Annotated in this window: 67 protein-coding genes, 1 tRNA gene and 1 pseudogene; 68 read left to right on the top strand and 1 reads right to left on the bottom strand. The window is 70.1% G+C overall.

What is annotated here, in order from left to right; translation table 11 throughout:
- Nucleotides 1-13: 13 nt before the first annotated feature.
- From ACERUJ_RS02915 to ACERUJ_RS02610, 62 genes are all read left to right on the top strand, one after another.
- Entirely contained in the window at nt 14-274 is a 261-nt protein-coding gene (locus ACERUJ_RS02915) for a helix-turn-helix domain-containing protein (RefSeq protein WP_370246941.1), read from the top strand.
- A complete protein-coding gene (locus ACERUJ_RS02910; RefSeq protein ID WP_370246940.1) occupies nt 271-474 on the top strand; it encodes a helix-turn-helix domain-containing protein in 204 nt (67 codons plus the stop codon). The genes ACERUJ_RS02915 and ACERUJ_RS02910 overlap by 4 nt, the downstream gene beginning before the upstream one ends.
- The gene (locus tag ACERUJ_RS02905; protein WP_370246939.1) at nt 471-626 is read left to right on the top strand and encodes a hypothetical protein; all 156 of its coding nucleotides are present in this window, start codon (nt 471-473) and stop codon (nt 624-626) included. Before ACERUJ_RS02910 ends, ACERUJ_RS02905 begins: the two co-directional genes overlap by 4 nt.
- The gene (locus ACERUJ_RS02900; RefSeq protein WP_370246938.1) at nt 623-823 is read left to right on the top strand and encodes a hypothetical protein; all 201 of its coding nucleotides are present in this window, start codon (nt 623-625) and stop codon (nt 821-823) included. The genes ACERUJ_RS02905 and ACERUJ_RS02900 overlap by 4 nt, the downstream gene beginning before the upstream one ends.
- Nucleotides 820-1,659: a hypothetical protein gene (locus ACERUJ_RS02895; RefSeq protein ID WP_370246937.1), complete on the top strand. Its 840-nt coding sequence runs from the start codon at nt 820-822 to the stop codon at nt 1,657-1,659. The genes ACERUJ_RS02900 and ACERUJ_RS02895 overlap by 4 nt, the downstream gene beginning before the upstream one ends.
- Before the next feature lie 202 nt (nt 1,660-1,861).
- Nucleotides 1,862-2,158 (top strand): hypothetical protein, encoded by a 297-nt coding sequence (locus ACERUJ_RS02890; RefSeq protein ID WP_370246936.1) that lies wholly within the window; start codon nt 1,862-1,864, stop codon nt 2,156-2,158.
- Entirely contained in the window at nt 2,155-2,466 is a 312-nt protein-coding gene (locus tag ACERUJ_RS02885; protein WP_370246935.1) for a hypothetical protein, read from the top strand. Before ACERUJ_RS02890 ends, ACERUJ_RS02885 begins: the two co-directional genes overlap by 4 nt.
- On the top strand, nt 2,460-2,795 hold the full coding sequence (locus ACERUJ_RS02880) for a hypothetical protein (RefSeq protein WP_370246934.1): 336 nt from the start codon (nt 2,460-2,462) through the stop codon (nt 2,793-2,795). Before ACERUJ_RS02885 ends, ACERUJ_RS02880 begins: the two co-directional genes overlap by 7 nt.
- Complete coding sequence (locus ACERUJ_RS02875; protein WP_370246933.1) at nt 2,792-3,184, top strand: hypothetical protein; 393 nt, start codon at nt 2,792-2,794, stop codon at nt 3,182-3,184. Before ACERUJ_RS02880 ends, ACERUJ_RS02875 begins: the two co-directional genes overlap by 4 nt.
- Nucleotide 3,185: 1 nt before the next feature.
- On the top strand, nt 3,186-3,968 hold the full coding sequence (locus tag ACERUJ_RS02870; protein WP_370246932.1) for a hypothetical protein: 783 nt from the start codon (nt 3,186-3,188) through the stop codon (nt 3,966-3,968).
- Nucleotides 3,965-4,435 carry a hypothetical protein gene (locus tag ACERUJ_RS02865; protein WP_370246931.1) on the top strand — a complete coding sequence of 157 codons (471 nt, stop codon included), beginning with the start codon at nt 3,965-3,967 and terminating at the stop codon, nt 4,433-4,435. Before ACERUJ_RS02870 ends, ACERUJ_RS02865 begins: the two co-directional genes overlap by 4 nt.
- A complete protein-coding gene (locus tag ACERUJ_RS02860) occupies nt 4,426-4,698 on the top strand; it encodes a hypothetical protein (protein ID WP_370246930.1) in 273 nt (90 codons plus the stop codon). The genes ACERUJ_RS02865 and ACERUJ_RS02860 overlap by 10 nt, the downstream gene beginning before the upstream one ends.
- A complete protein-coding gene (locus tag ACERUJ_RS02855; protein WP_370246929.1) occupies nt 4,695-4,970 on the top strand; it encodes a hypothetical protein in 276 nt (91 codons plus the stop codon). The genes ACERUJ_RS02860 and ACERUJ_RS02855 overlap by 4 nt, the downstream gene beginning before the upstream one ends.
- On the top strand, nt 4,964-6,598 hold the full coding sequence (locus ACERUJ_RS02850) for a DNA cytosine methyltransferase (RefSeq protein WP_370246928.1): 1,635 nt from the start codon (nt 4,964-4,966) through the stop codon (nt 6,596-6,598). The genes ACERUJ_RS02855 and ACERUJ_RS02850 overlap by 7 nt, the downstream gene beginning before the upstream one ends.
- Nucleotides 6,595-6,975, top strand: a complete 381-nt coding sequence (locus ACERUJ_RS02845; protein ID WP_370246927.1) for a hypothetical protein — start codon at nt 6,595-6,597, stop codon at nt 6,973-6,975. Before ACERUJ_RS02850 ends, ACERUJ_RS02845 begins: the two co-directional genes overlap by 4 nt.
- A complete protein-coding gene (locus tag ACERUJ_RS02840) occupies nt 6,972-7,118 on the top strand; it encodes a hypothetical protein (RefSeq protein WP_370246926.1) in 147 nt (48 codons plus the stop codon). The genes ACERUJ_RS02845 and ACERUJ_RS02840 overlap by 4 nt, the downstream gene beginning before the upstream one ends.
- The gene (locus ACERUJ_RS02835) at nt 7,115-8,107 is read left to right on the top strand and encodes a hypothetical protein (RefSeq protein WP_370246925.1); all 993 of its coding nucleotides are present in this window, start codon (nt 7,115-7,117) and stop codon (nt 8,105-8,107) included. Before ACERUJ_RS02840 ends, ACERUJ_RS02835 begins: the two co-directional genes overlap by 4 nt.
- Nucleotides 8,104-8,514: a hypothetical protein gene (locus ACERUJ_RS02830; protein WP_370246924.1), complete on the top strand. Its 411-nt coding sequence runs from the start codon at nt 8,104-8,106 to the stop codon at nt 8,512-8,514. Before ACERUJ_RS02835 ends, ACERUJ_RS02830 begins: the two co-directional genes overlap by 4 nt.
- Entirely contained in the window at nt 8,511-8,837 is a 327-nt protein-coding gene (locus ACERUJ_RS02825; protein WP_370246923.1) for a hypothetical protein, read from the top strand. The genes ACERUJ_RS02830 and ACERUJ_RS02825 overlap by 4 nt, the downstream gene beginning before the upstream one ends.
- Nucleotides 8,834-9,172, top strand: a complete 339-nt coding sequence (locus tag ACERUJ_RS02820; protein WP_370246922.1) for a hypothetical protein — start codon at nt 8,834-8,836, stop codon at nt 9,170-9,172. Before ACERUJ_RS02825 ends, ACERUJ_RS02820 begins: the two co-directional genes overlap by 4 nt.
- A gap of 14 nt (nt 9,173-9,186) precedes the next feature.
- The gene (locus ACERUJ_RS02815; RefSeq protein WP_370246921.1) at nt 9,187-10,305 is read left to right on the top strand and encodes a hypothetical protein; all 1,119 of its coding nucleotides are present in this window, start codon (nt 9,187-9,189) and stop codon (nt 10,303-10,305) included.
- Nucleotides 10,302-10,472, top strand: coding sequence for a hypothetical protein (locus ACERUJ_RS02810; protein WP_370246920.1), 171 nt, complete (start codon nt 10,302-10,304; stop codon nt 10,470-10,472). The genes ACERUJ_RS02815 and ACERUJ_RS02810 overlap by 4 nt, the downstream gene beginning before the upstream one ends.
- The gene (locus ACERUJ_RS02805) at nt 10,469-11,401 is read left to right on the top strand and encodes a hypothetical protein (protein WP_370246919.1); all 933 of its coding nucleotides are present in this window, start codon (nt 10,469-10,471) and stop codon (nt 11,399-11,401) included. The genes ACERUJ_RS02810 and ACERUJ_RS02805 overlap by 4 nt, the downstream gene beginning before the upstream one ends.
- A complete protein-coding gene (locus ACERUJ_RS02800; protein ID WP_370246918.1) occupies nt 11,398-11,562 on the top strand; it encodes a hypothetical protein in 165 nt (54 codons plus the stop codon). Before ACERUJ_RS02805 ends, ACERUJ_RS02800 begins: the two co-directional genes overlap by 4 nt.
- On the top strand, nt 11,559-11,792 hold the full coding sequence (locus tag ACERUJ_RS02795) for a hypothetical protein (protein ID WP_370246917.1): 234 nt from the start codon (nt 11,559-11,561) through the stop codon (nt 11,790-11,792). The genes ACERUJ_RS02800 and ACERUJ_RS02795 overlap by 4 nt, the downstream gene beginning before the upstream one ends.
- 84 nt (nt 11,793-11,876) lie before the next feature.
- Complete coding sequence (locus tag ACERUJ_RS02790; protein ID WP_370246916.1) at nt 11,877-12,182, top strand: hypothetical protein; 306 nt, start codon at nt 11,877-11,879, stop codon at nt 12,180-12,182.
- A 438-nt stretch (nt 12,183-12,620) separates the two neighbouring features.
- Nucleotides 12,621-13,070 (top strand): hypothetical protein, encoded by a 450-nt coding sequence (locus ACERUJ_RS02785; RefSeq protein WP_370246915.1) that lies wholly within the window; start codon nt 12,621-12,623, stop codon nt 13,068-13,070.
- Nucleotides 13,060-14,862 carry a hypothetical protein gene (locus ACERUJ_RS02780; RefSeq protein WP_370246914.1) on the top strand — a complete coding sequence of 601 codons (1,803 nt, stop codon included), beginning with the start codon at nt 13,060-13,062 and terminating at the stop codon, nt 14,860-14,862. The genes ACERUJ_RS02785 and ACERUJ_RS02780 overlap by 11 nt, the downstream gene beginning before the upstream one ends.
- Before the next feature lie 14 nt (nt 14,863-14,876).
- A complete protein-coding gene (locus ACERUJ_RS02775) occupies nt 14,877-16,313 on the top strand; it encodes a phage portal protein (RefSeq protein ID WP_370246913.1) in 1,437 nt (478 codons plus the stop codon).
- Nucleotides 16,306-17,247, top strand: a complete 942-nt coding sequence (locus ACERUJ_RS02770) for a hypothetical protein (RefSeq protein ID WP_370246912.1) — start codon at nt 16,306-16,308, stop codon at nt 17,245-17,247. Before ACERUJ_RS02775 ends, ACERUJ_RS02770 begins: the two co-directional genes overlap by 8 nt.
- Before the next feature lie 50 nt (nt 17,248-17,297).
- Nucleotides 17,298-18,020, top strand: a complete 723-nt coding sequence (locus ACERUJ_RS02765) for a hypothetical protein (RefSeq protein WP_370246911.1) — start codon at nt 17,298-17,300, stop codon at nt 18,018-18,020.
- A 21-nt stretch (nt 18,021-18,041) separates the two neighbouring features.
- Nucleotides 18,042-19,061 (top strand): major capsid protein, encoded by a 1,020-nt coding sequence (locus tag ACERUJ_RS02760; RefSeq protein WP_370246910.1) that lies wholly within the window; start codon nt 18,042-18,044, stop codon nt 19,059-19,061.
- Nucleotides 19,061-19,384 (top strand): hypothetical protein, encoded by a 324-nt coding sequence (locus tag ACERUJ_RS02755; RefSeq protein WP_370246909.1) that lies wholly within the window; start codon nt 19,061-19,063, stop codon nt 19,382-19,384. The genes ACERUJ_RS02760 and ACERUJ_RS02755 overlap by 1 nt, the downstream gene beginning before the upstream one ends.
- Nucleotides 19,385-19,411: 27 nt before the next feature.
- Complete coding sequence (locus ACERUJ_RS02750; RefSeq protein WP_370246908.1) at nt 19,412-19,822, top strand: Gp19/Gp15/Gp42 family protein; 411 nt, start codon at nt 19,412-19,414, stop codon at nt 19,820-19,822.
- Nucleotides 19,819-20,247: a DUF6093 family protein gene (locus ACERUJ_RS02745; protein ID WP_370246907.1), complete on the top strand. Its 429-nt coding sequence runs from the start codon at nt 19,819-19,821 to the stop codon at nt 20,245-20,247. Before ACERUJ_RS02750 ends, ACERUJ_RS02745 begins: the two co-directional genes overlap by 4 nt.
- Nucleotides 20,244-20,618 (top strand): hypothetical protein, encoded by a 375-nt coding sequence (locus tag ACERUJ_RS02740; RefSeq protein ID WP_370246906.1) that lies wholly within the window; start codon nt 20,244-20,246, stop codon nt 20,616-20,618. Before ACERUJ_RS02745 ends, ACERUJ_RS02740 begins: the two co-directional genes overlap by 4 nt.
- Nucleotides 20,615-21,049: a hypothetical protein gene (locus ACERUJ_RS02735; RefSeq protein ID WP_370246905.1), complete on the top strand. Its 435-nt coding sequence runs from the start codon at nt 20,615-20,617 to the stop codon at nt 21,047-21,049. Before ACERUJ_RS02740 ends, ACERUJ_RS02735 begins: the two co-directional genes overlap by 4 nt.
- A gap of 47 nt (nt 21,050-21,096) precedes the next feature.
- Complete coding sequence (locus tag ACERUJ_RS02730) at nt 21,097-21,396, top strand: hypothetical protein (RefSeq protein ID WP_370246904.1); 300 nt, start codon at nt 21,097-21,099, stop codon at nt 21,394-21,396.
- Between the two features lie 3 nt (nt 21,397-21,399).
- A complete protein-coding gene (locus ACERUJ_RS02725; protein ID WP_370246903.1) occupies nt 21,400-21,933 on the top strand; it encodes a hypothetical protein in 534 nt (177 codons plus the stop codon).
- A gap of 121 nt (nt 21,934-22,054) precedes the next feature.
- Nucleotides 22,055-22,597, top strand: a complete 543-nt coding sequence (locus ACERUJ_RS02720; protein ID WP_370246902.1) for a hypothetical protein — start codon at nt 22,055-22,057, stop codon at nt 22,595-22,597.
- A 14-nt stretch (nt 22,598-22,611) separates the two neighbouring features.
- Complete coding sequence (locus ACERUJ_RS02715; RefSeq protein WP_370246901.1) at nt 22,612-23,052, top strand: hypothetical protein; 441 nt, start codon at nt 22,612-22,614, stop codon at nt 23,050-23,052.
- A 14-nt stretch (nt 23,053-23,066) separates the two neighbouring features.
- Nucleotides 23,067-26,549, top strand: coding sequence for a hypothetical protein (locus tag ACERUJ_RS02710; protein WP_370246900.1), 3,483 nt, complete (start codon nt 23,067-23,069; stop codon nt 26,547-26,549).
- 9 nt (nt 26,550-26,558) lie between these two features.
- Nucleotides 26,559-28,106, top strand: a complete 1,548-nt coding sequence (locus ACERUJ_RS02705; protein WP_370246899.1) for a hypothetical protein — start codon at nt 26,559-26,561, stop codon at nt 28,104-28,106.
- Nucleotides 28,107-28,131: 25 nt separating this feature from the next.
- The gene (locus ACERUJ_RS02700) at nt 28,132-29,292 is read left to right on the top strand and encodes a hypothetical protein (protein ID WP_370246898.1); all 1,161 of its coding nucleotides are present in this window, start codon (nt 28,132-28,134) and stop codon (nt 29,290-29,292) included.
- Between the two features lie 37 nt (nt 29,293-29,329).
- Entirely contained in the window at nt 29,330-29,713 is a 384-nt protein-coding gene (locus tag ACERUJ_RS02695) for a hypothetical protein (protein WP_370246897.1), read from the top strand.
- Between the two features lie 3 nt (nt 29,714-29,716).
- Nucleotides 29,717-31,087: a hypothetical protein gene (locus tag ACERUJ_RS02690; protein ID WP_370246896.1), complete on the top strand. Its 1,371-nt coding sequence runs from the start codon at nt 29,717-29,719 to the stop codon at nt 31,085-31,087.
- A gap of 17 nt (nt 31,088-31,104) precedes the next feature.
- On the top strand, nt 31,105-31,656 hold the full coding sequence (locus ACERUJ_RS02685) for a hypothetical protein (RefSeq protein WP_370246895.1): 552 nt from the start codon (nt 31,105-31,107) through the stop codon (nt 31,654-31,656).
- A complete protein-coding gene (locus ACERUJ_RS02680) occupies nt 31,656-31,994 on the top strand; it encodes a hypothetical protein (protein WP_370246894.1) in 339 nt (112 codons plus the stop codon). Before ACERUJ_RS02685 ends, ACERUJ_RS02680 begins: the two co-directional genes overlap by 1 nt.
- Nucleotides 31,995-32,004: 10 nt before the next feature.
- Nucleotides 32,005-32,670, top strand: coding sequence for a hypothetical protein (locus ACERUJ_RS02675; RefSeq protein WP_370246893.1), 666 nt, complete (start codon nt 32,005-32,007; stop codon nt 32,668-32,670).
- Nucleotides 32,667-33,104, top strand: coding sequence for a hypothetical protein (locus ACERUJ_RS02670; RefSeq protein ID WP_370246892.1), 438 nt, complete (start codon nt 32,667-32,669; stop codon nt 33,102-33,104). The genes ACERUJ_RS02675 and ACERUJ_RS02670 overlap by 4 nt, the downstream gene beginning before the upstream one ends.
- Nucleotides 33,101-33,256 (top strand): hypothetical protein, encoded by a 156-nt coding sequence (locus ACERUJ_RS02665; protein ID WP_370246891.1) that lies wholly within the window; start codon nt 33,101-33,103, stop codon nt 33,254-33,256. The genes ACERUJ_RS02670 and ACERUJ_RS02665 overlap by 4 nt, the downstream gene beginning before the upstream one ends.
- A 25-nt stretch (nt 33,257-33,281) precedes the next feature.
- On the top strand, nt 33,282-34,100 hold the full coding sequence (locus ACERUJ_RS02660) for a hypothetical protein (protein WP_370246890.1): 819 nt from the start codon (nt 33,282-33,284) through the stop codon (nt 34,098-34,100).
- A gap of 14 nt (nt 34,101-34,114) precedes the next feature.
- Nucleotides 34,115-34,366 carry a hypothetical protein gene (locus tag ACERUJ_RS02655; RefSeq protein ID WP_370246889.1) on the top strand — a complete coding sequence of 84 codons (252 nt, stop codon included), beginning with the start codon at nt 34,115-34,117 and terminating at the stop codon, nt 34,364-34,366.
- Nucleotides 34,363-34,605, top strand: coding sequence for a holin (locus ACERUJ_RS02650; protein WP_370246888.1), 243 nt, complete (start codon nt 34,363-34,365; stop codon nt 34,603-34,605). Before ACERUJ_RS02655 ends, ACERUJ_RS02650 begins: the two co-directional genes overlap by 4 nt.
- A 173-nt stretch (nt 34,606-34,778) precedes the next feature.
- Nucleotides 34,779-35,303 (top strand): DUF5994 family protein, encoded by a 525-nt coding sequence (locus tag ACERUJ_RS02645; protein WP_370246887.1) that lies wholly within the window; start codon nt 34,779-34,781, stop codon nt 35,301-35,303.
- A 321-nt stretch (nt 35,304-35,624) separates the two neighbouring features.
- Complete coding sequence (locus ACERUJ_RS02640) at nt 35,625-36,389, top strand: SGNH/GDSL hydrolase family protein (protein ID WP_370246886.1); 765 nt, start codon at nt 35,625-35,627, stop codon at nt 36,387-36,389.
- 40 nt (nt 36,390-36,429) lie between these two features.
- Nucleotides 36,430-36,687, top strand: coding sequence for a DUF3263 domain-containing protein (locus ACERUJ_RS02635; protein WP_370246885.1), 258 nt, complete (start codon nt 36,430-36,432; stop codon nt 36,685-36,687).
- Between the two features lie 34 nt (nt 36,688-36,721).
- Nucleotides 36,722-36,793, top strand: a tRNA-Thr gene (locus ACERUJ_RS02630).
- 215 nt (nt 36,794-37,008) lie between these two features.
- Nucleotides 37,009-37,197 (top strand): hypothetical protein, encoded by a 189-nt coding sequence (locus tag ACERUJ_RS02625; protein ID WP_370246884.1) that lies wholly within the window; start codon nt 37,009-37,011, stop codon nt 37,195-37,197.
- A gap of 12 nt (nt 37,198-37,209) precedes the next feature.
- Nucleotides 37,210-37,362 carry a hypothetical protein gene (locus ACERUJ_RS02620; protein ID WP_370246883.1) on the top strand — a complete coding sequence of 51 codons (153 nt, stop codon included), beginning with the start codon at nt 37,210-37,212 and terminating at the stop codon, nt 37,360-37,362.
- Between the two features lie 895 nt (nt 37,363-38,257).
- On the top strand, nt 38,258-39,136 hold the full coding sequence (locus tag ACERUJ_RS02615; RefSeq protein WP_370246882.1) for an abortive infection family protein: 879 nt from the start codon (nt 38,258-38,260) through the stop codon (nt 39,134-39,136).
- Between the two features lie 196 nt (nt 39,137-39,332).
- The gene (locus ACERUJ_RS02610) at nt 39,333-43,052 is read left to right on the top strand and encodes a P-loop NTPase fold protein (RefSeq protein WP_370246881.1); all 3,720 of its coding nucleotides are present in this window, start codon (nt 39,333-39,335) and stop codon (nt 43,050-43,052) included.
- A 179-nt stretch (nt 43,053-43,231) separates the two neighbouring features.
- Here the strand turns inward: ACERUJ_RS02610 and ACERUJ_RS02605 are convergent.
- Nucleotides 43,232-44,412, bottom strand: a pseudogene (locus ACERUJ_RS02605) (IS3 family transposase).
- Between the two features lie 1,442 nt (nt 44,413-45,854).
- Between ACERUJ_RS02605 and ACERUJ_RS02600 the strand changes: the two are divergent.
- The 6 genes from ACERUJ_RS02600 (at nt 45,855) to ACERUJ_RS02575 (ending at nt 54,966) form a co-directional block, all read left to right on the top strand.
- Entirely contained in the window at nt 45,855-51,998 is a 6,144-nt protein-coding gene (locus ACERUJ_RS02600) for a polymorphic toxin type 50 domain-containing protein (protein ID WP_370246880.1), read from the top strand.
- Nucleotides 51,995-52,312 carry a hypothetical protein gene (locus tag ACERUJ_RS02595; protein WP_370246879.1) on the top strand — a complete coding sequence of 106 codons (318 nt, stop codon included), beginning with the start codon at nt 51,995-51,997 and terminating at the stop codon, nt 52,310-52,312. The genes ACERUJ_RS02600 and ACERUJ_RS02595 overlap by 4 nt, the downstream gene beginning before the upstream one ends.
- A complete protein-coding gene (locus tag ACERUJ_RS02590) occupies nt 52,309-52,971 on the top strand; it encodes a hypothetical protein (RefSeq protein ID WP_370246878.1) in 663 nt (220 codons plus the stop codon). Before ACERUJ_RS02595 ends, ACERUJ_RS02590 begins: the two co-directional genes overlap by 4 nt.
- Nucleotides 52,968-53,300, top strand: coding sequence for a hypothetical protein (locus ACERUJ_RS02585; RefSeq protein WP_370246877.1), 333 nt, complete (start codon nt 52,968-52,970; stop codon nt 53,298-53,300). The genes ACERUJ_RS02590 and ACERUJ_RS02585 overlap by 4 nt, the downstream gene beginning before the upstream one ends.
- A 500-nt stretch (nt 53,301-53,800) precedes the next feature.
- Nucleotides 53,801-54,088, top strand: a complete 288-nt coding sequence (locus ACERUJ_RS02580) for a transposase (RefSeq protein ID WP_370246876.1) — start codon at nt 53,801-53,803, stop codon at nt 54,086-54,088.
- A complete protein-coding gene (locus ACERUJ_RS02575; protein WP_372715293.1) occupies nt 54,088-54,966 on the top strand; it encodes an IS3 family transposase in 879 nt (292 codons plus the stop codon). Before ACERUJ_RS02580 ends, ACERUJ_RS02575 begins: the two co-directional genes overlap by 1 nt.
- Nucleotides 54,967-55,054: the final 88 nt, after the last annotated feature.

Below are 55,054 nucleotides of genomic sequence, written 5' to 3'. Positions count from 1 at the left end.
TATTGTTCTCGGCATGACTCCGAAGAACGTCACCCCGGCCGAGCAGGCCGAGAGGCAGCGCGTCGGGGCCACCCTGCGAACCATCCGGTCCACTCGCGGATGGAAGCTCGGTGACTTCGCCACCGAGATCGGCATCTCCTACGCCTATCTGTCGAACATCGAGGCCGGCCGCAAGCCGCTGCCCGACCACCTCCTGGCCCGCGCCGCGTCCCTCCTCGACGTCGAGCAGATCGCCATCAAGATCCCTGGAACGACCGGGAAGAACGCGGCATGAGCAAGGCGCCCGCGCTCCCCGCCCGGAAGTGGCTGAACCGCATCGAGGCCGCGCAGTACGTCGGCCTCAGCCCGGACACGATCCTGCGCCTCAAGCGGGCCGGGAAGATCACGGCCAAGCGCACCGCGGCCCGCGGCGGCAAGGACCTCTACTCCGTCGAGTCGCTCGACGCGTGGGTCGACAGCCTGGAGGACTCGTGACCAAGCCGTCCGCAGCCGAGCAGCCGCGACCGACGGCCGCGTCCGAGGTCACCCCGGCGTCCCTGATCGAGTTCATCGAGGACACCCTCGGGATCGGCCTGTTCGACTGGCAGCACGCCCTGGTCGAGCGCACGTTCGGGGACCTCCGGTGACCGCGCTCGTGACCGTCGCCGGGGTCCCGTTCGACCAGGCGTTCGCGCTCGTGATGATCGGCGCCCTCGCCGGCGCGGTCCTCGCGGCCACCGCGGTGTACGCCGCGTGGCAGCGCGACCTCGACCGCCGCGTGTTCGGCCCCCGCCCGGGCAACCGCCCCGGGCCGCGGCCGAACGACGGTGGGGGTGCGCGATGAGGTTCGACGGACCGACCCTGGCCCGCGCGTGGCGCGCCGTCTGGCCAGCAGCTGCGACGTCGGAGGACTACGTCGAGCTGTACCGCGCCGTGCAGATCGAGGTGCACGCCTCCGGGGTCGTGCTGACCGCGTGCGACACCCACAGCATCCTCAGCGCCTGGGTGCCCGCGCTCGAGTGGACCGCGACCGGCGGCGCCACCCCGGAACCGGGCTCGCCCGCGGCCGAGACCTACGTGCCCGAGGACATGCCGCCCCCGGTCCGTGAGGTCGAGCCCGAACGTGTGGTCGTGGTCCGCGACGAGGACCTCCGCGCCGCTGGCCTGCTTGCCTACGCCGTCAAGCTGCTGCGGACCTTCGACAAGGATCGCCGCCACACCCCGGGCCTGGTCGTCGTCGACCTGGACCTCGACGCCGCGATCCCCTCCGACCCGGCCCTGACCGACGCGACGCTCGACGGGATGGACGCCTGGACCGGTGACGCCGTCGCGCTCACCATCCCCGACTCCGAGCGCGTGCTGCTCCCGACCATCCCGGACGCGATCACCACCGGGTGGCCGGACTGGCGCCGCTGGGACCTGTTCGAGCCGACCAGCGCCCGCGACGACAACGCCGACCCCGAGGCCGCCCAGCAGGTCCAGACCTACGCCGCCCGCCGCATGTACGCCCTGCACCAGGCCGCGGCCGCGCTCGGTGAGTCTGCCGTGACCCTGCTCCCCACCGACCGACACATCCGCGTCGAGTTCGACAGCGACCGCCCCGTGATCGGCGGCGCGGTCATGCCGATCCGCGACGACACCGCCCCCGCGCCGGCCGTCACCGACGAGGACGGCCCCTAGACCGGCTGCTGGGGTCCGGCGTGGGCTGCGAGAGGGGGAACCCGCAGCCACCGAGCCCGCCGGCCCCAGCCGTCCCCACCCGCTGACCCCCCAGCACCCCGCCCAACGACCTGATCCGTGTCTCGCGCAGCGCCCACCCCGCGGTGGGGCGGGCTGCCGCATACCCACCCGACCCCGTCCGACCCGAAGGGACCACCACCCCATGGACCCCATCCACGCCCTCGTGCTCCTGGCGCTGCTCGCGCTGCTGTGGCACGGCCGCGCGCTGCGCCGCGACGCCCAGCGCCGCGCCGACCTCGCCGACATCAAGCGCCGCGCCGCCCAGGCCGAGCTCGGCCTGCTCCGCGCCGAGCAGCGCAAGGCCGCCGACACCGTCACCCAGCTCCGCATGGCCGCGGCCACCGACCCCGCCGCCCCCACCCACGCCTGGCTCGCCGACCAGTACCAGCGCGCCGGCCGCACCCTGCCCACCACCCCCACCCGCGGAGGTGCCGCGTGACCGCCACGACCAACCGGCCCGAGACCACCCCCGACCTCGGACCCGGGATCCAGACCTTCATCGGGACCGACCTCGCCGTGCCCGTCGAGTACCTCCTGGTCGTCGACAACGAGTGCGTCCCCCCGACCCGCACCCTGCACTGGCGGTTCGCCGGCCCCGACAGCGGCGACTGGCAGAAGATGGCCGACCTCGGCGTGGCCGACTGGCCCGCCCGCTACGCCACCCAGCCCGCCGCGGGGCCCGCGCCCGTCGGCGACGTCGTCGCCCTCGACGGCTACGACCCACGGGTCGGTGAGATCCCGTGCTGACCACCGACGACTTCCACCAGCTCCCTGCCGCGGAGCAGGCCAGCCACCGCCGCCGCGCGTTCCTCATCGGCAACGACTACGGCCTGACCGCGATCCGCTCCGGGTCCCAGGTCCTCCTCGCGGGCCTGTCCGAGGTGATCCACGAGACCGCGACCCCGGTCGCCTGGATCAACCCCGCCGACGCGATCGAGGTCGGCCAGTTCATCCGCTTCATGCACCCCGACGTCGAGCCCGCGGACCTCCCGAACCTCGTCGAGACCACCGCGGCCCGCCTCGCGGAGTGGATCGAGGAGCGCGACGCCATCACTGTCAGGCAGGCCACCCCGTGAGCGCCGACAGCCTCGACCAGGGCGTGCTGTTCGACCTCGGGATCAGCCCGCTCGTCGACGGGCCCACCACCCGGACCGCGCCGGGCCCGGCGGGGGAGGAGCCCCGCACCGTCCCGCTCACCATCCAGGAGCGGTTCGACGCCTGGTCCGAGGCCAACCCGTGGGTCCTGCCCGCGCTCGAGCGTCTCGCTGGCCGGTGGCTCGACGCCGGGCACGACCGCCTCGGCATGAAGCAGCTGTGGGAGCGGCTGCGCTGGGAGTACGGCGCCACCACCGGCGACACGTTCAAGGCGAACAACAACTACACCTCCCGCGCCGCCCGCGCGCTCATCGAGCGCCGCCCCGACCTCGCGCCCGCGCTCCGCACCCGCGAACTCCGGAGCGCCTGACGTGTGCGCCTCCTGCCAGACCATCGCGCCCGGGCTGCGTCTCGCCGCCGCCCTCACCACCGGCCCCACCCAGGTCGTGGCCCGCCCCGCCCCGACCGGGCACGCGCACCTCCACGCCGGCCCGTTCCGCCCCGACGGGCGCGCCGACCGGACCGTGCGCCCGCTGTGCGGCCGCCGCCGCGCCGGGCTGCGCCACCTCCACGCGCTCCCGCTCGAGTGGGTCGAGTACGACGACGACCGCGCCCGGTTTCGGGTCGTGACCCGCAGCCTGTGCGCCCGCTGCGTCGCCGCCCTGCCCGCCGCGACCCACGCCCTGACCGGGGAGCCGGTGCACGCCCACATCCGCGGCACCTACGCCAACCCGCAGAACACCCCGTCCGCCGTGTACGGCCACCTGCCTGCCGAGGTCCTCGGGCACGCCGCACGGTGGGCCCGCACCACCGACGAGTGCCACCAGATCGGCACCACCCTCCTCACCGTCCACGGCCCCAAGCCCTACGCCCCCCGCGGCCGCCTCAACAAGCTGCCCCACCTCGCCGACCTGTGGGACGCCCACGACGTCCTCGACAAGCGCCGCAGCCGACTCCGCATCCGCGAACTCGACCCCGACACCCGCGCCCAGGTCCTCGCCGACCGCGACGCCGCGACCGCGAACGCCCGCCAGGTCGACGCCGACCGCCGCAACGCCGACCGCATCGACCACCTCGCCTCCCGCCACCGCAAGGGCCTCTACCTCACCCCGTGGGAGCGCGACGAGCTCAACGCCACCAGGAGCACCGCATGACCGACGAGACCACGACCGACCAGAACACGTCCCCGCGCCCCGACCCGCGACTCCTCGTCGGCGAGCGGCTCATCGTGAGGATGAACTACGCCGGTGGCGTCACCGACGCCGGCCTCGGTCGGGTGATCGCCTACTCCGAGAACCCGACTTACCAGATCGAGCGCGTGGACGGCTCGCGCGTCAGCTTGGCCCGCCGCCCTCGTCGACTTCGTGAGCAGCATCGAGGCCATCGACTTCCTCCAGTGCATGGTCGACGTGGCCCGTCAGCCGCGCTGCGAGCACTGCGGGCGGCCGTGATGAACGGGATCTGCACCCGCCCCGCGCGCCTCGACCCCGACGTCTACGAGCGCGCCGTCGCGAAGCTCACCCGACCTCCGGGGGAGCAGCCCAGCCGCGTGACCCGTGGCGCCCACCGCCCGGAGACGTTCCTCGGCGCCTACCTCCGGGAGGCGCTCGCATGGAGCTGAAACCCGACACCCACGACCACGCCCAGGACCGCTCGGGCCGCACGTGGTGGGCCCTCGAGGGCGCCCCGTCCCGCGGCGACGTCCGCGTCCCCGGTCGGCTGTACGCCTCGTTCCCGATCTACGCGACCGAGCGGCAGGCCCGCGACGCCGCCCGCTGGGTCAACACCCGCAGCCCCCACCTCCCGCCCGTCCGCGTGCTGCGCCGCCGCCCCGGGGGCGAGTGGGAGTGCGCCGACCAGCCAGCCCACCAGGAGGCGACGTGAGCACCGCGTCCAGCGACGACGTCGGGCTGTTCGGCGAGGACGGCGTCCGCAGCGAGCGCGTCGAGTGGGGCAACCGCTGGCCTCAAGACTCCTACGCCAGTCCCGCCGGGCAGATCGAACCGGCCGCGTCTGAGCAGAACGCCCGCTACCGCGCCGAGCAGACCCACTGGGGGCCGGATGGCCCGTTCTCGACCTCCGTCGTCAAGCGGACCGTCGTCACCTACACCACCCGATGGACCCCAGCCGACCAGACCCAGGAGACCCGATGCTGACCGTCACCGACCTGTTCGCCGGCGCGGGCGGCTCCTCGACCGGGATGGTCAGCGTCCCCGGGGTCGAGGTTCGCATCGCCGCGAACCACTGGGACATCGCGTGCCAGATCCACAACGCGAACCACCCCGACACCGACCACTCCACCGCCGACCTCCACGAGGAGAACCCGGCCTACTTCCCCCGCACCGACGTCCTGTGGGCCTCACCCGAGTGCACGAAGTGGTCCCAGGCCAACGGCACCAAGCTCCCCGACATCGAGGAGGGCTTGTTCGAGGACCCGCTGTCCGACGACGCCAAGACCCGCTCCCGGCTGCTGATGTTCGACGTCCTCCGCTTCATCGAGCACCACCGCTACCGGCTGGTGTTCATCGAGAACGTCGTCGACATCGCCACCCAGGCCAAGTACCGCCTCGCCTGGTCGGAGTGGCGCACCCGGCTGGCCGCGCTCGGCTACGCGTTCCGCGTGATCTCCCTGAACTCGATGCACGCCCAGGCGTTCGGCGCCCCGGCGCCGCAGTCCCGTGACCGGATCTACATCGCCGCGTGGCCCAAGGGCGAGACCCCGCCCGACTTCGACCGGATCCTGCGCCCGCGCGCCTACTGCCCGCGCTGCGACGAGGTCGTCGAGGCACAGCAGGCGTTCAAGCCCGGCCGCACCGTGGGCCGCTACCGGCAGGCGTACATCTACCTCCACGGCTCGTGCGGCACCACGGTCGAGCCCGGCTGGCTCCCGGCCGCGGCCGCGATCGACTGGTCCATCACCGGGGAGCGCATCGGGGACCGCCTCAAGCCCAAGACCCGCGCCCGGATCGCGGCTGGGATCGCCCGCTACTGGGGTGCCCCGTTCCACTTCGAGCACGGCGGCAACCAGTACGACGCCGCCGACCCCAAGCACCCCCAGCACGGCGACCCGAACGCCTACTACCGCGCGTGGTCGGTGACGGAGTACCTCCGCACCCTCCACACCGCCGAGACCAAGGCCCTCGCGATCCCCGTCGAGGCCCGCGACGGGAAGACCGCGCAGACCGTCGGGCAGCCGTTCCGCACGCAGACCACACGCCTCGAAACCGCGCTCGTGCAGCACCGCGGCCTCGTGACCCCGGCCGGCGGCACCTGGAACGAGGACGCCCGCTCCACCGACGACTACCTGCGCACGATCACCACCCGCGACACGAGCGCGCTGGTCACGCCCTACTACGGGAGCGCCGAGGAGGCCCGCCCCACCGACCGGCCCATCGGCACGCTCACCACGGTCGACCGGTACGCGCTGGTGCACCGCAACAACGACGGCGGCGCCGAGATGACCACCCCCGCCCACGAGTACCTCCGCACCCTCACCACCACCGGGCACCAGTCCCTCATCCAGGCCAGCACCCCCACCGGCCGCCCCCGCGTGACCCCGGCCGACGTCCGAGCCGCCGAAGAGCTCGTCCCCGAGTGCCTGTTCAGGATGCTGCGCCCCCACGAGGTCGCCGCCGGCATGGCGTTCCCCGCCGACTACAACTGGCAGCCCCCCGACCGGGAGAAGCCCGTCAGTAACCGCGACCTCGTGAAGGCCGCCGGGAACGCCGTCACCCCGCCCGCCGCCCGCGACCTGATGCACGTCGGAGCGGAGTGGCTCGCATGACCGACTACGACTCCCCGACCGAACTCGACGAGATCGACGGCTACGACGTCGCGCTCGCGGTGGCCGAGCTCCAGCGGATGGCTGACGCCGAGAACCGCAACCGCTTCCTCGGCGGGCAGGTCGGCGACGCGCTCGCGCGTGCCGCGCAGCTGCTGCGGACCGTGTACGGGCTGGGCGGGTCGAACCTCGAGCCCACGCTGCGCAGCACCGAAGCCTGGGAGCGCCTCGCCGACGTGCCCGCCGACATCCCGCTCGTGATCGCCCTCGGCGACGCAGAGGCCCCGGTCGCGCTGCTCCCTGTCGTCGACATCGACGTGTGGACCTCCGCCGCCGGCGCGGGCCCCATGATCCGCCTCATCACCGGGAGCCCGAGATGAGCGAGCGGCCGGTCTACGGCATGTGCACCGCGTGCGGGTCGGTCGAGGTCGCCCTCAACAAGCAGACCGGCACCCGCGACCTCTCCGGGATCGGTGAGAGCCCGGAGTACCCGACCGGCTACGGCTGCGAGGTGTGCTCGTGACCGCTCCGAGCCCCGCAGCGCCGACCCCGACGCACCGGTTCCTGTCCTACGGCGGCGGCACGCAGTCCGCTGCCCTTGCCCTGATGTCCGCCGCCGGGCTGCTCCCACGCGTCGACGCCGTGATCTTCGCGGACACCCACGGTGAGCTTCCCGAGACCTACGAGTACGCCGAGTACGTCGAGGGCCACCTCGACGCCGTCGGGATCCCGTTCGTCCGCGTGTCTGCCGGCAACCTCGAGCACGCCCTGTTGGCAGATGCGCCGACCACCAACAACCCGACCCCGCCGGCCCACGTCGTCAACCCTGACGGGTCCCCGGGCCGGATCAACGCCTACCGCTGCTCCTACGACTACAAGCGGCGCGTGATCCTCCGCGAGGTGAAGCGCCGCACTGGGGGCCGTGGCGCGTGGAAGCGGTCGACCGTCGAGCAGTGGCTCGGGTTCTCCACCGACGAGGTCGCCCGCTGCAAGCCGGCCGACGAGTGCCGGTGCGGCCACAAGCGGGTGCGGCCGCCGGCTGAGAAGGGCGGCCCGCCGCGGGGGCATCGACCGGCCTGCGACTCGACCCGCTGCTCCTGCCCCGGGTTCTCGCCCTGGCAGATCAATCGGTGGCCGCTGATCGAGCTCGGGTTCCGTCGCTCGGACACGATCCGCTGGTTCGGGGAGAACGGCCACCCCACGCCCCCGCGGTCCGCGTGCTGGTTCTGCCCGAACAGCCGGAACCCCCGATGGGCAGCCCTCAAGCGCGACCACCCCGACCTGTGGGAGCGCGCCTGCCACCTCGACGAGACGATCCGCAACGGCGGAGGGTTCAACGCCCGCGGCAACGTCGCCTTTGGGGGCCGGATGTTCCTCCACGACTCCCGGATCCCGCTCCGCGACGCTGACCTCCGCAGCGCCGTCGAGCGCGCCGCCGACGCTGGCCAGGGCGACCTGTTCGACGGCGCCAGCATCGGGATGGACTGCGAGGCCGGGGTGTGCTTCACGTGATCGACCCCTCCCGCACGATCGGCCCCATTCCGATCCCGAAGCGGCTGTGGTTCTCGATGAACGACCGCCTCTACTGGGCCGACCGTCACCGCAGGACCCGCGCGCTGCGCGAGCTCGGCGGCTGGCACGCCCGCGCCGCCGGCCTGGGCGGCGCGCTGCTCGGCCCCACCGCAGTGACCGCCCGGATCTCGTACCCCACCAACACCCGAGCGGACCCCACCAACGCATCGCCTGTGATCAAGGCGCTGGTCGACGGCGCCGTGGACGTAGGCGTCTGGATCGACGACGACGACAAGCACGTCGTGAACCAGTCCTTCGTGCGCGGCCCGAAGACCGGCACCCCCGGGATCTACGCCGTGCGCCTCGACCTCACCCCCTGGCCCCCGCCCGAGCAGGTGCACCCGTGACCCGCCGCCGGAAGCCGAGCAAGCCGACCACCACCGCGGCCGGGGTCTTGGGCGCGCCCGCCGAGGACCACCCGTCCCTCGTGCCGCTCCACGGCGGACAGAAGGTCGGCGGCTGGGCAGACCCCGACGCGAACGCCGGCCGCTACTACACCCCCGACCGTCTCGGAGCCATGTGCCCGGTGTGCCGCAACCGCATGCCCGCCGCCCTAGCCGACGAGCACAACCACCCGTGCTGCGGCCCCGACGCCGCCCGGCTGCTCACTCTCGCCCGCGCGACCCTCCGCGCCCGCATCGGATCCCCACGAAGGAAGGCCAAGCCATGACCGCGCCGCTGCCACCAGCCTTGCCGGGAGATCTGCTCGAGGTCGACGGGGACGACCGGGTCCGGCAGGTCCTGCCCACCGCCCGGAACTTCACCCGCGCCGTGCGCCGCCGTGACCGGCAGGCCGTGACCGCGATCCTCCACCGCCTCGACCGGGAAGGCGACCTCATGGCCCTCGCGGTCGTGCTCGCTGAGCTCGTCGACGTCGAGCGCCTGGTCATCGACCCCGACGCGCCCCACGTCCTCCTCGCCCCGAACCCGTCGACCGGCCGGCACGTCGCGACCGCGCGCCGCCACCACACCCGGATCCTCGGAGACAGCGAGGTGGCGTCCTAGTGCCCTGGGTCCGAGTGGGTGACAACGCCGCCACCTACCCCAAGCTCCTCCAGATCGCCGCCTACCCCGGCGCGGACGACCGCGCCGTGAACGAGGTGTTCGGCTGGCTCTACCGCTGCGCCACACAGTCCGCCGCGTGGCTCACCGACTACGTGATCGACAGCGGGACCGCGCACATGCTCGGCGGCGCCCGCACCCCCACCCTGGCCCGATGGTGCGTCCGCGCCGGGCTCCTCACTCCCATCAAGGCCAGCGGGATCCCCGCGTGGGTCCTCCTCAACGACCCCGCGTTCATCCACATCCGCACCAAGGTCGAGCTCGAGTGGGAAGCGCAGCGGCGTGCCGACACCTCGAACACCCACATCACGGTCCCCGTCCGCGCCCGCGACGGCGACCAGTGCCGCTACTGCGGGATCGTCGTGCAGTGGTCCGGCCCGAAGACCAACCGCCGCGCCGAGTACGACCACCGCCACTTCGGGCAGGCTGCGACCGTCGACACCCTCGTCGTGGCCTGCCGCTCCTGCAACGGCGCCCGCAGCAACGACCCCGAGTGGGACCTAGTCCACCCGATCCGCGCCGCCCCGGACAAGCCGTTCTACGGCAAGACCACCGCCACGTTCCTCACCCGCAACGGGCGGCCCACCGTCCCCAACTTCGACCCCGACGCCCTCATCGACCGCTTCAAGATCACCGCAGCCAACCCGGGAGACGCAGCCGAAGGCGCGCACCCAGGCCAGGCGCGACCAGGAGCGCGACCACCCGAGGACACCAGGGCCGAACCGGCGGACACCGCAGCCGACCGCGCAGACGCAGCCACAGGCGCGCAGCACGGCCCTGGCGCGACCCCGCCGCCCTCCTGGGCCACCGAACCGCCACCAGAGCCCGCAGCGGCCCAGGACGGCCCAGGAGCCCGCGAGTCACCGCCCGAGTCTCCCCAGAGTCTCCCGACTGTCTCCGAATCCAGCTCGGCAAAGTCCGGACTCACCGGGTCGGGTCGGGAAGGGACGGATCGGGAGGCACCCCCACACCCGCCACCACACCCACCAGCCTCACCACCCCGACCAGCACGCAGACGGGGATCCCGAGGAAGCCGCAAGCCACCCCCGCCCACGGAAGGACACCCCCAACCATGAAGCGCACCAGTGTCCGCCTCGAGCGGCACGTGATCATCGACTACCTCTGCGGAGTCCCGATCGCACACACCTCCGCGGCCACCGGGCTCGGCCGCCAGGTGATCTACCGGATTCTCGCCCGCCACGACATCCCGGTCACCCGACGCACCCGCCGAGGAGCAGCGTGAACGCCCGCCGACGACTCCCGACCACCCGACCCGTCGGGATCCGCCCCGCCATCCCCGCCCACGCGTTCGCCGACGTCGCCGCCGGCCACACCGCGCCCGGAGCATGCGCCTGCGGCCGACCCGCCCCCGACGCCTACCTCTGCCCCGACTGCCTCACCACCATCGCGAACGAGCTCGCCCGCGTCCCCGACGTCGTCACCGACCTCAACGGCATCCGCTTCGGGCAGCGCGGCGTCGACTACACCACCCGCGCCACCGGCACGGGCGGCGCGAAGGAGCGTCCGCTCCCCATCGCCGTGCACGCTGTGAACGCCCGCGACCACCTCCGCCGGACCCTGCACCACCTTGTCGTCACCTGCGTGCAGCTCGACGTCACCAACGCCAGCCCCTACCCGGGCATCCCGCACCGCGGCGACCTGCCCGCGATGGCCGGCTGGCTCGCGTGGCGCGTCGACGGGATGGCCACCTGGCCCCACTTCGCCGACGCCGCAGACGTCCTCCGCGCCGCCGTCGGCCGCGCCGCCCACGTGACCATGCCCCACGTCGCCCGCCTGGTCCTCTGCGCCTGCCCCAACGCCGACACCCACGCCTGCGACGGCGTCGTCCTCACCAGCCCCGGCGACGAGCACGGCCGCTGCGACACCTGCGGCGAGCTGGTCGACGCCGACGCCACCCGCCGCGCGCTCTACGACCGCGTCCGCGACTGGACCATGACCGCCGCCGAGATCGCCACCCTCGCCACCTACACGGTGCCCACCGGTGGGCACATCGAGCACCGCGACCGCATCCACGCCCGCATCCGCAAGTGGGCCCAGCGCGGCCACCTCACCTACCGCGTCACCCTCACCCGCGGCGCCCGCGTCTTCGCCGTCGGCGAGGTGCTCGACCTGATCGACCAGCGCCGCACCCCACCCAGCGAGGACCGATGAGGACGCCACCGAAGCCCGCCGGACACGACGAGGTACCAGCCGACCCCGCCAACGGCGAAGTGCACCGTTGCTCGCGCTGCGGCCACACCGCCGAGTTCGTCGTGCTGGACGACGGCCTGCCCGGCGAGTGGGTCGACACCACGCCCAGCGAGGACCGATGACCACCGAGCCCGACGGCCTCGGCAACGTCATCGACAGCCTCGAGGTCCCGCACAGCCACCACGACGGCGACCTCTACGCCGGCGCGATCGTGATCCTCAAGGTCATCGACTCCGACGGCGACGTCGTCATGCGCGTCGCCCACAGCGACGGGGTCTCCTGGTTCGAGCGCATCGGCATGCTGACCGTGGCCCTCGAGGTCGAGCGCAATCCCCGAGGCGACGATGACTGAACGCCAGCACGAGACGGGTGCCCGCTCGTCGCCTACTGTGACGTCATCCCCATGCCGTTCAGCACGATTAGGAGAAATGGCCGCATGAGCGACGACTACTCCGCCGACCTTGCCGACTACGCCTCGACCCGAACCAAGAACGTCAAGGCTGCCTCGCGTGCCTTGCGAGAGGCGTGCATCAAGGCCGCAGCCACGAACGACTCTCACGCGCAGATTGCCCGCCGAATCCGCGAGACGCTCATGGATGCGGGCCAGGCCGAGCCCAAGGGGACGGCCTCCAAGGTAGCGACGGTGGCACTGTGGCTTCGCGCCGGCGGCTCGTGGCCCGAGGGTGGAAGCCTGACCAGCGCCTACGAGAGCGCCACTCTCCACAAGCGACTGAACCCATAGCCACCCCGTCGTGTCGTTGCGCCTGTGGTTTTCGCTGTGTCACACTCATCGGCAGACGGAGAAGGTCTGTCCTCTCTGCGGTTCGGTGGCCTGATGGCCTGGACCACCAGTGACCGAAGCGAACGTCTCCCGGCCGACTGGTCGAAGCGCGTGGCAGCTGTGAAGCGCCGCGCTCGAGGTCGTTGCGAGGCCAGTCACCACGATCCGGCGTGCGACGGCGTCGGCCGCGACGTTGACCACGTCATCCAGGGTGACGACCACCGGCTCACGAACCTGCAGCTCCTCAGCCGCGCGTGCCACGCCCGCAAGACCCGCCTCGACACCGGCTACAGCGCCCCGGTGCGCCGGCCGGCCGAGCCGCACCCCGGAGTCACGGGAGGGGGTGGGGAGGGATCCCCCCGGGGGGTCGGACCCCACAGACCGCGGTAGCCGTCGCGCATGCGTGCGCTGGCGATTCTCGTTTTTTCGGCCGCCTGGAGCGGCGCCACGTCGATGCCCCAGGAGGGCGCCGTCATGCCCAAGAAGAAGCCCGCCAAGGCCCCTGAGGTGCTCGCTGAGGCGGGCACGCGGCTCTGGGAGCGCGTGGTGAAGGACTACACCCTGCGCGTCGACGAGCTGCGGATCCTCGAGGCCGCGTGCCAGACGACCGACACCATCGCCGGAATCGACAAGACCTGGACCGAGCTCGGGCAGCCGTACCTGACGACCGGCTCGACCGGGCAGGACGTCGTGCACCCGCTGATCGGCGAGCGCCGTGCTCAGCAGGCGCAGTTGGCGAAGCTGCTCGCGCAGTTGAAGCTGCCCGACCTCGGCGAAGAGGCCGAAGGCGAGACCGGCGCCAACCCTGCGCGCGCGGCCGCGGCCGCCCGTTGGAAGCATGGCTCGTAGGAGTGGGCCGGCCTTCATCCAGAACTTCGACGCCGACTACGCGGCGATCGAGCAGGAGTACCGCGATCTCCTTGAGCGGACGACACCACCGACGGACCTGCAGTGGGAGCCGATCAAGATCGGCCCGACGTGGCAGTACGACGACGGGTGGCTGCTCCCCGATGCCTCGCTCGGCTGGGGGTTCCTGTCCTGGACGACGCGCTGGCTCACCGGCAAGGGCGGCAAGCCCTGGTGGTGGACCGCGGAGCAGACGCGGTTCCTACTCTGGTACTACGCGATCGACTCCGACGCGGACTTCATCTACTCGTCGGCCGCGCTCCAACGGCTGAAGGGCTGGGGGAAGGACCCGACGGCCGCCGGCATCGCAGCGGGGTCGCTCCACGCGCCGGTGATGTTCGACCGCTGGGTCGGCGACCGGCCCATCGGGCGCGACGACCCCGAGGCGTGGACGCAGATCGCGGCGGTCGCGCAGGACCAGACCAAGAACACCTTCAAGATCTTCCCGAGCCTGATCCCCGCGGCGACCCGCCGCCGGTACGGGATCCAGATCGGGAAGTTCTCGGTGTGGTCCGACGGCGATCGTCGGCAGATCGAGGGCGTCACGGCGAACCCGGAAGCGATCGAGGGTGGCCGGCCGCACCAGATCATCCGCGCCGAGATCCAGAACTGGCTGCCGACCAACGGCGGGCACGACATGGTCGGCGCGATGGAGGGCAACGCGGCGAAGGCCGAGGCGTCCACCCCTGCTCGGATCCTCGACATCTTCAACGCCTGGCGACCTGGCCGCGACTCGGTCGCGGAGCGGCAGCGGGAGGCGTGGGAATCGACCCAGGGCGAGAACGCCGACCAGGAGGGCTACGGCAAGCTGTGGGACTCCCTCGAGGCGCCGCCGGAGGCGCCGCTGACGCGGGAGGCCATCCCGTCGGTGGTCCGGGCTGTGGCCGGTGACGCGACGTGGCTCGACGTGCGCCCGAAGGGCCGCATCATGCAGTCCTGCATGAACCCCGAGAACCCGCCGAGCGAGTCGCGGCGGAAGTGGTTCAACCAGGTGTCGGGCACCGAGGACGCGTGGGCCCAGCCGGCCTGGGTCGACGACCCGCGCAACCGGCGGACCGATGAGGAGCTGCAGCCCGGCGACCGCATCGCGCTGTTCGGTGACGGCTCCAAGAGCGGTGACGACACCGGGCTGATTGGGATCCGCATCAGCGACGGGCTCGCCCAGGTCCTGCACCACCAGCACCCGGGGAAGGACCCCAAGGGCGAGCTGATCCTGGTCAACCGCGGCGAGCTCGACGCCGCCGTGACGTTGGCGTTCGACACCTACACGGTCGTGGCGTTCTACTTCGACCCATCGCACGCGAAGGACGACAGCGCCGCTGAGGATGACCGGTTCTGGTGGCCACTCGTTGATGACTGGCACAGGCGGTACCACCGTCGGCTCCGCAAGGAGTTCTGGCCCGTGAAGAGCGGGCCGACCGAGCACGCGGTCGCCTTCGACATGTCGACGACGGCGGCGCAGAAGATGCACCAGCCGGCCGTCGATCAGGTCGCGGAGGACCTGAAGAACGGGGAGGCACCGTTCCGTGACTCGGGTGTGCTGCGCCGGCACCTGAAGAACGCCCGCATGCGCGAGGGGCGGTTCGGGACGGTGATCGGCAAGGAGTCCCGCTCGAGCCTGCGGAAGATCGACCTGGCCGTCTGCTTCGTCGGTGCCCGCATGCTGCAGCGCCGCATCACGTTGTCGCCCAAGTCGGGCACCCCCGGCAAGGGCCGGGTGATCGTTCGAGACTGAGGAGGTGCGTGGGCATGTTGTTCAGCACGAGCACCATTCCCACGCTGCGCCGCGTTGGGCTGAGCGACGACGAGCAGCGGCTGCTGCAGCGGCTCAGCGCCGAGTACCGGCGCACGTCGCGCGTCATGGCGCTCGACGACTGCTACTACCGCGGCGAGCAGATCATCAAGAACCTGCGCCTCGCGGTCCCGGCCGAGCTCGAGCAGCACCTGCGCACCGTCGTGGGCTGGGGGGCGTCTGCTGTCGACCCCTACGTCGAGCGGCTGGCAGTGGACTGCTTCCGCCGCGCCGACGGAACCGACGGCGACGCCTACCTGATGGAGCTGATGGAGGACGCCGGCTACTTCGCTCAGGAGTCGATGGCGTTCACCGACGCACTGTCGATGGGGCCCGCGTACTGGATGGGCGGCTCGTCGCGGGAGCCCGGCGGCCGGCCGGTGCTGACCGCCGAATCGCCTCTGAACGTGCAGGTCATGTGGGACCTGCGCTGGGGCACCCCGAGCGCCGCGAAGATGGAGTACACCGAGCCCGGCGAGGAGCGGCGCCGTGCCGCGCTGCTCGTGCCGAACCAGACCGTCCTGCTCGGCCAGGAGGCTGGGGGCGCCTGGACCGTCATCGGCCGCGACGAGCACGACTTCGGGTTCGTGCCACTCGTGCGGATGGCGAACCAGCCGCGGACTCGGAACCCCGAAGGGCGCTCCCAGATCACCACGGCCCTGAAGTCGATCATCGACGACGCCTGCCGGACGCTGCTGGGTCTCGGGGTGGCCCGCGAGATCTACTCCGCGCCCGGCAAGGCGATCCTGGGCGCGGATGAGAACTCGTTCAAGCGTGCCGACGGTTCCGATGCTTCGGCGCTGGAGACCTACATCACCAAGGTCCTCGCGCTGGAGCGGGACGAGAACGGCGACCTGCCCGAGATCCACCAGTTCAACGCCTACGACCCGAGCGTCTTCACCAAGGTCCTGGACTGGTACGCCTCCCAGGCTGCGGGGATCGTGGCCGCCACGCCCGAGGACCTGGGGCTCTACAACCAGGGCAACCCGGCGTCGGCTGAGGCCGGGCTCATCGCCGAGGACCGCCGCAACCGTCGCTCGAAGCGGATCCAGCGGGACTTCACCCGCCCGCTCACCGAGGTCGCGCGGATGCTGGTGCGGTTCGACAACGACGGCGAGCTGCCGGAGGAGTACCGCCGGCTCACCGCCGATTGGGCGCCGGTGGAGATGGAGGCCCCGGCCCTGTGGTCGGACGCCATCAGCAAGCAGGTCGCCGCCGGTGTGGTGCCTGCGACCTCCGACGTCGTGCTGAAGCGGCTCGGGTACTCCGCGATCGACCGTGTGCGGCTGCAGCAGGACCGCGCTGCCGACGACGCCCGCAACCTCGCCCAGGCACTGGCCGCGGGGATGCTGCCGAACCAGGGGGCCGCCAGTGGCAGCGCCTCGGGTGTCTGAGAACGCCGCGACCCAGAGCCAGTTCGTCGCGCAGCTCGCGATCACCGCGGCTCTCACCCAAGCTCTCGGGGCGGCGTGGGAGTCGGTGTCGGCGCGGCCACTCGATGAGGCGCTGGCGTCGTTCCGTGCGGCGGCGCGGGCACTGACGGTGCAGTGGGCGCAGGCCGGGCAGGTCATCACGCTGGACAACTACCGCGCCGCACGCTCGCAGGCCGGGGTGACGACGGTGCTGCAGCAGCCGCGCCTCGTCGCGGTGCCGGAGTCGAAGATCGGCGCCGGGATCGCGTGGGCTGAACGTGGTGCGCAGGACCTCATCGACGCCAAGGCCGAGGCCGACCAGATCAGCGCCCGGATCCTCAATCGGGTCCAGGCCGCCTCTGACAAGGTCGCGGCCGACAGCATGCGCGAGATCACGATGCTCGCTGTCGAGGGCGACGAGATGGCGCTCGGCTACCGGCGCGTTCCGCGCCCCGACGCGTGCGCCTGGTGCCTGATCCTCGCGACCCGGACCACGCAGCGCGCCGGGTTCGCCCGCGACGTCGCCCGGCCGGGCAGCCGCAACCTTCGCGGCGTCGGAGGCGGGCTCGAGCATTGGGGGGTCTACAAGTCCCGGGCGTCCGCCGGGCAGGTCCCGCCCAACGACAAGGACGAGATCAACCGGTTCCACGATCACTGCCACTGCGCGGTGGAGCCGATCTTCTCCGTGGTGCAGCAGCCCGAGCCGTGGGTGCTCGCTGCCCGTGACCTCTACGACCAGACGGGGTCGCTGAACGCGTTCCGCCGGGCCCTGAACGCCCAGCGCCGCGGCGAGGACGCGCCCCCGCCGACGGCACCGAACCCGTTTGTGGTCTCGCCCGCGATGGCCGAGGCGCAGGCCGCTGCGATCTCGGACCTGCTGGCCGGCCTGAACGCCGCGATGGGCCGCGCCGCCTGATCTTCCCCGGCTCGACGTCGGGGGCACACCAACCGCCCCAGGAGGGCTCGATGAAGCGCAACATCCTCAACCCGGCCGACGCCGCCTGGCTGGCCGGCACGATGGCCCGCAACCACGCCCGGTTCGCCGGGTGGACCATGGAGGCGGACCCCAGCACCAGCACCGGACCCAGCACGGAGCCGCCTGGGACCGAGTCGTCCGCAGCTGCGACGACCCCGCCCCCGGCCGCCCCGGCCGCGCCCACGACTCCGCCGTCGGCGGACAACCCGTGGGACGACCCGGTCGCCGCGAAGGCCGAGATCGAGCGGCTGCGCCGCGAGAACGGCGCCGCGCGCACCAACGCCAAGAACCAGGCCGCCGAGCAGGCGCGCACGGACCTGGCTCAGACCATCGGCAAGGCCCTCGGCCTCGTCGCCGATGACACCCCGGTCGATCCCGCTGCCCTGACCGAGCAGCTCACCACCACCCAGCGCGAGGCCAACCAGGCGCGAGTCGAGCTCGCCGTGTACCGCAACGCTGGAACCGCAGGCGCCGACCCGGCCGCCCTGCTGGACAGTGCTTCCTTCCTGGCGAAGGTGGCCAACCTCGACCCCGCCGACACGGCTGCTGTGCAGACCGCGATCGCCGAGGCCATCGAGGCCAACCCGCGGCTCAAGGCCGCACCTGCGACGAGGACCCCTGCACCGAACCCGGCGCAGGGCGCGAGCTCGGCCACCCGGCCGCGCGCCGCGAACCTCCAGCAGGCCATCCAGGAGCGTCTCAACGCGCGCTAGCCGCGCAGGAAGGGGCACATCATGCCCGTCTCTCTCGCCCAGGCCCAGGTCAACTGCCAGGACGACGTCGACTTCTTCGTCATCGACCAGTACCGCCGCAACTCGTGGCTGCTGGACCAGATCATGTTCGACGACTGCGTCAACCCCGCCGGTGGGGGCGCCACCCTCACCTACGGGTACACGCGGCTCGTGAACGCCCGCCAGGCCGCGTTCCGCGCGATCAACTCGGAGTACACCAAGAGCCAGGCCACCCGCACCCGCCAGAGCACCGACCTCAAGCCGCTCGGCGGCTCCTTCGAGGTCGACCGCGTCCTGGCGAACCTCGGCCCCGCGGCCACCAACGAGGTGAACTTCCAGCTCGACGAGCTGATCAAGGGCACCGTGACCGGGTTCATCGACGAGGTCGTCAACGGCGACACCGGGGTCAACGCCAACGGCTTCGACGGACTCGACAAGGCGCTGACCGGCTCCACCACCGAGATGGTCCCCGGCGGCTCGACGGCCTACGTGAACTGGACCTCGTCCACCATCGACAGCCAGGACAAGGCCCACGGGGCTCTCGACGTGCTCGACGAGTTCCTCGCCCTGGTCGTGGGCGGCGCCGACGCGATCATCGGCAACCGCAAGTCGATCACCCGCGTCCGGTCCCTGGCCCGCCGCGCCGGCTACTACACGCGCGAGGAGGACGCCCTCGGCCGGGTGATCGAGCGGTACGGCAACGCTGTGCTGATGGACGCCGGCACGAAGGTCGCCAACGCCTCCACGACCGAGACCGACGTGGTCCCGATCGAGACCCGCGACCCGGACGGCGCGGGCGCCGGCGGCAACATCACCGGCCTCACCGACCTCTACGCGGTGAAGTTCGGCATGGACTCCTTCCACGGCGTGTCCGTGGCGGGGTCCCCGCTGCTGCGCACCTGGCTGCCCGACTTCACCACGGCGGGCGCCGTGAAGCCCGGCGAGGTCGAGATGGGCCCGGTGAGCATGGTGCTCAAGCGGTCCACGGGTGCCGCCGTCCTGCGCAACGTGAAGGTGCAGTGATGGCGAGCTTCAAGATCACCGCCCCGGTCGAGGGCTTCTCGGGCGTGGTCGGTGGCGTGCAGTTCGCTGAGGGGGAGGCCACGGTCAAGGACCAGCCGACCCTGATCGCCTACTTCCGCCGCCACGGCTACGACGTGGCTGAGGTCGGTCGCCGCGCGCCGCGCGCCAGCGGCAAGGACGCGGCGAAGGCCAAGACCGGCGACGACACCGGCGACGGCACCGGCGACGGCACGGGCGACGGCACGGGCGACGGCACCGGCGACGGCACCGACGACAGCGGTACGACCAAGCCCCGCGGCACCCGCTCGCGGGCTGCGAAGTAGCACGACCTGAGAAAGGAGGGCGTCACCATGCCCAACCCGGCCACGACCGATGACCTGGCGGCACGGTGGCGCCCTCTGGCCTCGGACGAGCTCACCGTCGGAAGCACGCTGCTCGGCGACGCGTGGATCATGCTCAAGCGGCGCATGACGCGCCTCGGTGTCGACATCGAGGCGCAGATCGCAGCCGACGATGACCTCGAGGCCGACGCCGTCCGGGTGCTCGCCACCGCCGTCCTCAGGGTGCTGAAGAACCCCGACGGGCTCGTGCGCGAGCAGATCGACGACGCCACCCTCGAGCGCGGCGACGGCGCCGCCGACGGGCGCCTGGAGTTCCGCGACGACGAGCTCGAGGACCTGCTGCCCGGCACCAGCGAGCACGGTCGGGCCTACATGGTCGACCCGCTCGCCGGCTGGGCCGCGCAGTGGGAGACCACGTGAGCACCTCCACGGTCCGCGCCGGCCGCCGGCGCGCCGAGGCGCTGATGCTCGACCAGTTCCGGGCGTACTCGCCCGGCACGCGCACGAAGGACTCCGACGGCATGCCCACCCCCGCGGTCGGCACCGGCGTCGACGAGGGACTGACCATCGGCAAGCTCGGCGGCGCGTCCCGCGACAGCGACCCCCAGGGCCGCGGTGTGCGGGTCGGGGACATCGAGCGGCGGGTGGTCGACGCCTCGATCCACATCCCGGTCGACTCCCCAGCCCCGGCCGCGGGCCCCAGGGGCACCGGCTGGGAGTACGTCCTGACCGCGGCCGGGCCGACGACCCCGGCCGAGCTGGTCGGGTCCCGGTGGCTCGTGGTCGAGGCGCCCGCGAAGTCGTTCATGACGGCCCGACGGCTGACGGTGGTGAGGTTGACGTGAGGCTCACCGTGTCCCACGACCTCGACCGCCTCCAACGCGACCTCGAGCGGATCCCCGGGAAGATCGCGAAGGGCGCCGAGCGCGCCGGGAAGAAGCGCGCCGAGCAGGGCAACCGCCTCGCCAAGGCCGACGCGAAGAAGAAGGCCGGGCAGCCCGGCCGCCACTACCCTGAGTCGTTCACCGTCGAGCACGACGGGCTGATGACCTGGGTGTACGGCCCAGACGCCTCGTTCAAGCAGGGCGGCATGGACTTCGAGTGGGGCCGCGGCCGACAGACCAAGCCGCACAAGAGCCTGTCGAAGTCCGCGGACAAGGTCGGCCCGAAGTTCTGGGACGACATCGACAAGCTGATCGGGCGGGTGTTCTGGTGACCGCGCCACCCGAGGCCCTGATCCAGGACGCCTACCTCGCGCTGATCCAGGCCGAGCTGAACACGATGGTCCGCACCCCGAAGCCGACCGTCTACGCGTGGGACGACGCGCCCCAGGAGGGCGCCGACTACGTCATGGTGACCGTGGACCGCACCGTCGGCGAGGGCGCGTTCACCTTCGGTGGCGTGACCACCGGCATCGACCAGTACGACCTGATCGTGCGGTCCGTGGGGCGCTCCCACGACGCCTGCGTGGTGCTGCTGCACCGCGCGTCCGTGGCCGTGGAGAGCAAGCGCGCCGCCCTCCCGGACGGCCGGTACACCACGCCCGCACGGTTCGAGGGGCAGCAGCAGGACCCGACCGTGGACGAGGACGACCAGTCGTTCATCTTCGCCTCCCGCGCCTTCACCGTGACCCTCGCCCGCGGCTGACCACCGAGCGGCCGCCCACCCCGTCTCTGTCCTCTGGAGGACCACCCATGCCCAAGCCCATCGAGTACGTGCGGGTCACCGACGACGTCGTGCCCTCGCGCGCCTACTCCCTGCCCAAGCGCGCCTTCGACCCGCAGCTGCACACGCTGCTCGAGGACGTCCCGGCGGTCGACGTCTACGGCCGGCCGCTGCCGCAGGAGCCCTTCACGGCCCCCGCCGACCCGCCCAAGGCGGCCACCGCCCCGGCCGCGACCTCGCCCACCGTCTCCGACGCCACCAAGGTGCCGGCCCCTGTCGAGCCCAACCCCAAGAGCGGCCAGAAGGCCGAGCCCACGAAGGAGAGCTGACCCATGGCCGCACCCATCACCCCGCCCCCGGTCGACACCTACGCCGCGATCAACCGCATCCTGGTGCGCACGATCGCCGACGTCACCGAGCCCACCCTCGCCGAGCTGACCGCGCTCACCGCGCTGGACTACAGCAACTGCATCCTCGAGGACTCCGCGCTCCCCACCATGGAGGAGTCGACCTTCGAGTACGCCCGCCGCTGGGGCCGCCGGAACCAGACCCAGGGCCGCGGCACCGTGAAGTACCAGGGCGGCACGCTGCGCTACGCCTACGACCCCCAGGGCGACATCGACGACGCCGCGAACAAGGCGTACAAGCTGCTCTCCCCGGGCCGTGGGTTCGACGTTCAGCGCATCGGTCTCCCGACCGAGGTCGCGCTGGCCGCCGACCAGTGGGTCCGCGTGCTCGAGATCGAGCTCGGCGAGCAGTGGGAGATGCCGTCGTCCACCGACCAGGGCCAGCAGGCCGTGATCATGCAGAACTTCTACGTGGTCGACGAGCGCGACTCCATCGAGCGCGTCCAGATCCTCGCCTGATCCCTCCGGGGTCACCAGCCACCGGCTGGCGCTGGGTTCGACAGCCAGCGCCAGCCGGTGCTCACGCCCCTCTGCGTGAGCCCTGTCGCCCCTGTCGAACTGTCGACCGAAGGAACCAGCCATGAGCACCGAGAAGCCGCCCACCATCCCGCGCAGCCGCGCCACCCGCCACTTCTTCACCGCCGACGACCTCGAGCTGATCGAGGAGGCCGCGCACAAGCTCGAGGTCGTGAAGGCCAAGGCGGCGCTGCGTGAGCGGCGCGCCGGCGGCGCCGACCTGGAGGACCCGACGATCATCGAGGCCCAGGCGGAGTTCGACGCCGTGCACGCCGAGGTGACCGCCCGTGCGGTGCTCAGCGTGACCGTGCAGGCCCTCAAGGCGTCCGCCTACCAGGACCTCCTCGCGCAGTGCCCGCCGACCGAGGCAGACAAGGAGGCCGGGCAGCCGTTCAACGAGCGCAAGCTGACCGACCTGCTGCTGACCTACTTCGACGGCGAGACCGGGGAGCGCACGATCGTGGAGCCGGACTTCCGATCCCGCGAGGCGCTCGTCGAGTGGCTCTCGGAGTTCCAGTTCGGTGACCGGGAGACGCTGTTCGCTGCGGCGCTGTCGGTGAACGAGGGGCACCGGGGGCTCGCGGGCCCAAAAGCGTCGCGCACCTGACCGTCCGTCAGGACGTGCGCGATGACCTCGACCTGGTGCGGGAGTTCGGGCTCCACCTGGCCGTGGTGGAGACCCTGTCGAACCGGCACCGCGGGCTGCTGCTGTGGGAGCTCGAGCGGCGCCGCGGGGACTGCCCCGAGTGCGGGATGCCCCGCGAGCTGTGCGAGGACCCCGAGCAGGTCTGGTATCCGCAGCGGCGGGTGTGCCACAAGACGATGCAGGAGAAGGCCGCACGGCGCCGCTACGCCGACATCCACGGCGAGGGCACCGGCGCGCAGTGGCACGACGGCCGGTTCCAGAACTGGTCGGAGGAGCAGACCGCCAAGACGCCGTTCCACGCCGACGACGGGGTCACGATCTTCGCCACCCCGTTCGACCTCAACCCTGACGACGACTTCCTCACCGCCCCGGCCGGGGTGGTGAGACCACCCCGGAAACCCCGGGGACCCCGGTGAGCGGAGGCTGAACGATGGGCGTGCGCCGCGAGTCCGTGCAGCTCGACGTCCACGGCAACTTCGTCGGGGAGATGACCGCGGCCGCGATCTCGGTTGCTGCGCTGCGCCGCGAGCTCAACGGTCTCGGCGGCATGATGCGGTCGAACCTGTCGGTGTCCCAGCAGACCCAGCAGCGCGTCGCGACGCTGACGCGGGTCATGAACCAGAACACCACCGCGGCGCAGCGGCAGTCGCAGTCCATCAATCAGCTCACCGGGCGCCTCGGGCTGGCGGTCGACGCCGCGCTCGCGCTCGGCCCGGCCGCGATCCCGATCGCCTCGCAGCTGACCCCGGCGGTGTCGGGGCTCGCGATGGCCGCGGCGTCCGCTGCTCTGGCCGGCGGGTCGATGCTGGTCGCGTTCCAGGGCGTCGGGGACGCCATCAAGGCGGTCAACGAGGCCGCGCTCGACCCGACGTCGGCGAACCTCGCGAAGGCCGAGCAGGCGTTCAACGACCTCACCCCGGCCGCCCGGACCTTCGTCGCGGAGTTCCAGCAGGCCCGCCCGGTCTTCAAGGAGATCCGGGACGCGGCCGCGGCCGGCTGGTTCCCCGGGCTGACCCAGGCCCTGGGTTCGGTGGAGTCCATGGCTCCGCGGATCGCGGACCTGCTGCAGACCATCGGGGAGACCGGCGGCGCGATCGTCGCCGACGGCGCGGAGTCCCTCGCCGGCCCGCGGTGGGCGCAGTTCATCGACTTCCTCGGGGCCGAGGTCCCGGACGCGATGACGACCCTCGCGACCTCCACCGGTGCGCTGACCCACGGCCTCGCCGAGCTGCTGATGTCGTCCGAGGCGGGCTCGGACTCGTTCCTGGCGTGGGTGGAGTCCGTCGCGACCTCCTTCGACGATTGGGCGTCCTCGGCTGAGGGCCGCGCCGACGTCGAGGCGTTCCTGGCCTACGCCGCCGAGCAGGGTCCCAAGGTCGCGGAGTTCGTCGGGTCCCTCGGGGACCTGTTCGTCGCCGTCGTCCGGGCCGCGCAGCCGGTCGGGGACGTCGTGCTCCCCATCCTCACGGCCCTGTCGGACGCCGTCGGTGTGATCGCGTCCTCCGACATGGCCACCCCGATCCTGGCCGCGATCATCGCGATGCGCACCCTGTCGCGGCTCACGGCCGCCCAGGCTGCGCTGCAGCGGCGTGCGGTCGCCGTGGTCGGCCCGCAGGGCGCCGCGGCGGCTCGTGGGGCCACGATGGGGCCCCAGGCCATGGTGGCGGGCGCCGCGGCCCGGATCTCGAACGCCTCCACCGCGCAGCGGCTCTCCGTCGGCGCGGGCATCGCGGGCTTCGCTGCGCTGTCGACCGGGCTGGCCGACAGCATCGGCGCCGCGAACACCGCGATGGGAGCCATGATCGGGTCCATCGCCGGGCCGTGGGGCGCCGCGATCGGGACCGCGATCGGCGCGACCATGGACCTCGCCAAGGCCAACGACGACCTCGCCGCGTCCCTCGAGAGGGGGAAGTCGCTCACCCTGGACTCGTCCCTTGCTGACATCAAGGCAGCTCGGGAGGAGATCGCCGGGAACCTGCGTGACCTGGCTGAGGCCGACGGCTTCATGGGCGGACTGCGGCGCGGGATCTCGTTCCTTTCAGGGGACATCGGTGAGGCCGAGCAGCTCGACAAGCAGTACGACGCGCTCGAAGCAGGGATCCGGAGCCTGCGCCGGGAGGCCGCGGCGACTGACCCCACTGTCGACGGACTGGCCTCGTCCTTCACCCAGCTCTACGGCGAGCTCGTGCTCGCCACCAACGCCTGGGACGACTTCACCGACGCTTCCAAGGCGGCCCTGGGGTTCCTCGACCGGCAGCAGGCGCTGCTGAACTACAAGGACGCGATCGCCGCGGCCCGGGACTCCATCAAGGAGTTCGGCCAGATCGGGACGACCAACTACGACCGTCTCAGCGCCGACGGCCGCAAGGTGTACGACTCCCTCCTCGACATCGCCCGCGGTGGCCTGCAGGCCGCTGAGGGCCTGACCGGGGTGCAGCGCGGTCGGTTCCTGGACGGCCTGGTCTCCGACTTCCGGCGCACCGCCGAGGCCGCGGGACTGCCGCAGGGCGCGATCAACAACCTGCTGCGGCAGCTCGGGCTGGTGAAGACCGTCAAGGTGAAGCCCGAGGTCGACGTCGACACCTCCCGTGCCGACAAGAAGAACCGCGACCTGATGGCCGACCTGGATGCCATCGCCGGCACCCGGGCCGAGCCCACGGTGGAGGTGCAGGACCGAGCCTCGGGTCTCCTCGGCCTGGTGCAGCGCACCCTCAACGCGATCGACGGCCGCACCGCGACGGCCACGATCGTGACCCGCCGGATCGGAACCGCGACTCCTCGCCAGGTCGACGCGGCAGAGTCGGCTGATGGCGGCACCGTCCCGAAGACGGGCAAGCCCTACGCCGACCGGCACCTGTACCTGCTGGCCGACGGCGAGGAGGTCATCTCCAACCGTCGTGGGCAGGCCGACCGCTACCGGTCCCTGCTCAAGGCCATCAACGCCGGCCGGCTGGCCGACGGCGGAACCGTGGGCAGGCTCGCGAACGGCGGCACCACCGGCCGCGGCGGATCTGACCCCGTCGCCACCGTGGAGCTGTTCGCTAACGCGCTCCGGGCGTCCACCGACCTGCTCGCCAAGGAGACCCGGGCGCGGAACGAGGCGCTGAGGCGTGCCCGAGACGAGCAGCGGGCCCAGCTGCAGAGCATCCGATCGCAGAAGGCGTCCTTGGCGTCGGCAGTCGCTGGTGGCCTGACCGGGTCGGTGTTCGGCACGCTCAGCACGGGGTCCCTGATCCCCGACATCGGGACCCGCGCCTCCACGGGCGCCGGAATGGCCAAGGCCGAGGTCCGCGAGCGGTCCAAGCTGCTCAGCCAGCTCGCCTCACGGGGCATGCCGCTGCGGCTGCTCAGCGAGCTCGGCCGTGAGGCGACCACCGAGGACCTGCGGGCCCTGGCCGGCTACTCCTCGGGGGCGCTGACGTCGTTCACCCGGGAGTTCGAGGACAACGTCGACCGGTCCACCGCTGGTGGCGCGATCCGATCCTCCCTCGACGACGCACGCCGTTTCCTCAAGGCGCTGCGCCGGCTCCGCGGGCTCGGCCTGCGCGGCCGCGCCCTCGCTGACGCGGCCTCGAACGCCACGGCCGACGAGCTCGAGGGACTCATCGCCGAGGGCCGGGCCGGGGTCGGGGAGTACGTCGACCTGTTCAACGAGCGCGAGCGGATCGCACAGCAGGCCGGGCAGTTCGCCGGCGGGCAGGTGTACGACGCCCGCATCGCCCAGCAGGTCGCCGAGCTCCAAGCAGCGAACCGGCTGCTCGCCGAGTCGAACCGGGCCCTGCGCGACATCGAGCGCGAGGTCAAGCGGTCCGGTGACCGGGCGGACAAGGCGGCCGACAAGATCGCCCGCGAGCAGCGGGCGACGGCCAACGAGTTGCGGGGCGTCGCGGACGCCCCCAGGGGACGAAGGTAGGTGGACTCCATGGGACGTGGACGAGCGTTCGACGGGGCCAGCGTCTACACCGCCGTGCTCGGCGACGACCTGGACCTGTGGGGCCACTCGAACGGGTACTACAGCATCCACCTCCTCGAGTCCTCCCGCGGCGACACCTCCTTCGGTGACGCCCGGCCCATCGCGGACGAGGTGGCCTCCCTGCTCGGCGACGGGGAGGTCACCTCGACCAGCCGCTACGGCAACAAGGTCATGCAGATCTGGGTCGAGATCACCGCCACCGACCACGCTAACCTCGCCGCCGGCGAGGCTCGGCTGATGGAGGAGCTCGACCGGGTCAACACCTTCACCTGGGGTGGGCCGGTCGGGCCGCGGTCGGTGTTCGAGATCGTGCGCTCCTGGTCGGACTTCCTCGTCGAGGACCTCGCTGACGTCCGCTGCGTCCGGCTGTTCCGGATCACCCTCGAGGTGCTGCCCTTCGCTCGGTCCGAGGACCCGATCACCTTCACCTGGACGGGCCCGACCCGCATGCTGTCCCTCGCCCAGGCCGGCTGGAACCAGATCACCCCCTCCGGCGCCCGTCTGCTGACGAACTACGCCTACGGCGACAGCATCGGGCTGCGCGCCGGCACCGGGACATCCCGGCTGGTCACCATCGAGACCACCGCCCCCGTGCTGGTCGACGGGTTCTTCCTGCACGTCGTGAAGCGGTACTCCGTCGGCGCGCAACCCACGCCGCGGGTGTGGATCGGTGGCGAGCTCCTCGCGCCCGAGCGGACCTGGGTGCAGAACGACTGGATCGAGCTCTTCACCGAGCAGGCGGTCTTCGACGTCAGCGCCTGGCACGGCACCGAGCAGACCGTCCGGATCGAGTTCACCGACCCCGGCGGGACACCTGCCGTGGGGCAGGGAATCGACCGACTCCTCTGGTCGAACTACCCCAACCCCTGCGCCCAGGACCTCCGCGAGGCAGGCGGCGGCGTGATCGTCCCCCTCGGGATCGACGTCATCCCGATCGAGGGCAGCGCCCGCACCGGACTGCTCGTCGAGTTCGACGCCGGCAACGGGATCGCCACCACCAACATCGTGCTCTACACCGCGCCCAACCCGCGCGCCGCGCTCCGCGACCAGGGCGCCGCCGAGGTCGGGTTCGGCATCAAGACCGTCACCGACCCCGACGGTGAGGTCCTGACCTACGACGGGGTGGACACCTACCTCGCGCCCGGCCGCACGGTCGGCGCGATCTGGGTGACCTCCGGGCAGCCTCCCGTGCTGAACCCCGACGGCGTGTGGCCCGAGTACCGCCCCGGACACCCGACCGGCCCGTTCTTCGGCTACCCCGAAGACGACCGCGCCGCGGTCAGCATGACCGGCGTCTTCGACCCCGCCGAGGTAAAGGTGCTCTCGCCCTCACTGGACTTCCCCTCTGGGTTGACCAGCGGCGGGACCTTCGAGGCCCACGAACCGCACCACCTGCACCCGACCTGGTCAGGGTTCGCCGTCGTCACCTCGGGCGGCTACCCGGTGCCGTGCACCGTGACCTACTACCCGCGCTGGCGCCACCACGCTGGGATCTGAGCGACCTCGACCGCCGGGAGGCGTCATGCAGCTGACGATCACCCCGCGTGGCCTCACGTCGGTCCGTGACGCGGCCGCAGCGGCATCACGACCGATCCGGGTCTCCGACTTCGGGGAGATCGAGTCGCTGCGCACCGTGTCGCGCTACGGCCCCGGGTTCGGCGGATGGGACACGGCGCGGGTCGTGGTCCGCGCGGCAGGCCGCTGGTTCCCCCGCCGGGCGCGTCCGGGCGACCACGCTGTCGTCACGGTCGGCGGCGTCAACGGGTTCGTCGGCCTGCTGTCCGAAGCCCAGCCCCTCGGCGGCGGGAGGCTCGCGTTCCACCTCAAGGGCTACGGCCGCAAGCTCGACGACTTCCCGGCCCTCTTCGCCACCTCCGGGGCGCTGGCGGCCACGACCCAGCTGGTAGGCGGCAACCTCAGCACAACGTTCGCTGCGTGGGAGTACGCCGTCACGCAGGGGCTGCCCATCACCCAGATCGGCGGCGGCACCCTCCCGACCGGATCGGTGTCCGTCGGCGCGCCCGCCGGGAACCCGACCCTGGCCGAGATTCTGACCGCGCACCTGATGCTGGTCGGGAAGCGGTGGAAGGTGCTCGGCCGGTCCCTGATCATCGGCGCCGACCCGACCACGGTCCGGTGGCGCGTGACCGCCCCCGACGACCTGGTCGCCGCCACCGACACCCGCGTCGTCACCACCGTCCGCGCCCGCTACACCAGCTCCGGCGGCGTCGCGATCGTGACCGCCACCGACCCGACCCTCGCCGCGGTGCTCGACGGGCGCGCAGCGACCGTCGACCTCCGCGGCCTCGGCACCCTGACCGCACCGCAGGCGCAGGCCCGCGCCGACGCGCTGCTGGAGCTGGACAAGGCTGTCCCCGTCTTCGACGGCTCGATCCGTCTCACCCCCGGGTCAGGCATCACGACCCGCAACGGCACCCCGGTGCGCAACCTCGCCTCGATCACGGCCGGGGACCTGGTGAAGATCGACGGGCTCCGCGCCAGCCAGCGCGCCACGATCGCCGGCACGGCCGCTGACACGGTCGTGATCGGGCGCGCGGTCTACGACTGGTCGGCCGAGGCGGGGCAGTCGCTGACCATCACCCCGCTCGGTGGGCGCGACCGCAGCCTCGCCGAGCAGCTCACCCCCATCCGCCGCGAGTCGTTCGCGGCGCTGTCGTTCTGACCCCTGCCGCTGTGCCGCGCTGACCGGAGGTTGCCTCATGCCCGGATTCGACGACCTGGTCCTGAACGGGCAGCCCGCCGTGGCCTACGACGGTGTCCGGAGCATGGCGACGGAGGGACGCCAGTGGCTGGCTCGCCTCGAGGTGCTCGACGGCGACGGTCTGCCGATCGACTTCACCGGATGCACGGCGCTGTGTCAGGTGTGGGAGCGGTCGACTCTCGTCACGACCATCCCGGTGAACCTCACCACCGGCCAGGTCGAGCTCACCAAGGAGGCCGCCGACACCGTCGGCCTGGCCGCGGGTGTGCGCGGTGGCCGGCGCTGCGCCTGGGGGCTGGTGCTCACGAAGGGCACGGTCTCGGCGCAGATCTGGGGCCCCGACAACTCGTTCCTCACCATCCACAACGCCACGGGGGTCTGACCGATGGAGCTGAACCTCAACGGCGGGCGCGCGAGCCTTCGCCAGTACGTGACCGGCCCGAAGGGCGACCAGGGGCCCGAGGGCCCTGAGGGTCCGGTCGGACCGATCGGGCCGCAAGGGCTCCCCGGCGTCAACGGCGTCGCCAACGACACCGCCACCGCCGGCTACGTCAACGACCCCGCCAGCCTCACCAGGGCCGCGCTCGACGCCCGGTTCAACTGGCGCCGGCTGTGGGCTGCGCGTGCGCTCCAGCCCCCGGCGTCGTTCGACACCCCGGTCATCAGTGTCTCCGCGTCCTCCGGGACCTCACTCGGCGCTTCGCCGGTGGTCTACAAGCCCGCGATCGTCGGGATCGGATCCAGCACGTCGTCCTGGAACGGAGCATCGGACACGAACATCCGCTACGGGGGAGCCCCCGGTGTCGCCACCTTCTTCAGCACCGCGAACGGCGGCTCGGGCGACCTCGCGCTGTACGGGAACATCAAGCCCGGTGGGGGCGCCCAGGCGGCCCGGTGGCCGGTGATCTACGAGTTCGAGACCTCGGCGCAGTCGATCGAGATCTGGACCTTCCACCTCGCCCAGGACGTGTTCCTGGTCGAAGTCAACGGTGCGCTGGTGACTCCCCAGGGGATGGCGCAGGCGACGAGCACGGCCGGCAGCGGTCGCATCGACCTGACCTTCAACACCCCCGGCCCCGGCGGAGCACGGCGCCGCATCCGGATCTTCGCCGGTGGCGGCCACGGGCTCTCCGAGATCCGCGTGCCCGCCAGCAACACCATCGTGAAGCCCGGCGCCCGCACGAACACGATCGCCGTCATCGGCGACTCGTGGGTCAACGGCGCGACCGGCGTGTCCTCGGTCGACAGCTTCGCGCCGCTGCTGATGCGGATGATCGACCCGTCAGCGGACTACGTGCTGTTCGGGATCGGCGGCACCGGCTGGACGGTCGGAAGCGACGGCGGAAGCCCGAACAACTACTCGACCCGCACCACCCTCATCAACAGCATCAACCCCAACCTGCTCCTGATCTACGGCTCCCAGAACGACGGGAACAGCAACATCGGGAGCACAGTGTCCTCGGTCCTCGGCTCCCTCAGCAGCCTGCAGAAGATCGTCGTCATCCCGACGCTGCTCGGCGGCTACCCGACCCAGACCGCGTCCGTACGCTCCGCGGTGCTCGGCGCCGGACGGACGTACGTCGATGGGGTCGCCGGGCTGATCTCGGGGTCGGGCTACGTCAACGCCCCCCAGGTCCTCGCGGGGAACACCTCGCTGTTCCTGCTCGGCAGCAGCGACCTGCACCTCAACCAGCGGGGGCACCAGATGCTCGCGACCGCGGTGTTCCAGGCCATCCCCGACGTCGTTGCGGCCTGAGAAGGAGACAGACGAACATGATCACCTCCGATGCCCTGATCGCCCGGTTCGTCGCCGACACGGCGTCCGCGACCCGAGCAGCGGTCCTAGCCCTGCCTGCCGCACAGCCGGACAGTTACCGATTCGGCATGGCAGGCGCGTACCCCTCCGCCGGGACGCCCGCGGTGCGCCGGATCAACGGGACGCTCGCGTTCGGCCTGTCGGGATCCGCTACGTCCGGGGTCAGCGTGTCGCCCCCTCAGCTGCCGTCATCCTGGACGACCGCGACGCTCACCCTGTTCTTCATCGCCAACGCCTCGGGATTCAGCGGGGACGTGGTGTTTCAGGCGACGCCGGGGTACTTCCCCGACACCGGTGGAGGGACGTCGGGCACGGTGACGGCCACCCACACCGTGGTCACGAACGCCGCTCAGGTCGCCCAGGTCGCGCTCACCCTGTCCTCCGGGGTTGTGGGCTGGTGGAAGTCGTTCAGTCCCGGGCTCTGCATCGACCGTCTCGGCGCGGACGCAGGCGACACCTACTCCCCGGATGTGAACCTCCTGGGCTACCGGCTCGCGAAGGCGAGCTGATGACGGCAGACGACATGACCCTGGGCGAGGTCGCCCGCACCGTCGGCAGGATCGAGTCCCAAGTCACCGAGGTACGCCGCAAGGTCGACGAGCAGGCCCAGCAGTACGTCACCCGCCGCGAGTTCGACCAGCACGTCGCCGCGTCGAAGGAGTCGGTCGACAAGCTCGCGGGCCTGGTCACGACCGGGTTCGCCGAGATGAAGGCCGCCCAGGAGCGGCAGACCGCGCAGGCGGCGCAGGCCGCCGCTGCGTCCCGGATCCCGTGGCCCGCGATCGTCGCCGCCATCTGCGCGGTCGTCGCGGTCGCCGTGACCCTCATCCAGCACATCGCGAACTAGGAGGACGGCCATGGCCTGGCGTCTCGCCGCATCGCTGACGGTCCTCCTCGAGGAGGTCAACGCCGTCGCACCCGCTCGGTCGCGGGTCTCCGACGGCACGATCGGGGACCCCGCGCACGCCGCGCGGGTCTCCGACCACAACCCCAACGCCGCCGGGGTGGTGCGCGCCGTCGACATCACAGACGACCCGGCCGGGGGCTGCGACGGGACCGTGCTCGCCGAGAACGTGCGCCTGCTCGGCCTGGCGGGGCACCCCGCGCTCGGGGCCGGGGCGTACGTGATCCACGACGGTCGGATCGCGTCCGCGACCGACGACGGCGCCCCGTGGGATTGGGAGCCCTACGGCGGCTCCAACCCGCACACCCAGCACGTGCACATCTCGGTCGCGACCGCGGCCGCCGGCTACGACTCGCGCGCCCCGTGGGGCGTGCTCGAAGGAGACGACATGTTCGAGCCCACGGACCGCGACGTCCTCACCGGCCTGGCCGCCGACGTCGCCGAGCTCACCAAGAAGGTCGACCGGCTCGACCAGGCGCGCGCCAACACCTACCGGCGCGACCAGAAGCTGGCGAAGGCCATCCGCGACGCACGCGCCGCGCTCGCGAAGCAGGACAACGCGAACGCCGCCGCCATCCTCGCCGCGATCGAGGACCTCGATGACGGCACGGACGCATGACCACCGCGCCGGCCGCAGACCCGCGGCTGATCCACGGGGTGTCACTTGAGGTCACCCCCGGCACCGCGACCCGCGCCGTAGTCGAGCGCCTGGCCGCGCCCGTGCGCGCCGGCCACACCCCGCCCGTGGTGGTCGTGGTGACCGCCCGCCCCGAGGTCGTGGTCGACCACCTCTCCGCCGCGCTCGATGCCGCCGGGATCCTGCTGCGCGTCACCCGCTCCTGCGGGAACGAGGAGGCCAAGGCCAGCGCCGGCGGCACCGTCGTCGTGCTGCGCCCCGAGCAGGCCCCGTACCGGACCCTCGGGGCCCGGTTCGAGGAGATGTTCGTCGAGACCGGCGAGCAGCCGGCCGCGCTGCTGTGGGGGCTCATGGCCCGCGCCCGCATCAACCGCGCCGGCGTGGCTGCGGTCGACGCCGCGGGGGACTGGTCGTGACCGCCCCGAAGCGGCGCCCACGCCTCGACGAGCTCGGCCTCCTGCCCGTCGTGATCGGCGGCCGGATCGCGCTCGCCCTGTTCGCGATCGGCGCGTGGCTCGCCCCCGGCGAGCCCCACGACGTCGAACCCGACACCGAACCGACCCCCTGACCCCATCGACCACCCGGGAGCCCCGATGACCAAGGCTGTCGCGCGCCTCAAGATCGGGACCTACAACCCCGGCGGCGCCCTCACCCGCACCCAGCTCGTCGACGACGTCGTCAGGTTCGTCTCCCGCTACGGGCTCGACGGCTGCACCCTCTGCGAGTTCGGCAAGCGCGGCCCCGTGCTCGTCGACATCTGCCGCGAGGTCCCGTGGCTCGACGTCTACGCCGGCGACGGATCCCCGGGCGCGAACTCCACCCCGATCCTGTGGGACGGCCGCCGGTGGGAGCTCGACCTCGCCACCACCCGCCCCCTCATCCCCGCGACACGGCTCCCGCAGCCCGCCGGGCGCCGCGACCCCGCCGGCCCGCAGCGCGTGAAGCGCAAGCCCCTCAACGCCGTCCGCCTCCACAGCACCGGCGACGTCCTGGTCGACGGGCAGCCCCTCGTGTGGCGCCTCGGCGCCATCCACGCCCCCGCGTCCCACTGGTGGCCGCCGCGCCGCCAGCTCGCCACCGCCCAGAACCGTGCGCTCGACGAGTACGCCGACGAGCACGACCGCATCCCGCTGTTCGTGCCCGGCGACTGGAACACCACCCCCACCGGAAAGGCGCGCCGGCCCCTGCGCGCCGGCGGCTGGGTCTCCGCGCAGCAGTCCCGCCCCGGCGGTCCCGCGATCACCCACCCCAAGACCAGCGGCCGCATCGACGACGTCGAGCACCACCCCACCACCCGCACCCCCGGCCGCCCGGACCGCGTGTGGCGCCCCACCGGCGTCCGCACCATCCACACCATGCACGGCGACCACCTGCCCACGATCGCCAGCTGGGCGCTCACCGAGCCCCGCTGACCAAGGAGCCCACCATGAACGCCTTCGTCCAGACCTACAGCGGCAAGACCGAGATCGTCGCGATGCTGCGCTGGCTCGACCCCGGCCACCTGCCCGAGGCCCACCCCGCCCGCGAGGTGTTCGCCGCCCTCGGCGCCCTGGTCAAGCAGGTCCTGCCGATGACCGACGGCGACCCCGAGGCCGTCGCCGGGGTCCGGAAGCTCATCGAGGCCAAGGACTGCTTCGTCCGCGCCGCCGTCCGCCTCCACGAGGAGCAGGGCGCATGAGCAACCTGACCGACCGTCGGTTCTGGGCCGAGGCCCTGGATCGCGCCGTGCGCACGTTCGCCCAGGCCCTCGCCGCGCTGCTCGTCGGCGACGGCGTCGGCGTGACCGACGTCGACTGGCTCGGCGCTCTGTCCGTCGCCGGCCTCGCCGCCGTCGTGTCCGTGCTCACCAGCGTCGCCGACCCCCGCGTCACCGGAGCACCACCGCCTCCTCCGCGCCCTCGACGACCCCGCCGCTGAGCACCAACCGCCGAAATAACCGCCCCGCCCGACAGCGACGTCGGGCGGGGCGGTTCGCCGTTTCGGTCGCGCTCAGCCCGTAGGGGGTTGACAACCGGGCGTACTGTTCAAAGTGAGCACCAGGCCGGGCGCCTTCCACGGGGCCCGACGGTGTCAATCAGAGGTGGTGGCCCATGGCCACAGAACTGCACCAACGGCGACTTGCGTTCGGCGATCCCGTCCATCCACACCGACTGGACGGGGTCTGGTGGCCGACCAGCCGTCGACTCTCCGACCAGCTCGGCGACCTGTTCCGGATGTGGCCGATCCAGCATGGCCGCATCATCCGTGTCCTCTACTCCCCACCGGACTGGGACGACCAACCCCGACGGGTCCAGGTGCCCGGGGGGTTCGTCAAGACCGGAAACTTCCCCAATGACGACACCCGCCAGCTGATCGTCACGATGATGGACCGACGCAGGCTGATCCTGGGGATCATCCCACCCGACACCCCTGAACCGGTGGCCCTCGCCGCCCTCGCGGCCGCTGAACACGGACACGCCGACTCCTCAGCGTTGGTGGACATCGAGGTCGACCAAGCCACATGGCGCCCACAGCTCGAGCAGCAAGCCATCGACCACCAGCCTCGGTCGTTCGGCGTGAACACGCATCCGCGGTCCGAGCACCCGGTCTGGGACAGCGAGGGCGGCCACTTATAGGCACCGAGTCAGCGGGCCCACACCCCCACCGAGGGTCCGCTCCCGCACCGAACAGCACACCGAGGCCGGGTCACCCCTCGAGCCGGTGCGGGGCACCAGGCCCCGGCAGCCTTCCCCCTCGGGGGCTGCCGGGGTCGTGGCCCCGGCCAGCTCGGTGTCCTGTGCCTCGCCGCCCCATTCTGGTCCCATTGCAGCGTCGCCGGACGCCGCGGCGCCGGAACTCCACCGGGTTCTTCCCTTGGCCCCGCCAACCCAGATCGCCGTTTCCCCAGGGAGCGTGGGCCGGGCCTTGAGGCGTTCCTGCCGAGATATCGTGCGCGCATGAGAGCGGAGAGCCGTCCCGGCGTGACGACCGCGACCATCGGTCTCGTCATCCTGCTCGTGCTGAACGTCCTGATCTGGCGCAAGGCTTTCGACTCCGTCGCCGCCGACCCGCCCTCGCTGCGAGCTGCAGCAGCCGCCCCGCCGACGCCGGCGATCGAGCCGAGCGCGGAGGAGCTGCAGGCCGAGGTCGACCAGCAGACCGTGGTCGTCGTGATCGGCGACTCCTTCACCAGCGGCAGCGCCATGAACAGCGGCCCCGAGTGGCTCGACCAGATCGGCAACGCCAACGGCTGGATCACCCGCGACCTCTCGATCGGCGGCACCGGCTACATCCTGGGCGAGCCCAACGCGGACGTCGTCTCGCGGGTCGCCAACCCCACCGGAGTGCAGGCCGACCTGGTGATCTTCGCCAGCGGCTACAACGACGTCGGCAAGTTCCCCAACGCCCAGATCGAGCAGGCCGCCCGCACCGCCATCGAGGCCGCCTCGGCCGCGTTCCCCGGCGCCGACGTGCTCGTGCTGTCGCCCTGGTCGAGCGGACCGCCTGCCGACCTGCAGCGCGACATGGCCCGCCGGCTCCGAGCCGTGGCCAGCGACGCCGGCGACCCCTACCTCGACGTCCTCGACGCGCTCACCGCCGACCAGATCGGCAGCGACGGCATCCACCCCACCGACGACGGCCACCGCGCCATGACCGCCTTCATGCAGGCCGCCCTCGACCGCCTCCAGCTCCCGCGCCCGGACGCCTACCAGCTGCCCTGACGCACGCTGGGCTGTCGGACCCCGGCCGTACCTTCGCCTCATGCCGCTGACCGAGACCGAGATCGCCGTGCTCGCCTTCGAGCGCACCTGGTGGAAGTACGCCGGGATCAAGGAGTCGATGATCCGCGAGACCTTCGACTGGTCGGCCGCGCGCTACTACGCCGTGCTGAACGCGCTCATCGACCGCCCCGAGGCGGTCGAGCACGACCCCATGACCGTGCGCCGGCTGCAGCGGCTCCGCGACCAGCGCCGCGCCGCTCGCGGCCGCAGGCCGGCGGCTTCTGCTGCGCCACCGTAGATTGCTGCGTAGATTGCTGCGTGCGTGCCAGAAAGCCCCGCAGTTGAGCGTGAATCGTCGATCACTCGTAATGATTAGGTCGTCGGTTCGATTCCGACAGGCGGCTCCGACGAACAGCCCCTGACCTGCGGGAACGCAGGGCGGGGGCTGTCGTGTTGCGTGGCCCGGTGGCGCCAAGTCAACCGATATTCAACCGAAACAGTCTGCATTCTTCCGTGACCCGCTTGCCGCGAGTTCTCGGTCCTGGCTGACGTGCCCTGCGTCGCAGCGCCTGGGGCCGTGCCATGCGCGAGTCGATTGGCGCTCGGCGCAGGTTCCGCTGTGCGGCACCTGGTTGAAAGCCAGTTGCAACCCGCATACGTCATCGGCGCTGACGAACCCGCGCCCTGGGCCCACACCTACTGCGACGGCTGCTGCGGCCTCGTCTTCGACCCCGCCGACGCGCACCGCATCCCACGACCCCGCGGCCTCAACTGGTCGCCCTGGCTGATCGACCATCCCGGCCGCTGAAAGGAAGCCCACGTGACCGACCCCGACCCCGAGTTGATCGCCGAACTCCTCGCCCGCCTCATCACCGACACCGGCAAGCGCACCGACCTCGACACCGCCCTCGCGATGTTCGGCTTCGACCGCGCCACCCTCATCGCCGAACTGACCGACGAACCCGACGCATGAGCCCACACGGCCAACCGCACAGAAACGTCCTCACAGCGGCAGCTAGCTCTACTGAATCCATCGCTCGTCTCGACAGCGACGCCGCCCCGTTCCCGACGCCCACATCACCCGCCGGCCGACCACTGCCGGCCCCCTCTCCGCGTACCGATAGGCCCCGCTCCGCTCGGCAACGCAGCGTCGCGTTGCGTTACGACCCGGACGTCATGGGTTCCATCGTTGCGTCGCCGTAGCGGTCCGCCGTGTGCGCAGCGAATCCTCCATGTCCCCACCGCGGCGGGCACGACGGGCAACGTCTCGGTGCGAACACGAGCCGTCATCGCATCGATACGCAACGCGTCACACGACACGGCCTCGCATCGCAATCACGACGCGCCTCGGCGCCTCGGGGGATGGAGTGCGGGTTCACGGTGTGCTGCTCCCGCAGCACCGCGCATGCTGTCTCGACGACCACCCCGCAGCGGCGCCACCCCCCCTCCTCGGTGGCCCACCACCCGTGTCCGAGAAGAGAGCCCGTCGGAGCGCACGAAGTGCCGACGAGGCGCGAACGAAACGGACACCACACCACCCCCACACCCGTCGCATGGGCACACAACGGTGACCACAGACGGCGCGCGGGGGTTGCGACCCCATCTATGCCCGTAAATGGGGGTCGCCAGGAGGGGGTATGCCTATGGGGGTAGGGCCAGGGTGACCATTTACAGCCCCTGTTTTGTCGGGTTGTGTCATCAAGCGGGCGTGATGCAGCCGTAGGTGACAACTGACTTCTGGTGCTTCTGCTCCAGAGGAGTGGATGTCGTCATGCCTGCTCCCTATCCGCAAGAGTTCCGTGAGGGCCAAGTCGTAGGGTGTCCGCCATGTTGAGCCGGACGCCTGCAGTCGTACGAGGCTAGAGCGCGTGGCGCGCTTCTCGAGCCGGACGCTGCGGATGCTGGGGGACGAGTTCTCCGGCTCGTGGACGCTGTCGACCATCGCTGAGCTCTTCGACGATGCGAGGGTTGCGCTGGGTCCGGCGTCGGCGGCCGAGAACGTCTCCGGTGAGCGCCGGTCGTTGTACCGGCAGTACCTCGCCACGCTCGACCTGGACGTCCCCGGGGACCTGGCGAAGCTCGTCGAGGTCGTCAACCACGTGCTGGACGAGATGATGCGCCGCGAGTACACCGAGCCACTCGCCGTGCAGTCGCGAGACCGGTTCCTCAACCAGCTGCGTCGGGACGGGTTCGCCCTCGAGCGCGAGGTCGACGACCACAACGAAGAGACCGTCCAGATCGCTGCAGCGGCCCGCATCGACTTGAGTCCCGAGGCGCTTGCGAGCCTGGAAGACCCGTCGGCCATCCGCGACCACCTCGAGAGACTGAACCAGAACCTTGAAGGGGACCCGCGGCTCGCCGTGAGCGTCGCGAAGGACATGGTCGAGTCGACTGCAAAGCTCGTCTTGCGCGCCCGCGGCGTTGCGTACACGAAGGGCGACGGTATCCCGGCCCTTGTCGCCCGCGCGCAAGAGACGTTGAAGCTGAACGCCTCCGGAGTCGACGGGTCTGGCGAGGAGGCGAAGGCGCTGCGGCGCATCCTCGGCGCCCTGACCACGCTCACCCAGGGCATCACGGAACTCCGCAACCAGGTCGGGACCGGCCACGGCCGTGAGAGCGTCCCGACGTGGGTCCGCCCTCGCCACGCCCGCCTGGCCGCCGGTGCGGCGCAGGCCTGGTGCCAGCTGATGCTCGAGACCCTCGAAGACCCCGACGCGCCGTGGCGGACAGCCACCGAAAACTCCTGAGAGGCGCCTCTGGCACGCCGCGCTTGTGGCGGCAGGGCCGCCTCCGCATGCCCGGCAGTGACGCGCAGGCAACGGCCGCCACGTTGACGGCGCCAGGTAGCACCCGCAGGTGCGTGGCCCCCTCGAATCACTCACAAGATGTCGGTCCCGCGCCTTATCGTGCGCCCCGACACCAACATCGTCAGAGGAGTACACCGTGCTGGGAAAGTCGCCGTCCGGACAGGCGATGGAGGTCGTGCGCACCGGCGATCTCATCCCCGACAACCGTCTCGCGCCCGACGCGCAAGACCTCCTCGAACACGATGCTATTGCTCGTGGCTTGGCCGAGATCGCCTGGTCGGCGCAGGCGCCGGTCAACATCGCCCTGTTCGGTGCATGGGGGTCCGGCAAGTCGAGCGTCTACTGGATGATTGAGAAGCATCTCGACCGCATCGCCCCGAAACGCGTCCGCATTGCCCGCTACGACGCGTGGAAGTACGGCGGTCGGGAGCTGAAGCGGAACTTCATCGATAGCCTCGCGCACGAGCTCGGCCTGGAGAACAAGCCGGAGTTCTCCGACGGCCTGGAGAACGACCAGGTCGACACCAAGCTGAATACCCTCGGGTGGGTCGGCAAGAACTGGCTATCGCTGCTGGTGGGCGTCGCTCTGGCGGCCGCCGTCGCCGTCCTGTGGGTCCTCGTACAGGCCACGGCGACGTGGGTCTTCACCGACAGCGGCTTCAAGGCGACCTCGAAGCTGCTCATCGCCCAGGCCGGCACCGTGTTCGGGCTCGCGCTGGTCGCCTCGCTGGTCGGACCCAAGGTCTTCGAGGGGGCGGTCATCACCAACACGACCGTCGCGCCGGAAGGGTCTGACCAGTTCGCGAAACGGTTCACCGACCTCGTGAACGCCGCACTGACGGGGAAGAACGAGCGGCTGGTGGTCTTCATCGATGAGCTCGACCGATGCGACCCCAAGGACGTCGTTGCGACCCTCATCGACCTCAAGACCTTTCTCGACCAAGACCGGTGCGCGTTCGTCGTCGCGGCCGACCGGGAGGTTATCGAACGTGCTCTGCGCGAGGTCCCGCAGGCGAAGCCGGTCCGCGAGGACGAGCCGTACTACGCGACCCCTGGCGCGTTCCTCGACAAGATCTTCCAGCACCAGCTCGCATTGCCGCCGCTGCGTTCGCGGGCGCTCACGAAGTTCGCTCACGACCTCGTCGACGACCAGGGCGGCGTCTGGGAGGAGCTGCGCAACCATGGCAAGGACACGTTCGACAGGACCGTTTTCGCGCTCATTCCCGTCCATGTCCGCAGCCCGCGTCGGGTAAAGGTGCTGCTCAACAACTTCGCTACCAGTGCCCGCATCGCGCAGTCGCGCGGCATCGACTGGCTCGATCGGGCGCACGAGGTTGCGGTGCTCACGGTCCTGCAGACGGAGTTCCCCGCTGTCGCGGACGACCTGCGCCGAGTCCCACGGCTGCTGGTCTACCTACGCGGGGAGGAGAGAGCGGTTGGCGAGGCCCAGACCATCGCCGACCAGTACCGCCAGCAGTCCACCGCACGCCGGCCGGTCCCGCCGGCGGAGGGCGCCGACACGTCCGCCGATGCCGGAACGGGGACGGCCGCCGGTCGGCTCCTGTCCGACGACACGAGCGCTGGTGGCGCCCGTGACCTTGATGTCGCGAACGCGACCCTGCGCCGTCACCTTGCGGACTACTTGGCGAAGGTCGCCGCTGCCGGGATTCGCGACCCCCGCCCAGATCTGCTGTACCTCCAGGTCGCCGGCGGCAGGGAGACGCTGGCCGACCCGAAACTCGGCGACGTCATCGACTTCGCCGCGGACACCGCGCCCGACACCGTTGTCCAAGCGTTCGCCGCCGAGTCCTCGCAGACCCTTGCGGTTGCCATCCCGCTCCTGGTCATCGAGGGCGATAACGACACCGGTCCGGGACGTGCGTTCGCCTACGAGTCCGCCTGCCGACTCCTGGAACAGCTCGATTCAGGTGACCAGGATGTCGTGGCGCATCAGGTCGCGCCGTCACTCATCGCGGCCGCCACCGCCGGCAGTCTCTCGGACACGTCGTTGCCCGGCGCGCTGCTCGTCGCCTGCTGGAGCGGGGCGCACGACGCCGCCAACCAGGTGCTGGAACGACTTGCGGCCAGCGACCCGGTCGGTCCGACTGGAGACACTAAGGAAGAGCTCCTTGTCGGCCTCACCACCGTTCTGCCCTTCCTGGACCACGACGGGCGCCGACGTCTGGTCGCCCTCCTCGCAGACCGGTTCGCCGCCTTGCCGAAGCCGCTGCTGACGGCCCTGGGCGCGGTGCCCGCGGAGCAGGCCAGCGAGCTGTGGGGACAGGTCGGCGAGCAGGTCCTTGCGGTCCTAAACAAACTCGAACTGCCCGAGGCCATCGCTCCCGCGCCAGCTGCCAGCACAGCAGCCGCCCGGGCGGCGGCCGCAGCCGCGGCCGCCGAGCCGACAGGGATGGGCTTGTCCTTGCTCGCCGACATCGTCGACGTCATCCGGGGCCGCGGCGACCACGAATCGCTCCTGTCGGCCGTCATCGCGACCGCGCAGTCGGCTGCCGCCGCCGACCCCATCCGTGAGTGGGTCGTCGAGAACGTCGACTCTCTCGTCGGGACCATGTCCTCACCTACGTTGCAGGCCAAGCACGCCCTCGTGGGCATGAACCGGTACCGAGGACTGCACCGGGACACCTGGGCCGGGCTGCTGCCCGACCCGGCTGACGCAGCAGACACGGCCGAGGCAGGCGGCGGTGATCCCGTCGAGGCGGAGACCACCCACCTAGCCAACCAGCTCCTCACGGACCTTCTGTACGCGTTCGTTGGCGCCGACGACACCGCCCTACGGACACTTCCCGCGCTGACCGTAAAGGTCGCCGGCTGGGGTGCCGCGACCGACGAAGACGTCGCCGCGGCCGTCCGCGACGCCCTGGTCGACCTCGGATGGGCCGGTGGCGGTACCGAGGACACCGCAGGGCAGCTCCTGTGGGACCGCAAGGAGCAGTTGCTGGCAACAGCAACCACCCTGTCCAGCGACGACACGTCACCCGTGTTCGTCCCGTTCGTTGACGACCTTGCCAAGATGCTCACCGAGGTCGGGCTAACCGCGTTCTCAACCTCGGGCTGGCGGAACCTGGCCGAACAACTCCCGAAGGGCGCCGCCGAAGACCTGTCGGCCAAGACCGACGCGTACGAGGCGACATCAGGCGAAGCGCCCGCCGCGCTTCGTCTGCGCCTTACCGTCCGGGCCGTCTTCGGAGGCGCGGCGCCAGCGGCATCCGAGATCGCCGACCTCGACCAGGGCGAGCTGACCACCGCGCTCATCGACGCCTGGCTCGCGCTCGAACCCGTTCCGAACGACGCCCTCGCCATCCTTCCGACGGCGCCGTTCACGCCCAACGCCCTGCGCAACTACTGCAACACTCTCGAGACCGACCCGCGCACCGCCATCTGGCTCGCCCTGCGAACCCGCGGCGCAGCCGACGGTTCACTCCGGGCTGCCGGCGCCAGCGGAATCGGCGCCGCGGCGGTCGAAGCCGTCCGCACCGATGTCACAACCGCCACCCGCGAACCCGACCGCACGGCTCTCACCAGACAACTGATGATGGCGAAGCCTGCCGCCGACGTCGACGGGGACGTCAAGAAGGCAGCAAGTGAGCTCGCGATGGACCTCGTCGGCAAGAACACCGCGCGCGATTTCCGCACCGCAGCCGAGGTCGTGCTGTGGGCGGGCGGCGCCGGCCACGGGCACACACAAGCTCTGCGACAGAAGTTCAACGGGGCCCCCGAGAATCACCGAAAGGCCCTACCGCAGGCGGTCCAGGAGGCGCTCGTCTCGAAGAACCTGCTGAACCCTGCGCCGAAGAAGAAGCGACGCACCCTCTTCGGCGGCGGAGGAAGCGAGTGACGACGAGCGGACCGTCGAGACCGATCCCAGACCAGCCGTGGCCGGTTCAACCCCTACCCGCGTGTGCCGATTTCCGCACACTTACCTGAGTCGAATCAGTTGTGCCGAAATCAGCACACTCGTAAAGCGAACTCCGATGTAAGCAAATCGGGACTGCTGCACGGATCTGTGACAGTCGGTTACGCGGCCTGAGCGGCTGGCGCGGTAATGATTGCTTCGAACTCGATAGGGGTCAATCGGCCTAGCCGTGGCTGTCGTCGACGGCGGTGGTAGGTCCGCTCGATCCAGGCCACGATCGCGATGCGAAGCTCGTCGCGGGTGGCCCACTTCTTGCGGTTCAAGACGTTCTTCTGCAGCAGCGCGAAGAAGCTCTCCATGGCGGCGTTGTCCCCGGCGGAGCCGACTTGGCCCATGGATCCCAGCATCTGATGGCGCCACAGCGACTGCTGCAGTTTCCTGCTCCGAAATTGGCCGCCCCTGTCCAAATGCAGCGTGCATCCGGCCACCGATCCGCCGCGGCGTGCGACCGCGGACTCCAAGGCGTCGACCGCGAGCTGGGAGGTCATCCGGGAGTCGATGGAGTAGCCGACGATCCGGTTGGACCACACGTCCTTGACCGCACAGATGGAGAGCTTCCCTTCCGCGGTCGCGTGCTCCGAGATGTCGGTCAACCAGACCTGGTTCGGCCCGGGGGCAGCGAAGTCGCGACGGACCAGATCGTCATGGGCCGCGACGCCGGGCACGTGCTTCTTGCCGCGGCGCTTCTTCCCGAAAACACACCACCACTCGTTGAGCGAGGCGATCTTCCACACCGTCCGCTCGCTGACCCGGTAACCGGCAGCGGTGACCTCGTCGAAGAGCAGGCGATACCCGAACTCAGGATCGTCGACGTGGGCACGCCAGATCGCGTGCCACATGTAGGGCTCCTCGAGCTCACGGTCGGTGACCGGGCACGCCAGCCAGGCGTAGTAGTGCTGGCGGTGAAGCTGCAAGACGCGGCACGAGACCGCGACCGGCACCCGCCATGGGGCGTCGGTCGCGGCCAACTCCTTCACGAGCGGGTAGAGGACTTTCCAGGGAGCGACCCTTGCGGGAGGTAGGCGGCTGCACGGCGCAGGACCTCGTTCTCCTGTTCCAGCAGCCTGTTGCGACGCTTCAGGTCGCGGTTCTCAGCCAGCACATCCGGGGCCGTGGTCGAGGCGGGGCGCTCCTCGAGGTCAGCGGCACGCATCTAGGTGTTTAGCGTGGTCTGGTGGATCCCGAAGCCTTTGGCGATCTGCTCGATCGACACGTTCGGACCATGATCACGGGCAACCCGGACCACGTCATCATGGAACTCCCTGGGATAGGGCTTGGGCACAGCGACATCCTTCCAGCCTGACCAGTGGTCAAGCGATCAGCAATGTCACATCACCGTGCAGCAGTCCCCGTTCACTGAAGTTCGGTTGTTGATTTCTTGTTTCTATGGACAGCGGTGTGCGCCGGGTGGGAGGGTCCTGTCCTCTCTCCCTTCTCCTGGATTCCGGGGTCATGGTGCGCGTTCTTCCTGTTGTTGTTTCGGGTGTGTTGGCGTGGTCGTTGTTGGCTCCGGTGTCGCCGGTGGTGGCGCCTGCGGTTGCTGCTGATGGTGATTTGTTCGCGGTCCCTGGATCGACGGAGGTGGCGTCTACACCGTCGCAGCCGCTTGACGATGTGGTGGTTGGTGCTGACCCGGCGTCGGTGACGGTGGGGCTCGCGCCGCAGCTGGATGAGGTGCCGGTGGATGCGTCTGGCACGGCGGAGTTGGGTGGGTCGTGGGTTGGTGTTGCGGGTGTGCCGGTTGAGGTGCGTCCGGCGTTGGAGGCGGTCCCGGTTGAGATGACCGCGGAGGGTGCGACGGTCCCGGTCGAGGATTCGGCAGCGACTGACCCTGCTGCTGGTGGTGCTCGTGCTGCTGATCCAGTTGCCCCCAGTGACCCTGCGTCTCCCGGTCAGCCTGGTGAGTCGGACGTGCCGGATGCGACTGTCCCCGGGTTTGATGAGCCTGAGGCAGGCGAACTGGTGGTGGTGGAGCCTGCGGATCCTGGTGTGGAGGTGTCGGTTGATCTGGTGCAGCCGGACTCGTTGCGTCAGGGAGTCTTGCTTTTGGAGGTGACGGCGTCTGAGGCGCCGGAGGGTGCAGATTCGGGCACTGCGCCCGGTTCGGGTGGCGCTGAGGGCGCTTCGGAGGGTGCGGTAGCGGGTGAGCAGGTTGCTGTTGATGTGCGGGTGGATTACTCCGAGTTCGATGCGTTGTTTGGTGGGGGTTGGTCGGAGCGGTTGCAGTTGTGGGCGTTGCCGGCTTGTTATGAGGTGACGCCGACTGCTCCAGCGTGTGCTGCTGGGGAGCCGTTGGATGCGGTGAATGTGGTGTCGCGTGATGTGGTGGTGTTCACCGCGATCGCTGATGTCGTCGCTGCGCCCACTCCCACCGAGCCCGCTCCCACCGAGCCGACCCCCGCCGAGCCGACGCCTGGCGAGCCGACTCCGGCTGAGCCGGATCAGTCGGAGTCGTCGTCTTCTGGCCCGGCTGTCGGTGGGTCTGATTCGGGTGGGACAGGTTCGGGAGCGACTGCCGTTGGGCCCGGGGCGCCTGCCGCTCCGGGTGTTTCGGAGGCGACGACGGCACCCGAGTCCGGGGGCCTTGAGGCTGGGGGTGTTGAGGCTGGGGGTGTTGAGACTGGGGGTCCTGGGGCGGGGGGCTCTGGGGCTGGTGTGTCTGGGCGTGGGGTGGCGCGGTTTGGGTTTGGTGAGGGTGTGCGGGCGGTGGTGTTGCCTGCTGCTGTGGCTGAGCCGGGTGGTGGGACGGTTTATGCGTTGAGTGGTGGGGCGGGGTCGTTTGGTGCGACGCCGTTGGCGCCGTCGGCGTCGTGGCAGGTGGGGGAGGGTTCGGGGGAGTTCTCGTGGAGTTATGACTTCGAGTTGCCGGAGGCGACGGGTGGCGCCACTCCTGGCTTGGGGTTGAGTTATTCCTCGGGTGCGGTGGATGGCTTGACGATGGTTGAGAACGGTCAGGCTTCGACCAGTGGTTTGGGTTGGTCGGATGTGTCGCCGGGTTACATCACGCGGTCGTTTGCTGCGTGTTCCAAGGACGGCTTGCCGAACAAGGGTGACCAGTGTTGGAAGACCGACTCAGTTGGGTTGGTGGATGAGTTCAGCCTTGTTTTGAATGGTCAGGCGTCACCGTTGGTGAGGGTCCCTGACTCTGCGAACGAGTTCCGGCTGCGTGATGACGCGGGGTGGAAGATCATCCGGACCACCGACGGGGCGTCCTCGAGTTCGTCGAAGGGTTCGGTGGGTCGGGACAACAACGGTGAGCGGTTCACGGTGACCACCCCGGATGGCACGAAGTACTTCTTCGGGCTCTCACCCGCGGCGTCGGAGTCGGTGTGGACGGTGCCGGTGTATGGCAACGACGCGGGCGAACCTTGTTACGACGCGACCGCTGCGGATGGGTGGTGTCATCAGGCGTGGCGGTGGAACCTGGACCGGTCGGTTGATGCGTCCGAGAACAAGGTGAACTACTTCTACAACCCTGAGACCAACCACTACTCGCGGTGGGCGAACGCCTCGGAGGGGTTCCGGACCGAGTACACGCGTGGCGGGTTGCTGCAGCGCGTGGAGTACGGCCACGACCGGGAGTCGGGCCAGGCCCGGCAGATCGTGAAGGTCACGGCGGGGCGTCGGTGCACGCTTCAGATGGGTGGGGCACTTGCGGGTTCGTGCTCGGGTGACAACTCGCCGCAGTCGGCGCCGAACAAGTGGCCCGATGTGCCGACGGATCTGATGTGTGGGGCGACTGGGTCGTGTCTGGTGGGGTCGCCGTCGTTCTTCAACACCACGATGGTGGCCACGGTTGAGACGTTCACCGTGTCTGGCAATGACGGGGCGCGTGTGGAGCGGCCGGTGAATCGGTACGTGCTGGAGTACGCGCTGTCGGACCCCGACGGTGCGGCGAACCCCGATACCCCGGATTTGTGGCTTGATCGGGTCCGGCGCATTGGTTTGGCGGGACAGGGTGAGCTCGCGGTTCCTGCGGTGACCTTCGATGGCGTTGCGTTGGCGAACCGTGTGGACCCGGGTTCGGGGCGGGAGTTCAAGAAGTTCCGGGTGTCCTCGATCCGTAATGAGACCGGTGGGCGCATTGACGTGGTCTACGGGCACGCGTCGGGGATGGCCTGCACTCCGGCGTACGTGGATGGGCGGGCTCGGTTCGCATCGGAGAAGGAGTGCTGGGCGCAGCGCTGGACGCCCCCGTCGGGTGGGGACTCGCGGTGGGAGTGGTTCCACAAGTACGTCGTCACACGCCTGGGTCTGGGTGATGACGCTCTGGGTTACCGGCTAGGGCAGGCGCCGTCGCAGGCCACCAAGCTCGGTTCGCTGCGTGTCTATGACTATGAGTACGTCGGGACTCCGGCGTGGCGGTTCACCGGGTCACGCAACACCGATACCGCGGATGAGACGTGGGCGGACTGGCGCGGGTACGAGGTCACCAAGATCCACACCCGCGCGGTGGAGGGTCAGGCCATCGCAGCCGGTGATGTCGCGTTGCGCCGTGTCACTCGGTTCCGTGGCATGAACGGCACCCGCAAGAACACCTCGGGTGACCAATATGGCTCCGAGGCCAACCCGGTGCGGATCGACACGATGCAGTACGGCGCAGCCGAGGACCCGGTCGATGAGCGTGGCCTGGCTGGCAAGACCGCCGAGGTCGCCACTCAAGAGGTCAACGGCACGCTCATTGAACGGACCACGACTGATTGGGGCGCGATCAAGACCGTCGACTCCGGCGGTCGGCAGGCTCATATCCGATACCCGCGTGCCAGCGTGCGTACCGTGTCGCTGCGCAACGCCTCCGGGGCACCGAACGACACCCGAACCATCGAGACGCGGTACCGGGTCTACAACGTGCCCGGTCAGCCGTTGAACCAGCTCAACGGTGTGATCGTCGCTGAGCACCAGCTCGGTGGCCCCGCGAACGACAACGACGACCGGTGTGTCGACACGGACTGGATCGCCGACCCTGACTCCTGGATCCGTGTCCAGGCGAGGGTTCGTACCTATGGCGACGCCTGTAAGCCCAATGGTGTCGGCGTCCCGGGCAACCTGCTGCGGGACGTCTCGATGGTCTACGACGGCCCTGCCTATGGCGGGGATGCCAGCAATGTGCGGACCCAGGGTCAAGCCGGCGGCCACCCTGACATCCCGCGGGGGCTGGTGCGGCAAGTGGTGACGTCGACCGGCAACGGCCAGATCGTGACGCGCACCAACCACGACCAGTTCGGTCGGGTCGGGGCGACCTGGGACGGCAAGAACACGCGCACCGACATCACCTACAACCCTGGGCGTCGAGACAACGACCTGCTGACCGAGGTGAAGGTCGAGACCGTCATCAACTCCGGCGGCACAGCCACCACGATGACTTCGCGTAGCGAGCTCCATCCAGCCACTGGACTCCCGACGAAGTTCACCGATGCCAACGGCGTGGTGACCGATGTGACCTACAACCAACTCGGCCAGCCCACCGTGGTCGATGAGGCTGTGGCAGGGGGAGCTCACGTCGAGTACGACTACTACCTGAGAAATGACGCTCCCAGCGCGGTGATCTCCAGAACCGCGAGCAACGGTGGCGACATCAAGGTTCCCGCCAAGACGTTCTATGACGGCTGGGGCCGGCAGATCGAGGTCCAGACCCCGCAGCCTGGCGATCAGGACAAGCGGATCGTGGCCGCTACGGGCTACGACGAGCAGGGCCTGGTCAGGTACTCGATGCCTGCGATCCCGAACGGGTCTCCGATCGGTGATTTGCTCAACGCCGCTCCTTCCGCGGTCGCGCGCTACACAGGGACCCTCCACGACGCTGCGGGACGGCCGGTCGAGGTCACCGAACGATCCTTCAACACCGACGTCGCCAGGCACCGCACCTACTACCGCGGTGACATGACGATCAGCGACCCTCCCCGCGGCGGTCAGACCCTGACCAAGTTCGACCACTTCGGTCAGATGACCCGAGTCGAGCGCTACGCCGCTGCCGCCGAAGGGGTCGGCACCACGCTGCTGGACGCAGCGTCATACGCCTACAACGGCGTCGGTGAGATGGTCGAGATGACCAAGAACGTCAACGGTGCCACAGCCCGCTGGCAGTGGGGTTTCGACCGCGTCGGCCGCCAAGTCTGGGCATTCGACCCCGACACCAAGGCCACCATCACCACCTACGACACCAACAACAACCCCGTCACCGTCACCCGCGGCTCCGGGTTCGTTCCCCCCGCGTCCCCATGGAACGCCTCGATCAGCAATCCGCTGCAGCACACCGTTACCACCTACGACGACCTGAACCGGCCCCTGATCGTCAGCGCGGCGCCCACCCCAACAAGCCCACTGACGATGCTCGCGTCCTACCGCTACGACGGGCCCTCCTCGACCTTCATGAAGGGCCGTCTCGCATCGGTCACCCAACCTCTGCTGAACATTCAGGCACCCCCAGGGGTCAGCACCGCCGGCACCGCGGGCCAGGTCACAACCAGCTACACCTACACCTCCGACGGATCACCCGCGACCGTGACCGACACCTACCCGGCCTGGCTGACCGGCGAATACACCCACAGCGCCACCACCAGCACCGCGAACAGCAACGCCGCCGCCACAGTCAGCAAGACCACCAGCTATGACTACAACCGTGCTGGCGCACCCACCAGGGTGCGATTCCCCACCGAACCCAGGCTGCCATCGCTGACCTTGACCTACAACTACCGCGACCGTACCGGAGCACTCGACACCATCGGCGCCACCGCAGGGCCCCCGCCGATCCCGCCGGCGTCACCCAACACGACGGTCCCGACTGAAGCCACGCCCGCCGCGTACACCTACAACTCGATCGGGCAAGTCACCGGGATCTACTCCTCCGGGTGGAACGGCAAGGCACTCGATCGCCGCTACACCTACTGGGAAGACACCGGGCGGCTCGGATCCATCGTCGGATACGCCGGCCAACCCACCGAGGCCAACCGTCCCGTACTCCACTACGCCGCCTACTGGTACGACACCGTAGGAAACATCTCAGCGACCAAGGTCGTCGGTCGAGCCCAAACCACCTCGCTGGCGACCGACACCAGCGTGACCTACGGCGTCGGGGCCTACTGCTACTCCTACGACGCACTCAACCGTTTGAAGACAGCCAAAGTCGGTGACGCGCCGACCCCCGACAAACCCACCTGCGCTGGTGTTCCAGACGACGACGGGCTCAAGATCACCGGCGCCCGTTACAACCTGACCTACAACTACGCAGACGCGCGGCTCACCAGCATCACCTCGAATATCGGCAGCAGCACAGCCCAATACGGGTACAACTCGAACACCGATACCACCGGCCCACACCAAACCGTCAGCATCACCGCCACCGGTTCCGGTGTCGGCGTACCCGCACCCACCAGCCTCACCTACGACGCCCTCGGCCGAGTCACCAGATCCGCGCCCCCCGGGGCCGGGCCCACCGTCGGTGTCGCCTACGAGTACGGCCTCAACGGACGCACCTCGATTATGACCGAAGGCGCCACGACCATCCGACGCGCCTACCGCGCCGATGGCACCCTGCTCGTCAAGCAAGACCTCAACACCAGCAACGGCGTGACCTCCGTCCTCGCCAACGTGCTCTATCGAAGTGACGGCACCGAACTCACCTGCGCCACGACCTGCCTGACCCCCACCGACCCCGCCGCATCCAAGGCGACAGCGAACCGGCCCCTCACCGACCCCGTCACCGGCAGCACCATCGCGACCTTCACCAACGAAGCCGCCTACACCAACCCCGGATACGGCTGGGCATGGCAACTCGCTGACAACCAAGGCAGCAACCGCGTCACACGCCACGCCAACGGCACCCACAGCCGCACCACCTACACCCCCTTCGGCGCCCCCACCATCACAGGAACCCAACCCACACCCGCCGCCACAGGACGCAACTTCCTCAACAAACCAACCGACACCCTCGGCAACGTCGACCTCGACCACCGCCAATACACAGCCAACCTCTCCATCTTCACCACCCCAGACCCCATCCTGGTGCCAGGAGATCTCCAAAGCGCGAACCCCTACGCGTATTCACACAACAATCCGATCGCACTTTCCGATCCGTCTGGTCTGGCGCCGAGGTGCGGCGCTGAGATGCCCTGTAGCGGCGCCGCCCCCGCCTCTCAGTCCGGAGCTGGTGATGCGGGTGACGCAACAGAAGCGGATCATGGTGGATTCGAGATACCGCCATTTGTTCAAAGACTGGCAGACATCGCAAGGGCGGAGGCAACTGCATCCGAAATTCAGATCTTTGGAGCGCCACAGTACGGGCCTGGTGCCGTGGAGGCAGTCGTTTCGGCCGGACCCTATGTGTATTCCTCCATCGTTATCTTGGTCGGCGACAAGTATGTTCCGATCAGCACTGGTACGGGGGGCGACACCTTAAAGCAGTTCCTACTTGTGCTCGATGTTGCTACGTCGATGTTCGGACTTGCTGGACTGGCGAAGGGTGCACTGACGCAAGCAGGTAAGCGACTCGCTGCCGCTACGGCTCGAGAGGTCGCGCGAAAGAGTGATTCGTTCCTCGACAACTGGATCCTCGAGGCCGCAAAGACCGTTGATGATCTGCCAACGGTGAACTGGGGCCAGCAGTCGAAGCACTTCCCAGGACATCAAAACTTCATACCGGGGCGCAGCACGCTCACAGCCAATCCCGAGGCTCTGATCCAGAGGGCCGGCACAGGCACGCCGGTGGGCAGTGTTCCGAGAGGCCAAGCCGGGTTCAAGGAGCGAATCGACTTCGGAGACAGCATTGGCACCTACGTTTCGCGCGACGGCACGAGCAGTCCGACCTCGATTGGGATTCTTCACTACCGCGCCGACGGAAGCGTTCACATCATCCCTGGGAGGCCGCAGTGACAACCGATCCGGCAGCCTTCCGCACCGAGGTACTTCTGTCGCTTCAGAGAGCGCTCTGGGACTTGGTTACGCCTGAACTCCGGGCTGTTGCCGTTCGGCCCTCGTATCCGCTCATCGAGGCCAGATTGTTGTACGAGGCGGTCGGAGACGAGGAGCGGCAGCTCGCTGTTGAGGTCGAGTCGTACGTGGTCGCCGACTTCCTGCCGCCGGTCGATGTTCGCTTCACAGCGGTCGACATTCCACCCAGCGCACAGCGCGAGCTCGAGGCAGGCGAGGAATGGGTCTACCGCCGCCGAGAGGGAGAGCCGTTGTGACATCGGTGGTCCGCCTGTTCGTCGCGTTCCTCTGGCTGCTCTGGCCGGTGGCGTCGGCTACTGGCGCGACCACACTTGCGGCGGCAACCCCGCATGAGTACATCTACGCCGCACACCTGGCTAGCTCCGCACCTGCCTCCGACCTCTTTGAACGTGGTCCGCCGACTTCCCAGGCCCAGCAGCGACTGGCCGCCGATCTCGGTTCGCGCGGCGTGCTGGCGCGCGTAGATGCCAGGGCAGGCGCGTTCGCCTACGACTACGACGGCACCGCGCTGTCGGTGCAGTTCAACAACGTCAGGGGTATCGCCCCGGAGTACGTGCGCGAGACAGATATGGATCGCTCGTCCTCTCGGCGCTGGCGTGTTGCCGCAAAGGCTGGTGACGAGCTGGCTCACCTTGGCCAAGGCTGGCGTGCTACGAGTTTCGGGGACGAGGCGGCTAGCTTCGAATTTCACTTCGGCAAGCACGGCGTCGAGGCCGGCGTAACGCGGGAGCAATACGCGCAGGATGCTCTGAACTGGGCTCGTAACCCGGCCGGGACTGGGAAACTGATTCAACTCAAGGACGGGACCGAGGGCCTCCGTTACCGAACACCGGGAGGCGGCCCCGGCGGTATCACCGACCTCGACGGCAACATCATCACGTCCTGGTACCGATGACGATGGCCAACTTCGAAGAAGCCGTTAGGGAATGGCGGGAAGCATCATTCCCGCATGGGAGCGCGCTCGACGTCTTGGATGAAGTCCACGCTGACTTGGTGCTATACGACACTTGGGTGGCTGAGTCGGTCCTGCCATACGTCGACCGGGGCATATGGGAGCCCGCTGTCCCAGACGTCCTCGGCGCCCTCGACGAGCTCATTCGCCAGGTCGAAAAGTTGCGCGCCGAGGGCACCGATGATCTGGACGCGGCTTGCGCCTACCTCGCCTACGCCGAGTTGCTGCGAGCTGTATATGTCGCCTTCGTGCGGGAACGCCAACGCCCATGATTCGCCAGCGCTCGTACTGGACAAGCTCCGGCAGCGCATCAATCGGGAACCCGACTCCGTCATACCTGCCGCCGGTGAGCCGCAGACGACTCTCCGGAGTCAGACCTTCAGCGGATTCGGACATCAGAGGACGCTACCGTTCTTGGCCCACGGCCCAGTCGTCATCGCCGGAAAGCTGAGGGTCCTGAGGAGTCCGGTCCGGTTCTAGTGCCGTGCCCGGTTGCGCGCGGCGCCGGCTGAGCGGGGGAGTCGAGTGGCCGGCCGACGTCGGTGACTGTCGCCAAGCCGCAATTCTCGATGAAGCGTTAGCCGCTCTCGGCTGCGTGGGCTGCCTGTGCGAGTGCGGTCAATTTGGTGCTTGAGCGTCGGGTGCGATCTCGCCGAGGGCGGTCAGGCTTGAAGTGCCCCCGGTAGCCCGGACACCTTGAGTGAGGCTGAAGTGCCCCCGGTAGCCCGGACACCTTGAGTGAGGCGACGATGGTCGCCCGAGAGGAGTCCGTATGCCGGCAGCGAAGAGTCCTGAGTTCCGTCGTCGAGCCGTGGAACTTGCCCGGCTCGGCGAGAAGCCCATCTCCCAGATCGCGAAGGATCTCGGCATCGCCGAGTCCGGTCTGCGGCGGTGGATGAAACAGGCCGACATCGACGAGGGCAAGACGGACGGCCTGTCCTCCGATGAGCGCGCCGAGCTGGTCCAGCTGCGCCGTGAGAAGCGGGTGCTGGAGATGGAAGTTGAGATCCTCAAGCGCGCATCCGCCTACTTCGCTCGGGAGAACGTGCTCCCAAAATAGTGTTCCCGGTAGTCCAGGAGCTTGCCGCGGACGGTGTGCCCGTCGCGGTGACCTGCCGGGTGCTGAACGTCTCGACCTCCGGCTACTACGAGTGGCGCTCGCGCCCGGCCAGTGACCGGGCGTGGGAGCAGGCGCACCTGATGCACGCGATCCGTGAGGTGCATGCCGCCTCCTACGGCACCTACGGCCACCGGCGCGTACATGCCGAACTGACCATGGGCAGGCGGCTCGAGGTCAGCCCCGGGCGGGTCGAGCGGCTGATGCGCGCCACCGGCCTACAGGGCGTGCACCGCCGCCGGCTACGGGGCTGCACCCGTCGCGACGAGGCCGCCACACCGTCGGCGGACCTGGTCGAACGGCGCTTCACCCCCGAGGGACCGGACCGGCTCTACGTCGCCGACGTCACCCAACACCGCACGAGCGAAGGATGGCTCTACTGCGCGGTGGTCATCGACTGCTTCTCCCGGCGGGTGGTGGGGTGGTCGATCGCTGACCACATCCGCTCCGAGCTGGTCGTCGATGCCCTGCAGATGGCGATCTGGAACCGCCGACCTGCACCCGGGACGGTCCATCACAGCGACCACGGCTCGATCTACACCAGCTGGGCCTTCGGCCACCGGCTACGCGAAGCCGGGCTGCTCGGGTCGATGGGATCCATCGGTGACTGCTTCGACAACTCCGTGGCCGAAAGCTTCTTCGCCACCCTGCAGACCGAGCTGCTGGACCGCTCGACCTGGCCGACCCGCGAAGGGCTGGCGAACGCGATCTTCGCCTTCGTCGAGGGCTTCTACAACCCGACCCGACGCCACTCGACCCTGGGCTACCTGAACCGTCACGGGTTCTCTGCCGCTTCTATACGGGGTGCGGCTCTCGGTTGAGGGCAGCGTAGTAGTCGTGCTCGTGCTCGGCGGGTGGGATCTGGCCGATGCTGGAGTGCAGGCGTCGGTGGTTCCACCAGTCGACCCA

This window comes from Nocardioides sp. (genome assembly GCF_964228225.1).
In the GTDB taxonomy this organism is placed as follows: domain Bacteria; phylum Actinomycetota; class Actinomycetes; order Propionibacteriales; family Nocardioidaceae; genus Nocardioides.
The sequence above is the reverse complement of the archived record's forward strand: the minus strand, read 5'-3'. Positions and strand labels throughout refer to the sequence as shown.

Coding starts and splice junctions, on each gene's coding strand:
- ACERUJ_RS02845 (WP_370246927.1), top strand. CDS start 6,595: ATGACCGACTACGACTCCCCGACCGAACTCGACGAGATCGACGGCTAC.
- ACERUJ_RS02850 (WP_370246928.1), top strand. CDS start 4,964: ATGCTGACCGTCACCGACCTGTTCGCCGGCGCGGGCGGCTCCTCGACC.
- ACERUJ_RS02760 (WP_370246910.1), top strand. CDS start 18,042: ATGCCCGTCTCTCTCGCCCAGGCCCAGGTCAACTGCCAGGACGACGTC.
- ACERUJ_RS02730 (WP_370246904.1), top strand. CDS start 21,097: ATGCCCAAGCCCATCGAGTACGTGCGGGTCACCGACGACGTCGTGCCC.
- ACERUJ_RS02790 (WP_370246916.1), top strand. CDS start 11,877: ATGAGCGACGACTACTCCGCCGACCTTGCCGACTACGCCTCGACCCGA.
- ACERUJ_RS02660 (WP_370246890.1), top strand. CDS start 33,282: ATGACCAAGGCTGTCGCGCGCCTCAAGATCGGGACCTACAACCCCGGC.
- ACERUJ_RS02725 (WP_370246903.1), top strand. CDS start 21,400: ATGGCCGCACCCATCACCCCGCCCCCGGTCGACACCTACGCCGCGATC.
- ACERUJ_RS02690 (WP_370246896.1), top strand. CDS start 29,717: ATGGAGCTGAACCTCAACGGCGGGCGCGCGAGCCTTCGCCAGTACGTG.
- ACERUJ_RS02780 (WP_370246914.1), top strand. CDS start 13,060: ATGGCTCGTAGGAGTGGGCCGGCCTTCATCCAGAACTTCGACGCCGAC.
- ACERUJ_RS02645 (WP_370246887.1), top strand. CDS start 34,779: ATGGCCACAGAACTGCACCAACGGCGACTTGCGTTCGGCGATCCCGTC.
- ACERUJ_RS02655 (WP_370246889.1), top strand. CDS start 34,115: ATGAACGCCTTCGTCCAGACCTACAGCGGCAAGACCGAGATCGTCGCG.
- ACERUJ_RS02890 (WP_370246936.1), top strand. CDS start 1,862: ATGGACCCCATCCACGCCCTCGTGCTCCTGGCGCTGCTCGCGCTGCTG.
- ACERUJ_RS02670 (WP_370246892.1), top strand. CDS start 32,667: ATGACCACCGCGCCGGCCGCAGACCCGCGGCTGATCCACGGGGTGTCA.
- ACERUJ_RS02755 (WP_370246909.1), top strand. CDS start 19,061: ATGGCGAGCTTCAAGATCACCGCCCCGGTCGAGGGCTTCTCGGGCGTG.
- ACERUJ_RS02695 (WP_370246897.1), top strand. CDS start 29,330: ATGCCCGGATTCGACGACCTGGTCCTGAACGGGCAGCCCGCCGTGGCC.
- ACERUJ_RS02710 (WP_370246900.1), top strand. CDS start 23,067: ATGGGCGTGCGCCGCGAGTCCGTGCAGCTCGACGTCCACGGCAACTTC.
- ACERUJ_RS02675 (WP_370246893.1), top strand. CDS start 32,005: ATGGCCTGGCGTCTCGCCGCATCGCTGACGGTCCTCCTCGAGGAGGTC.
- ACERUJ_RS02705 (WP_370246899.1), top strand. CDS start 26,559: ATGGGACGTGGACGAGCGTTCGACGGGGCCAGCGTCTACACCGCCGTG.
- ACERUJ_RS02785 (WP_370246915.1), top strand. CDS start 12,621: ATGCGTGCGCTGGCGATTCTCGTTTTTTCGGCCGCCTGGAGCGGCGCC.
- ACERUJ_RS02895 (WP_370246937.1), top strand. CDS start 820: ATGAGGTTCGACGGACCGACCCTGGCCCGCGCGTGGCGCGCCGTCTGG.
- ACERUJ_RS02865 (WP_370246931.1), top strand. CDS start 3,965: ATGACCGACGAGACCACGACCGACCAGAACACGTCCCCGCGCCCCGAC.
- ACERUJ_RS02860 (WP_370246930.1), top strand. CDS start 4,426: ATGGAGCTGAAACCCGACACCCACGACCACGCCCAGGACCGCTCGGGC.
- ACERUJ_RS02910 (WP_370246940.1), top strand. CDS start 271: ATGAGCAAGGCGCCCGCGCTCCCCGCCCGGAAGTGGCTGAACCGCATC.
- ACERUJ_RS02840 (WP_370246926.1), top strand. CDS start 6,972: ATGAGCGAGCGGCCGGTCTACGGCATGTGCACCGCGTGCGGGTCGGTC.
- ACERUJ_RS02720 (WP_370246902.1), top strand. CDS start 22,055: ATGAGCACCGAGAAGCCGCCCACCATCCCGCGCAGCCGCGCCACCCGC.
- ACERUJ_RS02915 (WP_370246941.1), top strand. CDS start 14: ATGACTCCGAAGAACGTCACCCCGGCCGAGCAGGCCGAGAGGCAGCGC.
- ACERUJ_RS02810 (WP_370246920.1), top strand. CDS start 10,302: ATGAAGCGCACCAGTGTCCGCCTCGAGCGGCACGTGATCATCGACTAC.
- ACERUJ_RS02820 (WP_370246922.1), top strand. CDS start 8,834: ATGACCGCGCCGCTGCCACCAGCCTTGCCGGGAGATCTGCTCGAGGTC.
- ACERUJ_RS02635 (WP_370246885.1), top strand. CDS start 36,430: ATGCCGCTGACCGAGACCGAGATCGCCGTGCTCGCCTTCGAGCGCACC.
- ACERUJ_RS02650 (WP_370246888.1), top strand. CDS start 34,363: ATGAGCAACCTGACCGACCGTCGGTTCTGGGCCGAGGCCCTGGATCGC.
- ACERUJ_RS02685 (WP_370246895.1), top strand. CDS start 31,105: ATGATCACCTCCGATGCCCTGATCGCCCGGTTCGTCGCCGACACGGCG.
- ACERUJ_RS02775 (WP_370246913.1), top strand. CDS start 14,877: ATGTTGTTCAGCACGAGCACCATTCCCACGCTGCGCCGCGTTGGGCTG.
- ACERUJ_RS02800 (WP_370246918.1), top strand. CDS start 11,398: ATGAGGACGCCACCGAAGCCCGCCGGACACGACGAGGTACCAGCCGAC.
- ACERUJ_RS02640 (WP_370246886.1), top strand. CDS start 35,625: ATGAGAGCGGAGAGCCGTCCCGGCGTGACGACCGCGACCATCGGTCTC.
- ACERUJ_RS02765 (WP_370246911.1), top strand. CDS start 17,298: ATGAAGCGCAACATCCTCAACCCGGCCGACGCCGCCTGGCTGGCCGGC.
- ACERUJ_RS02585 (WP_370246877.1), top strand. CDS start 52,968: ATGACGATGGCCAACTTCGAAGAAGCCGTTAGGGAATGGCGGGAAGCA.
- ACERUJ_RS02795 (WP_370246917.1), top strand. CDS start 11,559: ATGACCACCGAGCCCGACGGCCTCGGCAACGTCATCGACAGCCTCGAG.
- ACERUJ_RS02580 (WP_370246876.1), top strand. CDS start 53,801: ATGCCGGCAGCGAAGAGTCCTGAGTTCCGTCGTCGAGCCGTGGAACTT.
- ACERUJ_RS02680 (WP_370246894.1), top strand. CDS start 31,656: ATGACGGCAGACGACATGACCCTGGGCGAGGTCGCCCGCACCGTCGGC.
- ACERUJ_RS02700 (WP_370246898.1), top strand. CDS start 28,132: ATGCAGCTGACGATCACCCCGCGTGGCCTCACGTCGGTCCGTGACGCG.
- ACERUJ_RS02750 (WP_370246908.1), top strand. CDS start 19,412: ATGCCCAACCCGGCCACGACCGATGACCTGGCGGCACGGTGGCGCCCT.